General features: G+C 43.0%; 64 protein-coding genes (2 of these 64 only partly in view). 8 read left to right on the top strand and 56 right to left on the bottom strand.

From position 1 onward, the window contains the following. The 3 genes from AB4027_RS06245 to AB4027_RS06235 form a co-directional block, all read right to left on the bottom strand. A protein-coding gene (locus AB4027_RS06245) for a hypothetical protein (protein ID WP_368644707.1) crosses the window boundary here: on the bottom strand, nt 1-422 show its start. Its footprint begins 583 nt before the window's first position; only the first 422 of its 1,005 coding nucleotides appear in the window; its start codon is at nt 420-422; its stop codon lies off the left edge, out of view. After that, entirely contained in the window at nt 419-1,132 is a 714-nt protein-coding gene (locus AB4027_RS06240; protein WP_368644706.1) for a SatD family protein, read from the bottom strand. Before AB4027_RS06240 ends, AB4027_RS06245 begins: the two co-directional genes overlap by 4 nt. A 101-nt stretch (nt 1,133-1,233) precedes the next feature. After that, nucleotides 1,234-1,659 carry a hypothetical protein gene (locus tag AB4027_RS06235; protein ID WP_368644705.1) on the bottom strand — a complete coding sequence of 142 codons (426 nt, stop codon included), beginning with the start codon at nt 1,657-1,659 and terminating at the stop codon, nt 1,234-1,236. A gap of 233 nt (nt 1,660-1,892) precedes the next feature. Between AB4027_RS06235 and AB4027_RS06230 the strand changes: the two genes are divergently transcribed. After that, entirely contained in the window at nt 1,893-2,786 is an 894-nt protein-coding gene (locus AB4027_RS06230) for an SDR family oxidoreductase (protein WP_091487541.1), read from the top strand. A 537-nt stretch (nt 2,787-3,323) separates the two neighbouring features. Here AB4027_RS06230 and AB4027_RS06225 read toward each other — a convergent pair. The 7 genes from AB4027_RS06225 to rpsP all read right to left on the bottom strand — a co-directional run bounded on the left by AB4027_RS06225 (nt 3,324) and on the right by rpsP (nt 7,369). Beyond that, a complete protein-coding gene (locus AB4027_RS06225) occupies nt 3,324-3,746 on the bottom strand; it encodes an OsmC family protein (protein WP_177165460.1) in 423 nt (140 codons plus the stop codon). Between the two features lie 18 nt (nt 3,747-3,764). Beyond that, nucleotides 3,765-4,250, bottom strand: coding sequence for a hypothetical protein (locus tag AB4027_RS06220; protein ID WP_091487546.1), 486 nt, complete (start codon nt 4,248-4,250; stop codon nt 3,765-3,767). A 625-nt stretch (nt 4,251-4,875) separates the two neighbouring features. Then, a complete protein-coding gene (gene rplS / locus AB4027_RS06215) occupies nt 4,876-5,232 on the bottom strand; it encodes a 50S ribosomal protein L19 (RefSeq protein ID WP_091487548.1) in 357 nt (118 codons plus the stop codon). A 160-nt stretch (nt 5,233-5,392) separates the two neighbouring features. Next, a complete protein-coding gene (gene trmD, locus AB4027_RS06210) occupies nt 5,393-6,142 on the bottom strand; it encodes a tRNA (guanosine(37)-N1)-methyltransferase TrmD (protein ID WP_091487550.1) in 750 nt (249 codons plus the stop codon). Next, the gene (rimM, locus tag AB4027_RS06205; RefSeq protein ID WP_368644704.1) at nt 6,142-6,654 is read right to left on the bottom strand and encodes a ribosome maturation factor RimM; all 513 of its coding nucleotides are present in this window, start codon (nt 6,652-6,654) and stop codon (nt 6,142-6,144) included. Before rimM ends, trmD begins: the two co-directional genes overlap by 1 nt. Before the next feature lie 80 nt (nt 6,655-6,734). Continuing rightward, the gene (locus AB4027_RS06200; protein ID WP_091487554.1) at nt 6,735-6,980 is read right to left on the bottom strand and encodes a KH domain-containing protein; all 246 of its coding nucleotides are present in this window, start codon (nt 6,978-6,980) and stop codon (nt 6,735-6,737) included. 116 nt (nt 6,981-7,096) lie between these two features. Beyond that, a complete protein-coding gene (gene rpsP, locus AB4027_RS06195; protein ID WP_091487555.1) occupies nt 7,097-7,369 on the bottom strand; it encodes a 30S ribosomal protein S16 in 273 nt (90 codons plus the stop codon). Nucleotides 7,370-7,663: 294 nt separating this feature from the next. Here rpsP and AB4027_RS06190 point away from each other — a divergent pair, with 294 nt between their 5' ends. The 3 genes from AB4027_RS06190 to AB4027_RS06180 all read left to right on the top strand — a co-directional run bounded on the left by AB4027_RS06190 (nt 7,664) and on the right by AB4027_RS06180 (nt 9,924). After that, the gene (locus tag AB4027_RS06190) at nt 7,664-7,906 is read left to right on the top strand and encodes an SHOCT domain-containing protein (RefSeq protein ID WP_091487557.1); all 243 of its coding nucleotides are present in this window, start codon (nt 7,664-7,666) and stop codon (nt 7,904-7,906) included. Between the two features lie 116 nt (nt 7,907-8,022). Continuing rightward, nucleotides 8,023-8,376 carry a hypothetical protein gene (locus tag AB4027_RS06185; protein WP_368644703.1) on the top strand — a complete coding sequence of 118 codons (354 nt, stop codon included), beginning with the start codon at nt 8,023-8,025 and terminating at the stop codon, nt 8,374-8,376. Nucleotides 8,377-8,568: 192 nt separating this feature from the next. Then, nucleotides 8,569-9,924 carry an FAD-dependent oxidoreductase gene (locus tag AB4027_RS06180; RefSeq protein ID WP_368644702.1) on the top strand — a complete coding sequence of 452 codons (1,356 nt, stop codon included), beginning with the start codon at nt 8,569-8,571 and terminating at the stop codon, nt 9,922-9,924. A 411-nt stretch (nt 9,925-10,335) separates the two neighbouring features. Here the strand turns inward: AB4027_RS06180 and AB4027_RS06175 are convergent, their stop codons facing one another. From AB4027_RS06175 to rnc, 8 genes are all read right to left on the bottom strand, one after another. After that, a complete protein-coding gene (locus tag AB4027_RS06175) occupies nt 10,336-10,809 on the bottom strand; it encodes a hypothetical protein (RefSeq protein ID WP_368644701.1) in 474 nt (157 codons plus the stop codon). Between the two features lie 85 nt (nt 10,810-10,894). Next, nucleotides 10,895-11,098 (bottom strand): hypothetical protein, encoded by a 204-nt coding sequence (locus tag AB4027_RS06170; RefSeq protein WP_368644700.1) that lies wholly within the window; start codon nt 11,096-11,098, stop codon nt 10,895-10,897. A 315-nt stretch (nt 11,099-11,413) separates the two neighbouring features. Continuing rightward, nucleotides 11,414-12,898: a signal recognition particle protein gene (ffh, locus tag AB4027_RS06165; RefSeq protein WP_368644699.1), complete on the bottom strand. Its 1,485-nt coding sequence runs from the start codon at nt 12,896-12,898 to the stop codon at nt 11,414-11,416. A gap of 7 nt (nt 12,899-12,905) precedes the next feature. Then, the gene (locus AB4027_RS06160) at nt 12,906-13,253 is read right to left on the bottom strand and encodes a putative DNA-binding protein (protein WP_091487563.1); all 348 of its coding nucleotides are present in this window, start codon (nt 13,251-13,253) and stop codon (nt 12,906-12,908) included. Between the two features lie 46 nt (nt 13,254-13,299). Then, entirely contained in the window at nt 13,300-14,445 is a 1,146-nt protein-coding gene (gene ftsY, locus AB4027_RS06155) for a signal recognition particle-docking protein FtsY (RefSeq protein WP_368644698.1), read from the bottom strand. 55 nt (nt 14,446-14,500) lie between these two features. Next, nucleotides 14,501-15,313, bottom strand: coding sequence for a Cof-type HAD-IIB family hydrolase (locus tag AB4027_RS06150; protein WP_368644697.1), 813 nt, complete (start codon nt 15,311-15,313; stop codon nt 14,501-14,503). Nucleotides 15,314-15,331: 18 nt separating this feature from the next. Continuing rightward, nucleotides 15,332-18,892, bottom strand: a complete 3,561-nt coding sequence (gene smc / locus AB4027_RS06145; protein WP_368644696.1) for a chromosome segregation protein SMC — start codon at nt 18,890-18,892, stop codon at nt 15,332-15,334. Between the two features lie 53 nt (nt 18,893-18,945). Next, a complete protein-coding gene (gene rnc / locus AB4027_RS06140; RefSeq protein WP_091487569.1) occupies nt 18,946-19,650 on the bottom strand; it encodes a ribonuclease III in 705 nt (234 codons plus the stop codon). A gap of 390 nt (nt 19,651-20,040) precedes the next feature. Between rnc and AB4027_RS06135 the strand changes: the two genes are divergently transcribed. Continuing rightward, nucleotides 20,041-21,963: a right-handed parallel beta-helix repeat-containing protein gene (locus AB4027_RS06135; RefSeq protein WP_368644695.1), complete on the top strand. Its 1,923-nt coding sequence runs from the start codon at nt 20,041-20,043 to the stop codon at nt 21,961-21,963. 63 nt (nt 21,964-22,026) lie between these two features. On the opposite strand, the gene AB4027_RS06130 is transcribed toward AB4027_RS06135, so the two are convergent. The 11 genes from AB4027_RS06130 to AB4027_RS06080 form a co-directional block, all read right to left on the bottom strand. Continuing rightward, on the bottom strand, nt 22,027-22,446 hold the full coding sequence (locus tag AB4027_RS06130) for a hypothetical protein (protein ID WP_368644694.1): 420 nt from the start codon (nt 22,444-22,446) through the stop codon (nt 22,027-22,029). Beyond that, entirely contained in the window at nt 22,443-22,805 is a 363-nt protein-coding gene (locus tag AB4027_RS06125) for a hypothetical protein (protein ID WP_368644693.1), read from the bottom strand. Before AB4027_RS06125 ends, AB4027_RS06130 begins: the two co-directional genes overlap by 4 nt. Before the next feature lie 509 nt (nt 22,806-23,314). Next, the gene (locus AB4027_RS06120) at nt 23,315-23,629 is read right to left on the bottom strand and encodes an addiction module toxin RelE (RefSeq protein WP_368644692.1); all 315 of its coding nucleotides are present in this window, start codon (nt 23,627-23,629) and stop codon (nt 23,315-23,317) included. After that, complete coding sequence (locus AB4027_RS06115; protein WP_368644691.1) at nt 23,629-23,949, bottom strand: type II toxin-antitoxin system Phd/YefM family antitoxin; 321 nt, start codon at nt 23,947-23,949, stop codon at nt 23,629-23,631. Before AB4027_RS06115 ends, AB4027_RS06120 begins: the two co-directional genes overlap by 1 nt. A 180-nt stretch (nt 23,950-24,129) precedes the next feature. After that, complete coding sequence (locus AB4027_RS06110) at nt 24,130-26,076, bottom strand: transcription antiterminator (protein WP_368644690.1); 1,947 nt, start codon at nt 26,074-26,076, stop codon at nt 24,130-24,132. Nucleotides 26,077-26,176: 100 nt separating this feature from the next. Beyond that, nucleotides 26,177-27,562: a glycoside hydrolase family 1 protein gene (locus tag AB4027_RS06105; RefSeq protein WP_368644689.1), complete on the bottom strand. Its 1,386-nt coding sequence runs from the start codon at nt 27,560-27,562 to the stop codon at nt 26,177-26,179. Then, nucleotides 27,562-27,882, bottom strand: a complete 321-nt coding sequence (locus AB4027_RS06100; protein ID WP_368644688.1) for a PTS lactose/cellobiose transporter subunit IIA — start codon at nt 27,880-27,882, stop codon at nt 27,562-27,564. Before AB4027_RS06100 ends, AB4027_RS06105 begins: the two co-directional genes overlap by 1 nt. 68 nt (nt 27,883-27,950) lie before the next feature. Continuing rightward, entirely contained in the window at nt 27,951-29,243 is a 1,293-nt protein-coding gene (gene celB / locus AB4027_RS06095; protein ID WP_368644687.1) for a PTS cellobiose transporter subunit IIC, read from the bottom strand. A 12-nt stretch (nt 29,244-29,255) separates the two neighbouring features. Further along, nucleotides 29,256-29,570 carry a PTS sugar transporter subunit IIB gene (locus tag AB4027_RS06090; RefSeq protein WP_368644686.1) on the bottom strand — a complete coding sequence of 105 codons (315 nt, stop codon included), beginning with the start codon at nt 29,568-29,570 and terminating at the stop codon, nt 29,256-29,258. A 323-nt stretch (nt 29,571-29,893) separates the two neighbouring features. Beyond that, the gene (locus tag AB4027_RS06085) at nt 29,894-31,207 is read right to left on the bottom strand and encodes a CHAD domain-containing protein (RefSeq protein ID WP_368644685.1); all 1,314 of its coding nucleotides are present in this window, start codon (nt 31,205-31,207) and stop codon (nt 29,894-29,896) included. Nucleotides 31,208-31,366: 159 nt separating this feature from the next. After that, on the bottom strand, nt 31,367-31,645 hold the full coding sequence (locus tag AB4027_RS06080; protein WP_091487586.1) for a DUF427 domain-containing protein: 279 nt from the start codon (nt 31,643-31,645) through the stop codon (nt 31,367-31,369). Between the two features lie 178 nt (nt 31,646-31,823). Between AB4027_RS06080 and AB4027_RS06075 the strand changes: the two genes are divergently transcribed. Then, on the top strand, nt 31,824-33,458 hold the full coding sequence (locus AB4027_RS06075; protein WP_368644684.1) for an alpha/beta hydrolase: 1,635 nt from the start codon (nt 31,824-31,826) through the stop codon (nt 33,456-33,458). A gap of 121 nt (nt 33,459-33,579) precedes the next feature. Here the strand turns inward: AB4027_RS06075 and AB4027_RS06070 are convergent, their stop codons facing one another. The 3 genes from AB4027_RS06070 to AB4027_RS06060 all read right to left on the bottom strand — a co-directional run bounded on the left by AB4027_RS06070 (nt 33,580) and on the right by AB4027_RS06060 (nt 35,656). Continuing rightward, complete coding sequence (locus AB4027_RS06070; RefSeq protein WP_368644683.1) at nt 33,580-34,089, bottom strand: heme-binding protein; 510 nt, start codon at nt 34,087-34,089, stop codon at nt 33,580-33,582. Nucleotides 34,090-34,292: 203 nt separating this feature from the next. Further along, nucleotides 34,293-34,934 (bottom strand): hypothetical protein, encoded by a 642-nt coding sequence (locus AB4027_RS06065; RefSeq protein ID WP_368644682.1) that lies wholly within the window; start codon nt 34,932-34,934, stop codon nt 34,293-34,295. Between the two features lie 317 nt (nt 34,935-35,251). Beyond that, nucleotides 35,252-35,656 carry a DnaD domain protein gene (locus tag AB4027_RS06060; protein ID WP_368644681.1) on the bottom strand — a complete coding sequence of 135 codons (405 nt, stop codon included), beginning with the start codon at nt 35,654-35,656 and terminating at the stop codon, nt 35,252-35,254. A gap of 148 nt (nt 35,657-35,804) precedes the next feature. Here AB4027_RS06060 and AB4027_RS06055 point away from each other — a divergent pair. Then, a protein-coding gene (locus AB4027_RS06055) for an IS3 family transposase (protein WP_245746652.1) occupies nt 35,805-37,018 on the top strand; the annotation gives its coding sequence in 2 pieces (ribosomal slippage) (nt 35,805-36,090 and nt 36,090-37,018; 1,215 coding nt in all). A 107-nt stretch (nt 37,019-37,125) separates the two neighbouring features. Here AB4027_RS06055 and AB4027_RS06050 read toward each other — a convergent pair. The 11 genes from AB4027_RS06050 to AB4027_RS06000 all read right to left on the bottom strand — a co-directional run bounded on the left by AB4027_RS06050 (nt 37,126) and on the right by AB4027_RS06000 (nt 45,895). Continuing rightward, nucleotides 37,126-37,446 (bottom strand): hypothetical protein, encoded by a 321-nt coding sequence (locus tag AB4027_RS06050; protein WP_368644680.1) that lies wholly within the window; start codon nt 37,444-37,446, stop codon nt 37,126-37,128. A 126-nt stretch (nt 37,447-37,572) separates the two neighbouring features. Beyond that, entirely contained in the window at nt 37,573-38,895 is a 1,323-nt protein-coding gene (locus AB4027_RS06045; protein WP_368644679.1) for an ISL3 family transposase, read from the bottom strand. A 241-nt stretch (nt 38,896-39,136) separates the two neighbouring features. Then, nucleotides 39,137-40,777, bottom strand: a complete 1,641-nt coding sequence (gene merA / locus AB4027_RS06040) for a mercury(II) reductase (protein ID WP_168009096.1) — start codon at nt 40,775-40,777, stop codon at nt 39,137-39,139. A gap of 24 nt (nt 40,778-40,801) precedes the next feature. After that, nucleotides 40,802-41,194, bottom strand: coding sequence for an Hg(II)-responsive transcriptional regulator (gene merR, locus AB4027_RS06035; RefSeq protein ID WP_017186745.1), 393 nt, complete (start codon nt 41,192-41,194; stop codon nt 40,802-40,804). 195 nt (nt 41,195-41,389) lie between these two features. Continuing rightward, nucleotides 41,390-41,539: a Lin1244/Lin1753 domain-containing protein gene (locus AB4027_RS06030; RefSeq protein WP_368644678.1), complete on the bottom strand. Its 150-nt coding sequence runs from the start codon at nt 41,537-41,539 to the stop codon at nt 41,390-41,392. 796 nt (nt 41,540-42,335) lie between these two features. After that, on the bottom strand, nt 42,336-43,187 hold the full coding sequence (locus AB4027_RS06025) for an IS3 family transposase (RefSeq protein ID WP_368646411.1): 852 nt from the start codon (nt 43,185-43,187) through the stop codon (nt 42,336-42,338). A 32-nt stretch (nt 43,188-43,219) separates the two neighbouring features. Continuing rightward, the gene (locus tag AB4027_RS06020; RefSeq protein ID WP_080145561.1) at nt 43,220-43,480 is read right to left on the bottom strand and encodes a transposase; all 261 of its coding nucleotides are present in this window, start codon (nt 43,478-43,480) and stop codon (nt 43,220-43,222) included. A gap of 419 nt (nt 43,481-43,899) precedes the next feature. Further along, complete coding sequence (locus tag AB4027_RS06015; RefSeq protein WP_368646410.1) at nt 43,900-44,751, bottom strand: IS3 family transposase; 852 nt, start codon at nt 44,749-44,751, stop codon at nt 43,900-43,902. 32 nt (nt 44,752-44,783) lie between these two features. Further along, a complete protein-coding gene (locus AB4027_RS06010; RefSeq protein WP_091479429.1) occupies nt 44,784-45,044 on the bottom strand; it encodes a transposase in 261 nt (86 codons plus the stop codon). A gap of 87 nt (nt 45,045-45,131) precedes the next feature. Continuing rightward, the gene (locus AB4027_RS06005; protein WP_368644677.1) at nt 45,132-45,731 is read right to left on the bottom strand and encodes a hypothetical protein; all 600 of its coding nucleotides are present in this window, start codon (nt 45,729-45,731) and stop codon (nt 45,132-45,134) included. After that, entirely contained in the window at nt 45,728-45,895 is a 168-nt protein-coding gene (locus tag AB4027_RS06000; protein WP_368644676.1) for a hypothetical protein, read from the bottom strand. Before AB4027_RS06000 ends, AB4027_RS06005 begins: the two co-directional genes overlap by 4 nt. A 655-nt stretch (nt 45,896-46,550) precedes the next feature. Here AB4027_RS06000 and AB4027_RS05995 point away from each other — a divergent pair. Then, complete coding sequence (locus AB4027_RS05995) at nt 46,551-46,973, top strand: hypothetical protein (RefSeq protein WP_368644675.1); 423 nt, start codon at nt 46,551-46,553, stop codon at nt 46,971-46,973. On the opposite strand, the gene AB4027_RS05990 is transcribed toward AB4027_RS05995, so the two are convergent. The 13 genes from AB4027_RS05990 to AB4027_RS05930 all read right to left on the bottom strand — a co-directional run. Further along, on the bottom strand, nt 46,888-47,808 hold the full coding sequence (locus tag AB4027_RS05990) for an IS3 family transposase (RefSeq protein ID WP_091482215.1): 921 nt from the start codon (nt 47,806-47,808) through the stop codon (nt 46,888-46,890). The genes AB4027_RS05995 and AB4027_RS05990 overlap by 86 nt on opposite strands. A gap of 17 nt (nt 47,809-47,825) precedes the next feature. Further along, a complete protein-coding gene (locus AB4027_RS05985; protein WP_368644674.1) occupies nt 47,826-48,269 on the bottom strand; it encodes an HTH domain-containing protein in 444 nt (147 codons plus the stop codon). 153 nt (nt 48,270-48,422) lie between these two features. Further along, a complete protein-coding gene (locus tag AB4027_RS05980) occupies nt 48,423-49,151 on the bottom strand; it encodes an SEC-C metal-binding domain-containing protein (protein WP_368644673.1) in 729 nt (242 codons plus the stop codon). A gap of 348 nt (nt 49,152-49,499) precedes the next feature. After that, a complete protein-coding gene (locus tag AB4027_RS05975; RefSeq protein WP_368646409.1) occupies nt 49,500-49,757 on the bottom strand; it encodes a type II toxin-antitoxin system PemK/MazF family toxin in 258 nt (85 codons plus the stop codon). 80 nt (nt 49,758-49,837) lie between these two features. Further along, nucleotides 49,838-50,098, bottom strand: coding sequence for an AbrB/MazE/SpoVT family DNA-binding domain-containing protein (locus AB4027_RS05970; protein ID WP_368644672.1), 261 nt, complete (start codon nt 50,096-50,098; stop codon nt 49,838-49,840). Between the two features lie 131 nt (nt 50,099-50,229). After that, a complete protein-coding gene (locus tag AB4027_RS05965) occupies nt 50,230-50,418 on the bottom strand; it encodes a hypothetical protein (protein WP_368644671.1) in 189 nt (62 codons plus the stop codon). A 151-nt stretch (nt 50,419-50,569) separates the two neighbouring features. Next, nucleotides 50,570-51,403 carry a nucleotidyl transferase AbiEii/AbiGii toxin family protein gene (locus AB4027_RS05960; RefSeq protein WP_368644670.1) on the bottom strand — a complete coding sequence of 278 codons (834 nt, stop codon included), beginning with the start codon at nt 51,401-51,403 and terminating at the stop codon, nt 50,570-50,572. Then, nucleotides 51,400-51,993 carry a type IV toxin-antitoxin system AbiEi family antitoxin domain-containing protein gene (locus AB4027_RS05955; protein ID WP_368644669.1) on the bottom strand — a complete coding sequence of 198 codons (594 nt, stop codon included), beginning with the start codon at nt 51,991-51,993 and terminating at the stop codon, nt 51,400-51,402. Before AB4027_RS05955 ends, AB4027_RS05960 begins: the two co-directional genes overlap by 4 nt. A 157-nt stretch (nt 51,994-52,150) precedes the next feature. Beyond that, nucleotides 52,151-52,912, bottom strand: a complete 762-nt coding sequence (locus tag AB4027_RS05950; RefSeq protein WP_368644668.1) for a hypothetical protein — start codon at nt 52,910-52,912, stop codon at nt 52,151-52,153. 55 nt (nt 52,913-52,967) lie between these two features. Next, nucleotides 52,968-53,960, bottom strand: coding sequence for a hypothetical protein (locus AB4027_RS05945; protein ID WP_368644667.1), 993 nt, complete (start codon nt 53,958-53,960; stop codon nt 52,968-52,970). A gap of 22 nt (nt 53,961-53,982) precedes the next feature. Then, nucleotides 53,983-54,192, bottom strand: a complete 210-nt coding sequence (locus AB4027_RS05940) for a hypothetical protein (protein WP_368644666.1) — start codon at nt 54,190-54,192, stop codon at nt 53,983-53,985. After that, nucleotides 54,189-54,569, bottom strand: a complete 381-nt coding sequence (locus AB4027_RS05935) for a hypothetical protein (RefSeq protein WP_368644665.1) — start codon at nt 54,567-54,569, stop codon at nt 54,189-54,191. Before AB4027_RS05935 ends, AB4027_RS05940 begins: the two co-directional genes overlap by 4 nt. 152 nt (nt 54,570-54,721) lie before the next feature. Further along, on the bottom strand, nt 54,722-57,264 hold the 3' portion of the coding sequence (locus tag AB4027_RS05930; RefSeq protein WP_368644664.1) for a type I restriction endonuclease subunit R. Its footprint extends 508 nt past the window's final position; 2,543 of the gene's 3,051 nt are visible here — the last part of the coding sequence; its start codon lies beyond the right edge, outside the window; its stop codon occupies nt 54,722-54,724.

Genomic DNA, 57,264 nt, shown 5'->3' with positions numbered 1-57,264 from the left:
CCGATCCCCACTAGAATCCATGGATCATCACTCACAGTCACTAATTCATTCAATATGAAAATCCAGAGCAGGTAGAGCATCTGCTGGATAACGAACTGGACGATGGACCTGTTTTTTACATAAAACATGTGGAGCGCGTGTTCACTGCTCAAGTTACTCGTGAAAAAGAAGTTCAGCGGGTTTTTGATTTTATTTTCGAATAAGATATACCCAAAAAGTAAACCCGAAACGATCACGAGCCACTTCAAAGTGAAACCGTCGCTGCCGTCATGCAGACCGTAAATGATCACACTGGTAAAGAGCAGTCCGCAGACAAAGTGAAGCGATTGAGACACAGCGTATTTTTCTTTTGGATCCCCCGTACGTGTCGGCTGAAAGTAAAAGTAACTCACGACATGGGCGATCAGCGTTTCAATGATCATTTTGCCACTCTCCCCTCTTCGATCTTTTCGGCTAAGAGCTTGCGTGACTGGATGTATTGTTTGATCTGGGTCGAGATGATGCGCTTGCTGACGGTCTGGGCACTGAAGGACTTACCCAGGCCTTCTTTCAATGTATCGGTGACCTGCTGATTACTGACATTCCCGTAGCCACCGGCTTTCAATACATAATAGACCGTCTCTTTCTGCGTGGCTGTCCACTGATTGCGGATGACACTCTGAAGCCTTACGATACTGTTGTAGAAGAGGTCATCTGGGTGTTCTGTCCTGATTTTTTCATTGAGCAGACCGTAGTCGTTATCTTCATGGACGGATTCGATGGCTTCTCTCGCATGCCAGTATGCCGGACCGTCTGCACCGATGCTCACTTCTTTATCCTTGATCGGCGTGATGAGCTCCCCTATACCGATCCCCCACCGAAGCGATATCTCTTCATCCAGCTGCGCTATAGTCATGAGCTGGAGTTCCAGTGTGATGCGGTCAATAAGTAAAAAGGCCGTTTCCATCTCGCTGACGATGCACTGGAATTCATCTCCTAAAGTGATGGTCAGTTTAGACTCGATCTGTTCCGAGAATTCCTCATTCATTTTATCGAGTATATCTGAAAGGATCTGCTGGGTCTGTGCCCGTTCTTTCATCTTCTTTGACGCAATGATGTCGGCGATCAAAGCGATTTTTGACTGGTTTTCCACCGTGTTCTCTCCTTTCCTATATACTTCTTAAATATAAACCATATATCGTTGATTTTCAAGTTTCAACCATTTTTAGTTTATTGAGATAGTTGGAAACTAAACTAGCGACTATATATCAAGCGCTTATTTGGATAACAACTTTCCCGCCTCCTAGAATAGGACGTACTCACGTAGAATACAGCTTGAGTGATGTCAACGAGAGGCTCATTGAGCGCACCCACGGATAACGTAGCTTGAGCACGGCTAATATGAAGCTCATTGAGCGTACCCACAGAGAATATAGCTTGAGTACTGCCAATTAGAGGATCATTGAGCGTACCCATGGAGGATACAGTTTGAGTACTGCCAATGAGAGGCTCATTGAGCGCACCCACAGAGAATATAGCTTGAGTGATGCCAATGAGAAGCCCATTGAACGTACTTACGGAGGATTCAGTTTGAGTACTGCCAATGAGAGGCTCATTGAGCGTGCCCACGGAGGATACAGTTTGAGTGATGCCAATGAGCGAATCATTGAGCTTGCTCAAAACAAATGCAACCTCAGCACTGCTAATAAACGGAGTATTGCTCTCACATAGTAATAGAATCAGGTCGATAAGATCTAATAAGGTCTGGATTAGGCCGCTGCCTAATCCCACATCACAAATTGCTTCTATGTCTTTAACAAGTCATTTTAATAGAAATATGTAAGAGGTATTGATACACTTTAACTGTCCATTGGTTAAAATGGATATAAAATCATAAAAGGAGTCGAACGTTAATGACAGAGAGAAAATTAACTGATCCGCGTACGAAGTATTACAATGAGAAGTTTCCTGATCAAGAACAAGATACTCCCGCACTGCAGAACGAAATGGACCCGCAACCAGATTCAGGAGAAAAATCTTATAAAGGCCACAACCGTCTGGAAGGACGCAATGCCCTGATCACAGGTGGCGATTCCGGTATCGGACGTGCGGCGGCGATCGCTTATGCCCGAGAAGGCGCCAACGTGGCCATACAGTTTTATCCTGGCGAAGAAAAAGATGCCAACGATGTCAAAGAGATCATTGAAGCGGAAGGAAGAAAAGCCCTGCTTCTCCCATACGATCTGCGTGACGATCATGCCGCGACAGAAATCGTAGAGAAAACTGTGGAAGCTTTCGGCCTGCTGGATATTTTAGTCCTGAATGCCGCGCAGCAGATCGCTCAGCCGGATCTGGAAAGTTTATCCATGAAACAGGTCAATGATACATTCAAAATCAACATCATCAGTATGTTTGAAACGGTGAAAGCGGCCGAAAAACATCTGGAACCGGGAAGTGCGATCATCACGACCACGTCTGTCCAGTCATTCAGTCCGAGCACGAGCCTGCTGGATTATGCGGCCACGAAAGGATCGATCAGTAACTTTACCGTTACGCTATCCGAGTACTTCGGCCCTAAAGGTATTCGTGTGAATGGCGTGGCACCTGGCCCTGTATGGACGCCGCTTCAGTTGGACAATGGCAAACTACCTGGCGATATCCCGACTTTCGGTCAGAATACACCACTTGGACGAGCCGCTCAGCCGGTCGAACTGGCTCCCCTCTATGTTTTCTTTGCATCAGACGAAGGAAGCTATGTGAATGGACAAATCTACGGTATCACTGGTGGGAAGCCGATTGCCCTGTAATCCTTATATTAGCTAAGAATAGAAAAGAAAAGACCTTTAAGTCAATAGGATTTAAAGGTCTTTTCCTATACAGTCTTAAACCTTATATAGTTGAAAACAACGATTCAACCATAAAGTGTTTACTTTTTTTCAGGGCATAGACCTCACAGTAAACTCTATCAGTACAGACAATGTGGCGAGTACAACCATTAAGGATGTGGTGGATAATAAAAGTGTTTTGACCAGCTGTTTCTTCGATGCTTCTTGGGTCTGCCTAAAGAAGAGGCAAACAATTATTCCCATGACAGTTGACAGAATCCAGAAAATTATACCCTTTACAGTAACTAAATGTTCCCAATCAACCATCCAGAAGTAAAAAATAAGAGTATGTATAAAGATTAGTACAAAGGCTCCAGTGTTCAAGAGATGTGTTTTCAAAGTATTCCCCGGCTTTCTCTTTGTGATGCTTATAGTATAGTTGAATTATATTAAGAATGATTAAAAATTTAAAAAAAGACCCTGTGAATTCATTAGAGAATTCATAGGGTCCGGTATTATTCAGTTTTCATAAGGAACCGTTTTGAGTGTGATAGTGGATGCATTCTGTGTCAGTTTAGCAACAGGACATCGCTTGTCTGCCGACTGAACGATCGCATCGGCACGGTCGAGTTCCATCCCTTCGATCGCCGCAAAAACATAAACCTGGAAGTAATACCCCACGCCGCTGTCTTCGCGTCTGAGTTGGATCTTGGCCGTGACTTTACTTCTGTTCGTCAGGCCGCGAGCCTTTAACAGGGATTCGATTGTCGCATTCAGACAGGTGGTCAGTGCCAGACCGAACAACTCTTCCGGATTCGTTCCCGGCTTAGAGTTTACCGGACTGGAAACTGTGACGGATAACTTATCATCACCTTCGACATAAGCTGTCCCATCGACCCCATCCTCATTATGAACGGTTGCTTCAAACAAATACTCTGCCACTTGTCTCACCTTCGTTTCTTAGGATTTAACTTGAGAAACGTCGACACCGTCGATTTGTTCAAGTTGTGGTAATAAGGCTCTTAAAATACGTCCGCCGTATACAAAGACGTCCATCATAGGGCTAGCGTCTTCACCAGTGATGCCTAGGTGACGCATAACGATTTCACCGTCGCCTGAGACAACGAAACGATAGTAGCCGGAACGCATGGCATTGATTTCGTTCAAGGCTGTTGTGATTTCAGGCATTTTGTTGCGGTCTGTAACCTGACCGATCTTGTTGTATGTGATCTGATAGTTTACACGAGGCTGTTCTGAATCATGAATGATCACGCCGCATGCGACAGCTTTCTTATCTTGGATACGCAAAGCCGTCTGGAAAACGATTTGTTTCTGTTTCACTTGTTCGCCGTCTTGTGTACGGATCGGTGTTTCGATATCTTTCGTTTTGAATTGGATCTTTCTATCTTGCGCTAAGTGCTTAAAATTATCTGTAATTTTGCTCATTATATAAATCCTCCAATAATTATAGTTTCGCGTGTCTGTGTTCCACACAAAAATTATTATATCATAAAACGCTTACTAAATATAGACATCTTGAAGGATTGACTCATGGTTTTTTAATGATGCTATATTAGGGGGCTATACCGGGCTGTTTCTATTAAAATTGGGTGAGCGAAGAGGGCTCTTCGATTCCTTCTTATTAATGGCTTCTCGAATGCCAGGACCTCATCGAGATGCTATTATATTACGTGATAATAGAGATTCAGATTAAATAATAGTGTTGAGTTACCGTTATACCCTCTTATAGTAGTAGCTTACCTTCATTTTGTAAATTGACTTCTTGTTATAACCTCTTATAAAGGGAACTCGCTGTCTAGACTAGAATCGACTTCCTGTTATCACAGTTTATAATGGCAACTTAAAGGATTAGAACAAATCGAGCTACTATTATATCGGCTGATAGTGGCAACTCAAAGTCGTTATTCATTTAACTAACTGTTATACCCGTCTTTCAAATAGGGTGACTGAGAGCCCGCTCTCAGTCGTCTATCTTAGCTCTGCCGCCCTCTTTTTCCGGATAACAGAAAAACACCGGATCCTCGAAAGGTTCCGGTGTTTCAATAGCATACTATTTGTTTTTACGTACGCGTTCTGGAATACGAGCTGCTTTACCACGTAGGTTACGTAGGTAGTATAGCTTCGCACGACGTACACGACCTTGACGAGTTACAACAATTTTTGCAACACGTGGGGAATGTACTGGGAAAGTACGTTCAACGCCGACACCGCCAGAAATCTTACGGACAGTGTACATTTCGCTGATACCTTTACCACGACGGCTGATTACGACGCCTTCAAAAAGCTGAATACGTTCACGTTCACCCTCAACAATACGCGCATGAACAGTAACGTTGTCTCCTGGACGGAAGTCCGGTAAGTCAGAACGTAATTGTTCTTTTGTGATATCTTCGATCAATTGATTCATCTTTACATCTCCTCTCGCGCAACACTCATAAAGAGCACGTCCCAGCGGAATATTGCGAAAATAAGAGTGGTTGCCCACTCAATTATTAACTTTACCATACTACTAATTAGGTGTAAAGGACTTTTACTTACTTTCTCTAAAAATACTCCCGTTTACTGACTTATTCGCCGGTCTCGTCTGCTTCGTTTTGCCACTTTTCGATCAAGGATTTATCCCTGTCTGACAAGTCATAAGACTCCAGCATATCGGGTCGGCGTTCAAAGGTGCGTTTCAGCGATTCCTCATGACGCCAGGCTTCTATGAGCCCGTGATTGCCGTTCATCAGGACTTCCGGTACTTTCATGCCTTTGTATTCAGCCGGCCGGGTATAATGCGGGTGCTCAAGCAAACCGCTGGAATGCGAATCGGTCTGAGCAGACGATGCGTTCCCTAAAACTTCCGGAAGCAGGCGCACGGTCGCATCGATCATGACCATGGCGGCCAGTTCGCCTCCTGTGAGGACATAGTCGCCCAGAGAGACCTCATCCGTCACGAGCGAGCGGATACGCTCGTCATAGCCTTCATAATGCCCACAGAGGAAGACTAGGTGCTCTTCTTCTGAAAAGTCTTCCGCCATCGCCTGATTAAAAGGTTTGCCGGCCGGATCCATCAAGATCACGCGTTTTTTCGTTTCAGGATCACGTTCGTTGATCGAATCCATTGCTTCAAACAGAGGTTCCGGTTTTAAGAGCATCCCTGCTCCGCCACCATATGGCGTATCATCAACGACCTGGTGCTTCCCTTTACCGAACTGGCGGAAATTCACTTTATTGACTTCAACGATATCCTTTTCAATGGCTCGCTTGACGATCGAATGACCGAGCGGCCCGTCAAACATTTCCGGAAAAAGTGTCACAACATCTATTTTCATCAATCTAACCCTTCCATCACATGTACACGAACGACTTGATTTTCGATATCCACGTCAAGAATCACCGGTTCGATATAAGGAAGCAGTAAGTCTTTCTTGTTCGGTCTCTCTACGACCCAGACATCATTGGCGCCGGGCGACAGGATCTCTTTGATCTTGCCGATCTCTTCACCCGAATAATCATCGATGACGGTACTCCCGATAACTTCGTGAATGTAAAATTCATTCTCAGGCAGCTCCAAAAGCATATCTTCGCTCACGCGCAAGGTCCCGCCGACGAACTGTTCCACATCATTGACATTGCCGTATCCTTCAAAAGATAACAGGTCAAAAGTCTTATGCGTACGGTGGGTCTTGACGGTCAGTGCTTCCTGCTCGCCCTTTTTACCGAACCAGATTAAAGGCGCCCCTTCATAATATCGTTCTTCAGGATTGGTCGTCGTTGATAGCACGCGCACTTCCCCTTTGATCCCGTGGGTGTTGACGATTTTTCCAACATCATAATATTCCATCGTTTATCTCCCTTTTTCTCAATATCGATACAAAAAAAGGATGAACTCAAAGAGCCATCCCCGTTTTACTGTTCAATTCACTAGTCGACGATCGTCAGACGGACACGTTTAGGTCCATCGAACTGGATACTGTAAACGATGGAACGGATCGCCTTGGCAATACGCCCGCGCTTACCGATCACACGACCGACATCATCCGAATGAACAGATAACAAATATTCATGAAAGTCATCTGTGTCTTTCAAATCAAGTTTAACGTCTTCAGGATGACTTACCAATGGTTCGACAATGGTTCTGATTAACTCTCTCATCTCTGTATCAGTCATACTACCATCCTTTGCTTAAATGCTCTCTATATAGAATGAAGAAAAGACATGGAACAGTAATAATAATATTAGCGCTCCATCCTTTTCTTCTTAAGTGATTCATTTAATTCGAACGATTATTTGCTGTACTTCTCATCGTGGAATCGTTTGATGATTCCTTTTTCTGATAATAAGTTTTTAACTGTATCAGAAGGCTTAGCGCCATCTCTCAACCATTTCATAACGAGTTCTTCGTCAACTTTAACTTCAGCTGGTTTTGATACAGGGTTGTAAGTTCCAACTTGTTCAATAATGCGTCCATCACGTGGAGCACGAGAATCAGCGACTACCAAACGGTAAAACGGATTTCTTTTTGAACCCATACGTTTCATGCGGATTTTTACTGCCATTATACTTGCACCTCCTGTTGATATGATGATAAGGCGTTCTTTTCATTTTAAAGACCCTTTTGCTTGAGTTTAGTTCTCTTTCAAACTCACAATAGCAATCTTATCATGGAATGAAATGCTCGTCAAGTGTTTTTTCTTTACAGAGTAAAATTTGTAAGGCAGATATGTATTTTGATCTGACTTTTCCAGAAGCTGGTGAAAGTGAGCACTGAATATCTGGCTTCTTTCTCCATAAAATCTCCATATTCCCACAGTATACTAAAAACTGTAAAAGATTTTTAGGAGGACTATGATATGATGCATTCGATGTACGGTTTGTTTGGAGGAGGTTTCAATATGATGTTTGGAGGCCTGTTTTGGCTGGTACTCATTATCATTTTTCTGTATCTGCTATTCAGAAAGGTATCTGAAGATAATTCGCACCACCATACGCGTTCAAGAAAACAGTCAGCGTTAGATATCCTGGATGAGGAATACGCTAAAGGAAACCTGTCAGAAGAAGAGTATATGAGAAAAAAGAATAACTTAAGACAATAACCGGTCGAAAAAAGACTGAAAAGGCTGAAAGTTCCCCCTTCCCTTTTCAGTCTTTTTTAGCTTGAGAGAAAGGGATTCGTGCTATAGTAAAGGTGAAAGTAAAAGGAGTGAGCAGGATGTATGAAGATCAGGACTTTATCATGCGCCAGATCAAAGGCTATGCGAAAGGCCTTGGGGTGCTTTTGGATATCTCTTCCTTAAAAGAATTGCTGAAGCTGGAGTTTTCGGTGGAAGAAGATTTGACGGACAGAGAGATCGAATCCATTATTTACACTGCCCGAGTGGAAGATTATATCAACCGGCGCCTGCTGTCTGAGGAGGAACTCGAAAAAATGCTGGGTCTGCCTCCAGAACAGCTGGACAGATTGACCACCACCACTGAAACGGCATCCGAAGATGAACTGGACAAACTTAAAAAACTGATTGAAGATGAACAGTACTGGCTGAATCAGGACACGAGTGACCAGTAACCAGATTGTGTTGCCACTGTTCCCCCGATCCAATGATCTTGTCGGGAATAGACATATATTTCAGTGTCAACCCCATCGCTGCGCCCTAAAATATAATCACAGGCATATCATTTCTATTCTCTGGGATTGTTTGATATACTAATATAGGTATGTGAACCGTACATATTCAAACTATATTAGGAGGAATTTACAATGAAATTTATCGTTGTAGGAACATCTCACGCAGGCTATGAAGCAACTGAAACACTCTTACAGGAAAATCCGGATGCAGAAGTGCATCTTTATGAACGCGGGTCTACTGCCTCATTCTTATCTTGCGGAATCCAAAGCTATTTAGAAGGCATTAGTAAAAATGCTGACCAGCTTCATTACGCAACAGAACATTCTTTTAAAGAACAAGGCGTCATCGTTCACATGAACAGTGATGTTGTCGGTATCGACGCAGCCAATAAAACGATCACAGTGAAGTCTGAAGACGGCGAATCTGAAGAGTCTTATGACAAGCTATTCCTCTCTCCTGGGGCCAAACCACTGGAATTACCGGTTCCTGGAACAGATCTTGAGAATGCGTTCTACGTTCGTGGACGAAACTGGGCAGAAAAAATCAAGGACCGTATGGCAGAATCCAAAAAAGCCGTTGTTGTAGGTGCAGGATATATTGGTATCGAAGTTGTTGAAGCCTTTGCCAAAGCCGGTATCGAAGTAACTGTTATCGATGCACTCGATCGCATCCTGAAAACATATCTGGACAAAGAATTCACTGATATTCTTGAAGATGAGATGCGCGACCAGGGAATCACTGTCCGTACAGATGAAATGGTCAAAGAAATCGTTGAAGAAGATGGTAAAGTCAAAAAAGTCATTACCAACAAAGGTGAATATGAAGCAGACACGGTTATCCTTTCTGCCGGTGTTCGTCCAAATACCAAGTGGCTGGACGGCATTATCGAACTGGATAAAGACGGGACAGTCGTTGTGGACGAATATATGGAAACATCTGAAAAAGACATCTTCGCAGCAGGCGACGCTACTAAGATCCCATTCGCTCCAACACATGGCGGTAAACTTATCGCTTTAGCCTCAAACGCCCGTCGTCAGGCAGTCGTTGCAGCTAAAAACATGAGTGATAAAAAAATGAAAATGCCTGAAGTGACCGGGACATCTGGTCTCTCTCTCTTCTCGCATAAGTTTGCTTCAACAGGTGTCAAAGACATCGACAGTGACTCAGTAGAAGCTGAAGTAACAAGTAAATTTGTAGAAGAAAAATTACGTCCTTCATTCATGGGAGACGATGAAAAAGTTCTCATGAAAGTGCATTATGAGAAGGACAGTCACCGTATCGTTGGCGCACAATTGATGTCGACCTATGATATTACGCCTGCAATCAATACACTTTCTGTAGTGATCACAGCAGGATGGACATTGGAGCAGTTAGCCTTTGCCGACTTCTTCTTCCAACCTGAATTCAACCGTCCATGGAACTTCCTTAACGTCCTTGCCCACCAGGCATTGGAAGAACCATACGGCAGTGACAACATGTTATTCTAAAACTTTATAGACTTAATCATAAAACCCGGTTCACCTGTGTAAGAACAGTGTGAATCGGGTTTTTCACTCTCCTCTCTTCTATCATAAAGCGTTGAATAAGCTGAATCAGCCTTTATTCGGTTTGTTCAGTCATCACAGTATTTCGAAAGAGCCGAACTTCAACTGAGTTCGGCTCTTTCGTTCAGCACGTGCCATTCAATGAACCGAACCTGCCCTACTTCGGTTGGTACAAATCATTTACAAAAACGAACAGACCGAACACCTACAAGGTTCGGTCTATTCGTACAATTTTTACAGTCGAAGACACCGAACCGTCAGCTGTTCGACGTCTTCCACACTCTTATCCGGCTGAATAAGCCGAACCTGGGAGTTACTGATTTTAATGTGTCCATTAAGTCAGCATATCTCCCATCACTCGTATAACAGATGAATCAGCGGATTATAACCCACCGTGTAGTAGTCCTCACCGATTTGAAGCTCACTCCCATTAAAGTAAATCGTTTCTGAATCACCGTTTTCGAATGCAAAGACCAGAGAAAATGTGTCTTTTTCAATTTCACCGAACAGTTGCTTGCTGATCGGTGTATCCCATAACCAGAAAGTGTAAGTATGAACAACTGGACCATCATTCGGATCATTCGTGTCGTACCCTTCCAGACTTGCCACAAAATCATCAGTTTGTTGATCAGACAGTTCGATACTTTCTGTAATTTCCTCTGAATCTTCTCTAAAAGTTACACGACTTACATCTCTTTCATCGATAACTTCAAGAAGTGTTTCATATATCGGCCGTTCACTCCAGCTTCTGTATAAGAGTGGTAGTATTAGATATACAAATAGTATAGTAATTAAGATCATGTTCGCCTTGTTCACATTGCTTATCACTTTATCACTCACCTGGCTGTTCTATATTTATGCTGTAGAAGTGCGCATCTACTGGAACTGTATTTTTTTTGCGCGGAAGCGTGCCTCACTGCTTATGCTTCCAATTATAAATAAACTGCTGGAGCCCGAACTTAATTATCTGATAGATGTACCAGAGGATACCGAAAAATAAACCATAGAAGCTTATCGTCAGCATGACATCGCCCACGAAGGTATCAAGGACGTTATGTAACAGTATGGTTAATAGTGTATAGCCAATCGCAAGCGACCAGATCGTCTTTTTTTGCATAGTTATTTATCCTCCAAAAATAATATATATGTATCATGTTATCTTAATCCTACCATTAATAAGTTAAAAAGTGTATAGAAAAAGCAGGCGGATTTCCGCCTGCTTCCTTTTCGTTCTTGTCTAGTGATACGAACCTGATCCCCTGCGAGAAAAGATGACTGCACCCAGACCCAGCTATGAAGAACACTACGCATACGATGCTTGTAAGCGGCTGAAGAAGCCACAACAATCAATCGCAATTGCGCGCAAGCTGCTCATTCGGGGCGCAGTCCCTTTTTTTCGCAGGGATCAAATCGGCTCGTCTCACTTTTCTTTTTATTTCTTGCGTTTGACGATTTTTTTCTTCTTCTTTTTCTTCTTTTTGCTGCCGGAGTTGCCTCCGCCGCCAAGACCGCCGAGCATGTCGCCCATGCCGCCGCCCATCTTGCCCATTTTACCAAGCTTGCCTTTGCCGCCGCCCATTTTACCGAGCATTTTTTCCATACCGCCCATTTTACCGTTGGACATTTTGCTCATCATATCTTTGGACTGTTTGAACTGCTTGATCAGGCGGTTGACTTCCGCGATGTCACGGGCTGACCCTTTAGCGATACGGCGTCTACGTTTCTGTGACAGTAGATCCGGGTTTTCACGTTCTTCTTTGGTCATGGACATCACGATGGCTTTCATGTGCGCCATGTCTTTGGGATCGACTTCGAAATTATCCATGCCTGGCAGATTGTTCATACCGGGGATCATCTTGATGATGTCTTCCAGCGGTCCCATGTTCTGCATCTGGTCCATCTGCTCGATGAAGTCGTTGAAGTCATAGCGGTTCTCACGCATCTTCGCGGCCATTTCTTCGGCGCGTTCTTCATCGACTTCCTGCTGAGCCCGTTCGATCAGGGTAAGGATGTCGCCCATCCCCAAGATTCGGTTGGCCATACGGTCCGGATAGAACGGTTCTAAAGCGTCAAGCTTCTCTCCGGTACCGGTGAATTTGATCGGTTTGTTGGTCACGGAACGAATAGACAGTGCCGCACCCCCACGTGTGTCTCCGTCCAGTTTGGTCAGGATGACACTGGTGATGTTCAGGTGTTCATTAAAGGAATCCGCCACATTGACGGCGTCCTGACCGGTCATCGCATCAACGACCAGGAAGATCTCATGCGGATTGACGGCCGCTTTCACGTCTTCCAGTTCGTCCATCAATTTTTCGTCGATATGCAGACGACCGGCCGTATCGATGATCACGACGTCACGGTTGTCCGCGATCGCTTCTTCAAGACCACGCTTGGCGATCTCGACCGGGCTGACCTGGTCGCCCATGCTGAACACAGGGATATCCAAGTCGCGTCCCACAGTCTGGAGCTGGTCGATCGCAGCCGGACGGTAAATATCCGCCGCCACCATCATCGGTTTCTTCTTCTCGTATTTACGGAGATAATTGGCCAGTTTACCAGCGGTGGTCGTTTTACCGGCACCCTGCAGACCTGTCATCATGTAAACCGTTGGACCTTGTCCAGGTTCAGCGAAGATGATCTTCTCCTGTTCGCCACCCATCAGTTCTGTGAGTTCGTCGTTAACGATCTTGACGACCTGCTGCCCGCCGTTCAGACTTCCAAGAACTTCTTCTCCGAGTGATTTTTCACGAACGGTTTTAACAAAATTTCTTACCACTTTATAGTTAACGTCGGCTTCAAGTAAAGCGAGCCTGACTTCGCGCATCACATCTTTGACATCGGCTTCGGTTACTTTCCCTTTTTTACGCAGTCCGGAAAAGGCATCCTGCAGACGTCCGGTTAATCCTTCAAAAGGCATACGTGCTTCATTCCTCTCTCATGGTTTCTAAACTGATTGCCTGAATATAGTCAAACAGCTGAGAATCCTCATTATAATTTTCTTTCACATAGTCACTTAAATCTTCTACAGCTTTTTGCTTTTTCTCAAAGTCCTCTACGAGGTGCAGTTTCTTTTCATAATCCGTCAGAATCGTTTCTGAGCGCTTGATGTTGTCGTACACCGCTTGACGGCTCACAGAAAAGGCATCGGCGATCTCACCCAGTGAGTAATCATCGCCGTAGTAAAGCTGCATATATTCCTGCTGTTTCTTGGTGAGCAGCGGACGGTAGAACGAGAACAACCGGTTCATGCGTAACGTTTTTTCCAGTTCCATTGATCTTTCGTCTCCTTTATCCCTGCCCAAGCATTCACAAAAGCCTTTAGGCAGTCTGTTCGATCAGTTCCTTGAATAAACCGTAAGCGAATTTCTCCGTGTCGAATGGGTGTAAGTCGTTCATCGTTTCACCCAAGCCGACGAATTTCACTGGCACACCGAGTTCTTTCCCAATCGCCAGAACGATCCCACCTTTGGCCGTACCGTCCATTTTCGTCAAAACGATACCGGTGACATCGGTGGTCTCTTTAAAAATCTTGGCCTGGTTCAAGGCGTTCTGTCCGGTCGTCGCATCTAGAACTAAAAGTGTTTCATGCGGCGCGTCCGGGATCTCTCTTGAAATGACGCGTTTCATTTTTTCCAGTTCGTTCATTAAATTCTTCTTGTTCTGAAGACGTCCGGCCGTATCGATGAGGAGGATATCTGCGCCGGAATTTCTAGCGGTTTCGATCCCGTCATAAACAACAGCCGCAGGATCGCCGCCTTGTTTGGTGGACACGACTTCTGCCCCCACGCGGTCGCCCCAGACATGGAGCTGTTCGATCGCTCCGGCACGGAAGGTATCTCCCGCTGCCATGACGACTTTCTGGCCTTTTTCGATATACTGGTGTGCCATTTTAGCGATCGTGGTCGTTTTACCGACACCGTTGACTCCGACGAACAGCACGACCGTCAAGCCGTCTTTGTTTTCATTGAAAAAGTGGTGGTCCGGGTTGGTTTCGCCGTACATGTCCACCATCGTCTGGACGATCACGCGCTCCGCGTCTTTCATGCTGCGCACATTCTGCACTTTTGATTCATAGCGCAGCGTATCGGCGATATGCATGGTCGCTTCAAAGCCGACGTCCGACTCGATCAGAAGATCTTCCAGTTCTTCGAAGAACTCTTCATCTTCATAACGGAAGTTGGCTAACAGTTCATTCAGGCGACGGGTGAAGCTCACACGGGATTTTTTCAGTCCTTTTTCATACTGTTCCGTTTCCCGGCGGTCGTTGTCCGGCTCAAGCGTGGTATCTTTGGCCGTGGACTGTTCACTGATCTCAGTGACTTTCTCGACTTTTTCGTCCTCGGTGACCTCAGAAACTTCAGCAACCTCACTGACCTTTTCCTCTTCCTTGACTTCCGGCTGTTTCGGTTCTTCTTTCTTATCCGCACCAGTAAAAGCTGATTTGATCTTGTCAAATAATCCCATAGTGGATTCACTCTTTCTATAGCTTATTTATCTTGAAGTGTTTGTCTTAATAAAATCAGTTTAACACATATTTCTCGATAGCATAACCGACACCGTGCTCATCATTCGTTTTCGTGATGATCTGTGCGGCATCTTTGACGAGCGGTATCGCGTTCGCCATCGCCACGCCGGTACCGGCACGCTGGACCATGGCCAGGTCGTTTTCCTGATCCCCGATGGCCATCATATCGGCCACCTCGATGCCTAATATTTCAGAAAGAAGGTCGAGTCCTTTTCCTTTATCGATCGATTTCGGCATGAATTCCAGCAGCTGCGGACGTGATTTGATCAAGTTGTAACGCTCACGGTAAATATCCGGGATCTCTTTGATCTTTTCGTCGAGCTCTTCCTGATGCCAGCAGTAGACGATCTTGTTGATCGGAAACTCTTCCGGCAGGTTCGTCATATCGATCGGCTCAAAAGGCAAAGCATTCATGACTTTCGGATACTGTGACGGTTTCCCTTCAGGATAAGGCGGCGCATGAACGGTATCCAAGTCGATAAAGTTGCACGGCAGTCCCAGATCCTGACTGAGCTTGTAGATATCCAGGGAGTCTTCTTTAGGAAAAGTGATCTGACGGACGGATTCACCGGTTTGTGTCCACTGGACTAAACCGCCGTTATACGTCAAAGCGATATCGCCGGCTTCTGTGAGTCCGCAGTCTTCCAGGATATGCAGCATGGCTTTCAAAGGGCGTCCGGTAACTAAAACGACTTTCACGCCCTGTGCTTTCGCCTTTCTAATTGCGGCTTTATTTTCTTCTGATACTTCATGATCACTGTTTAGTAGTGTGCCATCTAGATCGATGGCAACGAGTTTGATAGACATAAAATCCTCCAAAGTTTGTTATTGGGTCACTGTTTCTTCGATATCCTGCAGGTGCACGGAAACGAGTCGTGACACGCCTTTTTCGCGCATGGTCACTCCATAGAGCGAATCGGCTTCTTCCATCGTGCCTTTTCTGTGCGTGATCACGATGAACTGGGTATCAGACGCAAATTCATGCAGATAACGCCCGAAACGGGTGACATTGGCTTCATCTAAGGCCGCTTCCGCTTCATCTAAAATACAAAATGGGATCGGTTTGACCTGGATGATGGCAAAGAGCAGCGACAAGGCTGTCAGTGCGCGCTCGCCACCGGACAATAGACTCAGTGACTGCAGTCTTTTTCCGGGTGGCTGGGCAATGATATCGATCCCTGAGTGCAGGAGATCATCCGGATCGGTCAGACGCAGTTCCGCTTTCCCGCCCCCGAACATGCGTGGGAAGACGAGTGCGAACTGTTCTTTCACTTGACTGAAGGTCTCGTAAAAGCGGCGTTCCACTTCTGAATCCATCTGATCCATCGTATCATATAATTTCTCTTTCGCTTCTAAAAGATCCTGCTGCTGAGCGGCTAAGAAGTCATGGCGTTCGGCCACGCGTTCATACTCTTCGATGGCCCCCAAGTTGACAGGACCCAGTTCTTCGATTCCGCGTTTCAAAAGTTTCACACGTTTTTGAGTCGCTTCGGCATCGATCTCAGCCGGCTGAATGCTTTTGGCTTCTTCATAGCTTGTTGTGTATTCTTCTGACAGATACTCAAGCAGATGATCCATCGAGACATCCAGACGGGACTGGGCGATATCCAGCTGATTCTTGTTTTCTGTGAGTTCAGTTTTATATTGGATCGCATAGGACACAGATTCATCCAGCTGACTGACCGTTTCGTCAAGCTGACTATGCGACTCTTTCAAGTCGCTTTCCTGAGCTTTCAGTTTAACGGCTTCTTTCTGCAAGGTTCCCAGCTTCTCGCCCAAGTCTTCTTTCGACTCCAGCTCCACGCCTTCTTCCAGCTGGGTGAGTTCTGCTTTGATGTTCTCAATCGACTGGTCGACGTCGCTGATCTGTGCTTCCATACTTTCGCGTTTGGAACGGGTGAAAGCCAGGGTCTCACGCTCAGCATTCCACTGCTCGCTCAACTCGTCGCGTTCGCCTTCCAGGCGCTCTTTCTGGACCTGCTTGTCTTCTTTTTCATTGGTCAACTGGTCCAGTTCCTGCTTGAGATGTTCCAGATCAGCTTCCGCACGGGTGCGTTTTTCCTTGACCTCTTTCAAGTCCGTTTCGACTTGAATCTCTTCTTTTTCGGCCTCCTGCTGTTCATAGCGCAGACCTTTACATTCGCGTTCCAGACGGTTCACGGTTTCGGTCAGACTTTCGACCACTTGTTCCAGCTGGCGTTCTTCCAGACGTTTGTCTTCGCCGGAAGTCCGCAGCTCTTCCAGGTCTTTCGTCAGAGACTCGATCGTGTCTCTGTCCGACTGGTTTTCGTCTTCACGCAGTTTGATGGTTTTTTCCAGCTCATCGATCTCGATGCGCAGGGCTTTCTGTTCTTTCTTCTGAGAGAACAGATGGGCATTAGAGGAACGCTTGCCACCGCCGCCGGTCATCGAACCGCCGGCATTCATCACGTCGCCGTCCAGACTGACGATCCGGACAGAATAGCGCAAAGCTTTCGCGATGGCATTCGCTGACTGGAGATCTCTGGCTACGATCGTTTGACCGAGCAGGTTCTCCATGACATTTCTGACTTTGTCGTCAAAGTTGATCAGGTCACTCGCGATACCGATAAAGCCGTCCACGTCTTGTGCCTGCTGTCGCATTTGTGGTGAAACAAAACGTTTTTTGATGGTGGTCAAAGGCAGGAAAGTCGCCCGGCCGGCCTTTTTGTTTTTCAAATAAGAGATCGCATCGCGTCCGGCTTTTTCGTCTTCCACGATGACGAACTGACTGGCTGCGCCTAAAACCACATCGATGGCTTCGGTCACGTCTGTCGGCACATCCATCATGTCTGCGACCGTCCCGACGATCCCTTCCAGCCTGTCTTTGCCGCGCATGACGGCTTTGACTCCGGCGAAGTAGCCGGCATAATTCTCCTGCATTTCCTTGAGACTGGCCTGTTTGGCCTGGGCTCGCTGCAGCTGCTGGTTCAACTGATTCAGTCGATTAGCTTTCTGCTTGAAGGACCCTTGCGTGTCGTCCATCAAGGCTTTTTTAGACGTATACGTTTCTAGAAGCTCGTCGATTTCTGTTTTGATCGCTTTGAGAGCCGCTTCTTTTTCTGTGTGAGAGGTTTTGGCCTCAGCCAGCTTCTCTGACACGTCTTTGAGTGACTTTTTGTGCTTTTCAGCATTGATCGTCGCCTGCTGACGCTCGCGTTCCAGATACATCTCTTCGTTTTTCAGAGACGTCTTGTTCTGCATCGCATCGATATACTCGCCGCGCAGCTCCTCGATGGCTTCTTCCTTGTTCCCCATCAGACGGGCCAGACGCTCGTCGTACTTCTTGACTTCATCTTTCAGTTTTTTTACATGTTCAGCTTGTTCCTGATAAGTGGCCTCAAGCTTTTCGTAGTCGTTGTTCAAAGTAGCCAGACGAGTTTCTTCTTTTTTCAGACTGGCCTGTTTTTCAGACAGGAAAGCATCCTGATGCCGCTCTTTTTCTTCGACCAGACGCAGCTGAGCTTCTGTCCGTTCGATCTGCTGCACAGATGTGATGGTCTGCGCCTGCAGTTTTTCACGTTTGTCCTCGATGGCATGAAGTTCGGTGCGCTTCTCTTTCAGTTCCGCTGACTCACGGTCGATCTTTGCCTGGACGCGTCTAAGATCCTCGTTCAGTGCTTCGATCTTGGTTTTATTTTCTTTCTGTTCCTTAGCATACTGATCGATCTTCAAGACCGACAAGGCGATGTCCAGATCTGTGAGTTCTTCTTTCTGTGACACAAAGGACTGGGCGATGTCTTTCTGTTTCTTCAAGGGTTCCAGCTGGTCGTTCAGTTCATACAGGATGTCCTGAACCCGGTCCAGATTGTCCTGGGTCTCAAAGAGCTTGCGCTCCGCTTTCTCTTTCTGAAGTTTGTACTTGAATACGCCGGCAGCTTCTTCAAAAATGGCTCGGCGGTCTTCCGCTTTACTGTTGAAGACTGCTTCGACCTGCCCCTGACTGATGATGGAAAAGGATTCTTTCCCAAGTCCCGAATCCATGAACAGGTCCACGACGTCTTTCAGCCGGCAGCTTTCTTTATTGATGAAGTAGTCGCTGTCTCCGTTCCGGTTGATCCGGCGGCCGATGCTCACTTCTTCAAAGTCGATCGGTAAAAAACTGTCCGAGTTATCCAGGATCAGGGTGACTTCAGCGATATTGATGGCTTTACGGGAATCGGTCCCTGAAAAAATAATGTCATGCATGCGTCCGCCTCGTAAGGTCTTGGCCGACTGTTCACCCATGACCCAGCGGATCGCTTCGATGATATTCGATTTTCCGCTGCCGTTGGGTCCCACAACTGCTGTGATGCCGTCGGTAAAGTCGATGACGGTCTTGTCGGCAAAGGATTTGAACCCTTTGATTTCTAATCGTTTTAATTGCACGTTTAAAGTCTCTCCTCTCTAGCATTTAAAGACTCTTGAAACAGGTTTAAACACTAGGACTGATTCGCGTCTTCCAGGCTCTCCAGGGCATGCTTGGCCGCATTCTGTTCCGCCGCCTTTTTGGATCGGCCGGCACCACGACCGTATGAATCTCCTTCAACAAACACCTCGACCACAAACTCGCGCTGGTGATCAGGTCCGCGTTTATCAACGACCTTATACTGGATCGTCACGACGCCGTTCTGCTGAAGCAGTTCCTGTAGAGCAGTTTTGTGATCCATCCCATGAGAGAAAGCACCGGAATCGATTTTCGGAAACAAGATCTGTTTCAACACCTCAAGCACAACGTCCATTCCCTGGTCAACAAAGACCGACCCGATAAAGGCTTCGAACACATCACACAAAAGTGACGGACGGTTCCTTCCATTCATCTGTTCTTCCCCTTTGCCTAAGCGGACAAATTCATGCAGCTGATACTCTTTGGCCAATTTGGCTAAGCTTTCTGCACGGACGATCGACGCACGTTTGCGTGTCAGCTGTCCTTCAGGCTGTGTCGGATATTTGTGGTAAAGGTAATCGGAGACGGTGAGTTCTAAAACGGCATCGCCGAGAAACTCCAGTCGTTCCAGATTCTTGATATTCTGTTCACGATGATCATTCGCATAGGATGAATGGGTAAACGCTTCGACTAAGACAGACTCGTCATCGAACGTCACACCAAACGTTTTTTCAACATGGTTCACTAACTTTTTCGTCATATAACTTCCCTCCCTTACAAAAAAATTCTATACCCTGTTAATTATACTTGATTTCATGGGAAAAATAAACAAGGGACTGCAAGGAAAGCCGGTTCTGTTCGGTTTTTTGCGACGTTTTCGGCTTTTTTCGGTCGCGTATCCTGAAATGAACGATCAGCTGGCTGTTTATGCGTCCGATTTCGCTTTTATTATGCCTGCTGGCGCCCCTCTGTTCGCTTCGATAAGGACCAGACTGATCATTTCATAATGGTCATATGCGCTAGCCAGCGCGTATGGTCTTCTATATAAAATCGAAATCACTAAAATTGTCTATTCAAAGACAAGCCGGGTGTCTGTTATCTCTTTTTTGGAAGCGTTATAATAGGAGTTAAAGACAAGGAGGAATTTAATTTGGTAACTGAATATCACGTAGCAAAAAATGGTTCAGATCAAGCTGAAGGCACGAAACAGGCGCCTTTCTTGACCATCAATAAAGCGGCAGCTGTCGCCATGGCCGGCGATACGGTCATCGTTCATGAAGGGGTCTATAGAGAACTCGTCGACCCGCAGAATCCCGGCTTAAGCAACTGGAGACGCATCACGTATAAAGCGGCTGACGGTGAAAAAGTTGTGATCAAAGGTTCCGAACAGATCGATTCCTGGGAAAAAGTGGAAGGATCCGTCTGGCAGGTCGTTATTCCAAACGCCTTCTTCGGCAACTACAACCCGTATAAAGAAGAAATCTACGGCGACTGGGTCGTTTATAACCCAAACCGTCACCTGGGTGAAGTCTACGTCAACGGCAAGTCCTTCTATGAAGCGGAATCCCTGGACGAAGTGAAAAAACCTGAAGTCAAAACAGAAGCCACAGAATTCTGGCAAGGCATCACGATCCCGGCTCATGATCCGGAAGGTCAGAAATACGTCTGGCACGCTGAAGTTGATGACATGAACACCACGATCTATGCCAACTTCCAGGACTTTGATCCGAATGAAGAACTGACAGAGATCAACGTACGTAAAGCCTGCTTCTTCCCTGAAAAAACCGGGATGGACTATATCACTGTTCAAGGGTTTGAGATGGCTCAAGCCGCAACACCTTGGACGCCCCCTACTGCTGACCAGCCCGGACTTATCGGACCGCACTGGAGCAAAGGCTGGATCATCGAGAACAACGATATCCACGATGCCAAATGTTCCGGTATCAGTATGGGTAAAGAAGCCTCGACCGGCGACAACTTCTCGAGCAAGCGCCGCGACAAGCCGGGCTATCATTATCAGATCGAAACGGTCTTTTCTGCCAAGAAAGCGGGCTGGAGCAAGGAAAAAATCGGCTCGCACATCATCCGTAACAACAAGATCCATGACTGCGGACAGAACGGTGTGGTCGGTCACTTAGGCTGTATCTTCAGTGAAGTGTCGGGCAACCACATTTACAACATCGCCATCAAACGTCAGTTCTATGGACACGAGATCGCCGGCATCAAACTGCACGCCGCTATCGATACGCAGATCGAAGACAACCGTATCCACGACTGCACTTTAGGCATCTGGCTCGACTGGCAGCTGCAAGGCACACGTGTGACACGTAACCTGTTCTACCGTAACAGCCGTGACTTGTTCGTCGAAGTCAGCAGCGGTCCGTTCATCGTTGACCACAATATCCTGACAGCCGATTACGCGATCGACAACCATGCCCAGGGCGGTGCTTTCGTCAATAATATCGTCCGCGGACACATGGAGCACCGCAAGATGCTGGACCGTTCGACCCCTTACCATGTCGCACACAGCACGGACATCAAAGGCTTCTCCCCTGTTTATGGCGGAGACGACCGCTGGTACAACAACATCTTTATCGGAGCTGAAGACATCAAAGAAGTCGGGACCGATCATTACAATGGCTACACCACGTCCCTTGATGAGTACATTGGCAGTGTCCACAATGACAAAGGCAGTGATCACGGTGCTTACAATGTGGTCGAACAGCCGGTCTACATCAACCAGAACGCTTACCTGAACGGCGCGAACCCCTTCGACCGTGAAGAAGAGAACCTGGTGACGGATCATGACCCGGAAATCAATATCGTTGAAGATGGCGATGAAGTGTATCTGGAACTGAACCTGCCTGACAACTTTGAGGATCTGAAAGGTCACGTTCACTTCACGCATACACTGGAACGCGTCCGACTCACAGATGTCGATTTTGAAAATCCAGATGGTAGTGACGTTGTTCTGAACCTTGATTTATTAAGTAATATGAAAGCAGCGCCGACAGTATTAGGCCCTCTATCAGAGCTTAAGAGCGGCAAGAATCGCATCAAAGTCTGGGGATAACCCTAGCGATGAATAAAAAAAGTGTAAGGCGACTGTATGAAACAGTTGCCTTACACTTTTTTCTCATTCTTTTGCTTCCTCGATCGCTTTCTCTAAGTCTCTTTGATAGCCGTGAACCGTTTCAGGCAGATCACTGCGTTTTTTTAATATGGAATGAGACTCATCCTTATCGACATAAAAAATGACTGTTCCTTCGTTTCCCCGTATATCCGACCATTCCAGTGTTCCCCTTGTACCTATAACAGCAACCTCCTCGATGACAAGTTCGTTGTCATTAATCTCTTCTAGCGGATCATTGGGTTTCCTTTTGTGGGATGCGATCCAACGGTCTTCTACAGCAGACCGTTCTTCTTCGCGTGCATCGAGTCGGTCATTTGAAATGTCCAAACGCGCTGACATGAATGAGACGACCGCAAAGCCGATCAGGACCAGTGCCGAAAGAGACACCACTCCGACTGCGATATAAATACAAAGCTTCTTCATTCGTTCACTACCTCTTTACTCATTGTTTCTGAAATTTTATTCATCACATGACGATGCTTGTGGATATCATCGCCTGAACGGCCGAAAAACTGGAAAGATGTACCGTCCCTGATGAAAAGCACCTTGCCCTTTTCGCCGCTTTCGGCATCTGACCACATAACGACTCCGGGTTTGTTATCCAGGACATTATAGGCATCGATATATTCTGCCTGCTCAACCGAAGCTTCTTCTTCTGCCTGTTTCGGCTCATTCATCAGCAAACTGATCACCACGCCAAGCATGAATAAGGCGATCGCCGCTAGCATAAATGAAAAGAGGAGCGCTGCCGACTTGCCTGCATATGTAAAAAACTTTTTCATACGTCCTCCCCTTCCCGACCGTTCACAGTCGCCAAACTTCGAACTATTTTTATGTATATACATATATGATAATAGAACTATGAATAAAAGTCAAGAAAACACGTGTTTTTATAAAGTGGGTTGGCCCTGCGAGTGTTCTTTGTTAATATAAAAATGAATTATCAACACGGAAGGTGATTCGTATCATTGAACAGATTGCTGGCGTAATAGTGCTACTACCCATTGTTTTTTTGCTGCTCGGGATGTTGATACAAACAATATATACTCTTATAGTCATTCTAGTATATGCACTGAGATTTGCAGTTGAGACACTTTACTATCTTTTCATTTGGTTCATGTATCTTATCCATTTCATCTTAGACATTATCGGAGTCGCACTAGATATTATTCATGATCAATTAAAAAAACTTCTCAGCAAATTGAATGATGAGGAAACATAAAATCGGGCAGAAGAAACTTATAGAACAGGGTTGCGTCACTGTGATAAGTAACGCAGCCCTGTTCTTATTTTAAGATCGCTTTTGTCTTCTTTTTTCAGCAGTGAAAAAAACTTTCTCGTCTTCCCTTTTTCCGATCGACACGATTCCAATGATTTCTACTTTACCGTCTTTAGTCGGTTTAAAGATAAGCCGAATACCCAGTTTATTGTTTTTGAGTTCCTTGAATCCTGCTAATTTGGCATAATTTGTGTTACCCAGGTCTTTACCGATTTCTGAGCCTCTAAGACTAAGACGATCTACAGCTATATCTACCCATTGTTTTAAAGAACCGTCCAACTTTTTGTAGTCTTTTTTCGCTTCTCTCCAAAAATAGACGTCCGCCATCAGTCGAAGAGATCCATATCTGTCAAAGCATCAAAAGGATTTTTGTCTTTTTTCGATTCCAGGACTTCCCTAGCAGGAATCAGTTTCCCGGGCCCCTCATTGACACGGGCGTTCAACTGAGCATAGAAAAGACGATTTTCTAACTCTTCATTTTTTTTAACTAGATCTTCATAGACATTTACACTGATGATGACTGCCTCGGGTTTGTTATGATTGAATACAAAAGTAGGCTCTCCTGTTTCATTTGCTTCACTGACGATTTTTGAGAATTCTCTTTTCACTTCTGTTACTGATCTTGTCTTCACATCAAGTGTTTTCATTTTCTGCACCTCTTTCTCGTATATCTTCTTGCAACTATTATACTTCATTAAAACACTTAATTCAAATCATAAAAAAGAACTTATTTAAGTGCCTTTTTTTAAAAGATCAGTCATATATCTCATTTCTTGTTTTTAAATAAAAAAAGACCAGGCTGCTGCACCTGGTCTTGATCTGTTCTGTTACTCTTCCATACGCAAAATGGTCTGTATAAACGCATGATACGTCTTGCTTTTGATCAGTTTCTGAATCAGCTGTTCATCATTGACGATGCGGCTCAAAATCTTGTACATCTCCTGCAGGTCTTCCTGACTGTTCTTCTCTACATTTAAGAGGCAGACGAACTGCACTTTTCGGTCGGCCCACTCGATGGGTTTTTCTAAAGTACAGACGGTCAAAAACGTCTTGGAGGTCTGCGGTGAGATCGGATGAGGCACCGCGATCATGTTGCCGTAAGCGGTCGGCGCAATTTTTTCCCGTTCATAGATCAGCTGGGTGTAATCTTCCGGAAGATCGTCGACTGATTTGGTGTAGTCGGCCAGGAATTCAATAACGTCTTTTTTTGAAGTGAGTTTCTGATTCAAGAAGACATTGGCTTCCGGGAAATAGTCGGTGATGCTCTTTTCTTCAAAGGACACATACTGCTCGATCCGCGCTAAATCTTTCTGACCCAGTATCGCGTTCACTTCGATCACCGGGATCGGCAGGTCTTCTTTGACCGGGACCGAACTGATGATGAAGTCCGTTTCTTCAAAAGGGATATCTTTGATCTTGTAATACTCTGTCGTGCCCAGAACGTGGATCTGCGAACGGAAAGCGGCTTCGATGCGGTACTTGATCAGCTGGGCACTGCCGACGCCTGACGCACAGACGATATAGCACTGCTTCGGCCGGTTCGCTGCTTTCTTGCGTTCGATCGCGGCCCCGATGTGTAAAGCCAGATAGGCCACCTCGTTCTCGTCGATCGATACGTTAAGCTGCTCGTTTAGGGCCATGGCGGCAATGATCCCTGCTTCAAAGGCCAGCGGATAATTATTCTTGATATCCTCCAGCATAGGATTCCGGATCGTCATGCCGAATGTGTAGCGATTGATGGCCGGCTTGAGATGCAGCCCCAGTCCGATGATCAGTTCCCTGTCATTCTGGATACCTAAAGAGAAGCGCTCTTCGACGGCATTCAACATCTTTAAAGTGAGTGCATGAATGCCTTCGTCCATCACGGTTTCGATCTCCTGATTGATCGACCGGTCTTCACTGACCAGCTTGGTGCCCAAGAGATGAATGGCAATGTAGATCACTTCGATCTTCGGAAATGACACATTCAGTGCCTTCTCCACTTGTTTCACGATATTGTGAGCCACGGTATACTCTTTCTTTGTCTTGATGCTCTCGATATCCTGGTCGATCAAGGCGATATGATGCCCTTCTGTGATCCGTTTGTAAGCGATGATGATATGAACGAACAGATTATTGATGGCAATGTCTGATAAGGTCACCTGATTGATGCGGAGTTGTTCCAGAAGGAGTTCCCAGACATTGTCCAGTTCTTCCTGACTGAGGTCGGCGACTGTCGTCAGCTGATCCAGCCACATGAGATCTGGGGTAAGTCGTTCGCGGTCAAAGAGATATTCCGACATGGCGAAGCGGCGGTTCAGTTCGCTCCCTGAAAGCTTAAGTCCATAACCGGGCCGGCTGACTAAGGCCAGTGAGTACGTGTTCAGACGCTGTTTCACTTCTTTCAGATCGACTTGAAGAGTGGATTTGCTGACATGGATCTCGTCGGCCAGATCATCGAGCTTGATAGAATCTTCAGACAGCAGAAAACGCCGGATGACATAAGCCAGACGGTTGTCTGGTGTTGTCGGGACCGTCGCCTGCTGCTCTGCGTCCTGAGTCAGGTTATTGAGATAAGCGCGAAAGAGTTTCGGTTCATCGATGCTCAGTTCATACCCGACGCCTCTTTTAGAATGGATCGCGGCACCATAGCCATTCAGCTCGTCATTGATCACTTTGATATCGTCTCTGATCGTCCGGGAACTGACATCCAGCCGGTTCGCCAGCTGTTTTCCAGTCAACGGGTGGTTGGATCCCATCAGTTCTCTCAATATGGCTTCTATTCGATCGTCCATCGTATCCTCCTTCCTCTAAAACCTAGCTGTTTTTCATGCACAAAAGCGCAGCAATCGTTATCGCTACGCTAAAGCACTTTTCTCTCATCTATCTTAAACGTTAATCGTTGAATCCGTTCTGTTTTGAAACTTCAGCGATCCACTCGGCACTTTTCTTGGCCGTCCGTTCGCCGGTCTCCAGGTCCACGGAGAAGAAACCGTATCGGTTCTTATAGGCATTCATCCATGACCAGTTATCCATAAAGGTCCATAGGTGGTAGCCTTTCACGTTACAGCCTTCTTCCGCTGCTTTATGGAGCCATTTCAGATGCTCTTTGATAAAATCGATGCGGTAATCATCTTCGATACGTCCATCTTTGATAAAACGTTCTTCGTTCTGGACACCCATGCCGTTCTCAGAGATAAAGGAGTCGATGTTGCCGTAATTTTCTTTCAAGTTGATCATGATATCGTAGATGCCTTTTTCATAGATCTCCCAGCCGCGGTACACATTCATCTTGCGGCCCGGCATCTCATAGTTGTCGAAGAACCAGTCCGGCATGAAGGGTGCATACGGATTCGGCAGATGCTCTTTCGCTTTCACACGTCTCGGCTGATAATAGTTTACCCCTAGTATATCAATGATATTGTTTTTAAGTAAATCCTTATCGTCAACTTTTGTTTCAGGCAGCTGTCCATGCTCTTCTAAAAGCTCGATCAGATCGTCCGGATACTCGCCTAAAACTGCCGGGTCCAGGAAACTGCGGTTGAAGAACAGATCACAGATATGTGCGGCCTTGAGATCGGCCGGGTTCTGGCTTCTTGGATAAGACGGGGTCAGGTTCAATACGATACCGATCTTGCCGTCCTGTGCCTCATGATAGAGTTTCACTGCACGGGCATGAGCGATCATCGTATTATAAGCGACTTGAATGGCGCGTCTGGCGTCCACCACATTAGGATAATGGAAGTCGTACAGATAACCCCCTTCTACAGGCACGATCGGTTCATTGAAGGTGAACCAGGTCTTGACCCGATCGCCGAACAGATCAAACGCTATTTTTGCATAATCAGCATACGCCTCGATGACCTCTCTGTTTTCCCAGCCGCCGATGTCCTGAAGTTCGATCGGCATGTCAAAGTGGTACAAGTTGACGAAGGGTTCGATGCCCTGATTCAACAGCTCGTCGATCACCTCGTTATAGAAACGGACGGCGTCATCGTTCACGTCACCTTTGCCTTCGGGGATCAGCCGTGCCCAGGAGATCGACAGGCGGAAACTGTTATGGCCGATCGCTTTCATGTTTGTGATGTCTTCTTTATAGCGGTGATAAAAGTCAGACGTCTGGTCTGGACCGACACCTTCAAAGAAACGGTTCGGTGCTTCCTTGTACCATCGATCCCAGATCGTTGCGCCGGAGATACCGTTCGTGCTGCCTTCTGTCTGTGTAGCGGAAGCGGCACTGCCCCACCAGAAGTCTTTCGGGAATTGGTAATCTAAAGTCATTAACGGACCTCCTGTCTCAGTCTGTGCAGTTCGATGATTTCAACGGCCATGTCTCTTAACGTCATCGCCGTCATCAGGTGGTCCTGTGAGTGGACTAAAATAACATTCACGCCTGCACCGTTTCCTTTAGCTTCTTCCTGCAGAAGTTCGGTCTGGACGCCGTGAGCCTTGCTTAACTCTTCACCGGCTTCTTTGATTTTCTGATCCGCTTCTTCAAAATTACCATCTTTCGCTTCCTGGATGGCTTCCATCGCACTGGACTTGCCGTTTCCAGCAAACAAGATGATCTGGAAAGCGATCTCGTTCATTCTATCGTTCATAAATATCCCCCTTTGATGTTTTAAAAGAAAGGCGAATCCCCTATGCCGGGATTCGTCTTCTTAAATGTTTATTGGTTTGTTGCTTGAGCACTCAGTTCTTCACCATAGTATTGCTTATCCAGCAGTTTGACGAATGGCAGCCAGATGACAAAGACGATACTCATACTGATCAGCTGCATGACAGATCCCATGATGTTGTTCCCGGTCGCCAGATACCCGCTGAGTAGTGGTGGCGTGGTCCATGGTACGATGACCCCGGCCGGTTTTGGAGCAAAGCCAGTTGACATCAGGAAGTAAGTCACAGCCGCAACCACAACTGGGGCTAACAGCCAAGGAATAAGAACTAGTGGATTCATGATGATCGGTAATCCGAAGATGACCGGTTCATTCACGTTGAATAGTCCCGGAGGTCCACCCAATTTACCCAATTCACGCATCTGTCTGCTTTTTGCTGCGACAAAGATAGCGATGATAACAGCTAAGGTCATCCCAGATCCGCCGATACCTACGATAAAGGTATCGATAAACTGTTTTGTGACGATGTGCGGCAGTTCTTCACCGGCTTGGAATGCAGCCAGGTTTTCATCGTTCAGTGAATACCAGATCGGGTCAAACACAGAGTTGATGATGATTTGACCGTGCAGGCCGAAGAACCAGAAGACTTGTATCAGCAAGACGGCTACTAATGTTGCAGGTAATCCACTTCCTAAAGCCGTTAGTGGCTGCTGGATGATCGTATAGATAAAGTTCTGTACCGTTTCAAACGGTGTGAAAGTGAAAATCAGACGAATGACTAAGAAAATCGTCAGAGTCAGTGTGATCGGGATCAAGGCACTGAAGGAACGTGAGACCGCACTTGGGACACCTTCAGGCATTTTGATCGTCAGATTTCTTCTTACAAAGAAGTGATACAATTCAGCCGAAATAAAAGCAGTAAAGATTCCTAAGAACATCCCTTGTGCACCAAGTGAAGCAGTCGGGATAACACCGCCGACGCCTTCAACGACTTGGGGTGTCAGGATAAGGAAAGAAGCCAAGGCGACAACACCGCCGTAAATAGCTTCGCCTCCACGGCCTTCGACCATTTTATAGCCGATACCGATCATGACGAACAAGCCCATGATGCTCAATGTCGCTGCAGAAGCAGGACCCAAGGCATTTTGATACGCCGCATACCCTTCTTCGCCAAGCACTCGATCTATAAATGGCAGGTTCGCAATAACAACGAAGATGGATCCGAAGATAATGAGCGGCAAAGCCACCATGAAACCATTACGCAAAGCCGTTAAGTATCGGTTGTTGTTCAGTTTGTCAGCGACGGGCATCAGTACATTTTCAAGCACTTCCATAAATTTATTCATGTGATCCCCTCCTTATTTATTGTTTTCGATCAATTCTAATGCCGTATCCAGGACAGCTTTTCCGTTCACGCGACCATAGTCGACCGGGTTGATGACATCCAGTGGAATACCGGCTTCTTCTGCATTAACAGACAGTTTTTTCTTCATGAAGCGCATTTGCGGTCCGATCAGCAATACGTCTGCTTTCTTCATATCTTCAGCAGCCTTGTCTTGAGCCACTGCCCAGATCTCTGCATCCAATCCGCGTTCCTGTGCTTCCGCTTCCATTTTCTGGACCAGTAAGCTTGTTGACATACCTGATGAACAGGCTAATAAAATTTTGACCATGTTATTTCCCCTTTTCTGTTGTTTGTTTTTGACTCTATAAACATCTTAGTATAAGACCGCTTTCATCACCACACGTAGAATTTCCGTTGACTAACGGAAAAAGAATAGAGGCAGTTAAAGCAGCTGCAAACTTTTTTTACATTTTAGAATGACGGAACACCCTGTTTGCCCCACCAGAGGCATTCATCGGCAAATGAACACCACCGCATTATGTAGGGTTACATTTTAACATATAAAAAGCATCAGAGATTGTGCCGATCACAGCCTCTGATGCTTTCTGCTTCATTTTCATTTATTTAAATAGATGTCTTCCGCTTCTCCTATCACGACTCATTCAAATCGGGTTCGTCATCGATCACGTCTTCGCGCTGACTCAGCTGCCGGTCTGCGAGCGTAGTGAACGCCTCTTCAAGCTTAGGATCATCCACTTTCTCGGCATAATCTTTGAGCCATTCGCTGTTGACATACAGATCCCCGATCTCGCCCAGCTCGTCTTTGATAGTCTTCAGTTTCTTCTTCGCCTTTTTCGCTTTCTTTTTAGGCAGAAGGTCTTTGTAGCCCTTGACGGCATAACGCAGTTTTTTCGCTTGCTTCCTGACGTTATGAGCGGCTTCATGGTCCGAGTGGTCGGCTTTCTCAAAAGCTTTGTACACCTTTTTCTTTCTGGATTTGAAGCGGTCTTTCAAATAAGCCTCAATATCGCCGTCGTCTGTTTTGTCCAGATCGAAAGAGAGCTGCCTGATCCCCTCTTTTGTATCGGCAAGCATGTCTTCGATCGCGGCCGTCATGCCCTTGGTCAGACGCGTTCGCATCCACTTGCGCCGTTCGTTATGCAAGTAACGGAACACTTCAAAATAATCGTCGACCAGCTCCGGTTCCTTTAGGGCCCGCTCGCTGCAGGACTCGATCAGGACATCCCCTTCACGCAGCGGCTCCAGTCGGTGATATGAATCTTTGATCTGGTCATTCATTTCCTTGTACGTCTCTTTGCCGATCAGTGGTTTCACGAAATGCAGCAGGGACCGCAGTTTTCGCATATTCACCCGAAATTCGTGGGTCCGCTCCGGAGAATAAGGGTTGTTCTGGAAGTGCCAGTAGGACTCTTCCATCGCTTCTGCACGATGCATAAGGATCTTTCTGATCGGTGCGACTGTTTCATCTACTTTTTTTTTACTCTTCGGGTCACTTTCCCAAAGGAGTTTACCTTGAGTCCGGTCATCGTTCAAACGGATCAGAGCTGCTCCGCCTTTTTTGAATGAATACGGTCTGCTGGTCAAGAGGCCGACCCAGTCTCCCTGGATAGGTTTATGCCCGACACACACAACTCGAGTATCGTCATCCAGTGTCTTGACTTCATTCCTGAAAGCTGTGTAGTCGCCGCTCTCTAAAAACTCTTTCTCATCCGCTGCCGGCCAACCCATCTCTTCAGTCAGGATAGCAGCCGTCTGTTTGGCGCGGGTTAAGGGACTGGTCCACACGAAAACGTTCCGTTCGGTCGCCAGATTTTTCTTGACGGACGAGATGAAAGCGTCAAACGCCTCCTTGCCTTCTTCAGTCAGCTGACGCTTGCTGTCGTCTACATCCGCTGAGCGGTCTTCGGCTATTCCATGACGGATCATAAGTAGCTCTATTGACATATCGATCTCTCCTTTAGTCGATGCCTGTTCAAGTTGATACTTCTCCCTTTAGTATACCAAAAGTGGCCAAAGAGTTGAGTAATAAGCATTTTCTATCAAAAAAGCGGCTCCGCCCATCGATCAGAAGACCACATGAGCAGAGCCGTTTCATTTATGCATTTATTCTTTCACGAATTTCTTGTCGAAACAGATATGTCCCGTGATGTGTCTGGCCTTTTCTTTGGGATCTTCATACGACCAGGCGCCGTTATCTATTTGTTCGTCATCCACGATAATATGGTAATAGGTCGCTTCGCCCTTCCATGGACACGTGTACTCTTTATCGCTTTCTGTGAGACATTCCATTTTCACGTCTTCTCTTGGGAAATAATGATTGTTCTCTACCACTTCTGTGTTGTCACTTTCTGCAAGGACGGTATTTTTATAGACAGCTTTCATCTTGACTCCTCCTCTTTTCATTTCTCCTACTCTAGTATACGCCAAGAGGCTGCTTCATGAAAAGTATGAGCGCTTGACGAAGGCCCACTGAACGTTGCGGTCCGAATGATTGCAACTGGCGCGGTGACCGGCTACAATTAAAGTGACAGTAAAAATCCGCACACGATGGAGGAAGATCATGAACCGTTTTTTAAAGTCATTAGTCGTAATGAACAGTGTTTCCCTTGTTTTAAGTCTCTTTTATGTCTTATCCCCCGGAGAAGGTATCTTCTGGAATGCCTATGGGATACTGGCGATCCTGACGCTGACCGGGAATATAGCCGCCAGTATAATCAAGCCCGATCAGAAGAAATGGTCTGCCTTGTACCTGGTCTTGTCTAGTGCCGGCATGATCGGCATTATGGTTTTAACGACGCTTGCCTCTCTGGACCCCGCCGACACAGCATCCAGAAGTCTGGTGGCGATCGTCCTGTTCTTATCGCTCTTTGTAGTCGGCACCCTGCTGGCCGGGATCTCGTTCCTACATACAAACCGGCGAGGACATACACGCCGCACTCTTTCACGACAGACAGAAACAACATTCGTCAAAGTCGTGCGCATCACGCTCCGTGTTTTGTTGGGGTTCGTCTTACTGGTCGGCGTCTTTCTGGCCGTTACGATGGTCACGAGCGTCAGTGTCGGTGTGATCGAAGCCGCCGTCTCCCCGTACAGTCTGTTTTTCAGTTTCATCTTTTTAAGTACGGCCGGGCTTTTCCTCAAGGTCTCGCCTTTTGACTGGCGGTCATTAAAAGGGATGAGCGTGTTGCTCATTGGCACCACCCTGTACGTGGTCTTTGGGCTCCCCTTCTTCTCTATCCCTGCCATGCTGGAGGAAGCGGAAGAAAATTATACAGCGGCGTTTGGAGACGACTGGCAGGACGATGACGAAACGGTCCCCGCCTTCAAAGAACTGCCTGTGTCGCTGCCCGCCTTCTTCTTCGGCACTCCTTCAGGCAACTATGAGCTGGAAGAAGATGTGCAGTATTATCAAGGTGACAGCGGCGTGGATGAAGGCCTAGACCTGCGCTTTGATGTCTACACACCCACAGAAAACGCAGCCGACCTACCGGGACAAGGGTCGGTGCTGATCCGGATCCATGGCGGCGGCTGGAATTCCGGCGATAAGGGTCCTGAGAACTTTTCCCAGGTCAACAAATACTTTGCCGAACAAGGCTATGTGGTGTTCGACGTCCAGTATGGCTTGAATGCGGCGAGACAGTTCTCTGGCCTGCTGTCTGCTCCCGATGATGTCACCGGGGACTTTTCCGTCAAAGACATGGTACGCCATCTGGGTCTGTTCACGACGTATCTGGCCGATCATCATGAACGGTATGACGCAGACATCGATTCTGTCTTCGTTTCAGGCGGCTCGGCCGGCGGACACCTGGCGAACGCGCTGGCACTGGGAGCCTCCAGCGGCCAGTACACCGAACTCATCGACACACGGATCACGGTAAAAGGCATCATTCCCTTCTACCCGGCCAACGATCTGGCAAGCTTCCCAGGTGTGGGTGATGCAGAGGAACTGATCGACCCGGCTCTGTTGGTGGAAGAAGACAGTCCGCCGGCATTAGTCTATCAGGGAACCCTTGATACCCTTGTCGAGCCGCAGGTGACAATTGCTTTCAAAGAAGCGTATGTAGAAGCGAATAACAGTGACATCGCCATCATCTGGCTGCCGTATGGGTCACACGCCAGCGACCTCTATTTTACCGGCGTCTACAATCAGACCTTCCTATATTACATGGAGCGGTTCATGTATCAGTTCCGGTGAGCTCAAAATCCCTTTTAAAAAATGACAAAGAAAACACGTGTATCGAGAGAGAGGATATTTCCTCTGTCCGATATACGTGTTTTTAAATGCGATGACGCTGCATTATTTAATTAAGGTGTGCTTAAACGTTCTTCACTCTCACCCAGATCTCGTTTTTCTTGAATGGCGGGAGCGTGAACGGACCGCTGTATGAGGCCACCATAAAGGCCGACTGTTTATCCAGTCCTTTGTCGGCGATCCACTTGTCGAGCTTTTCTTTCATGCTCGTTTCTTTGGTGCTGCTCCGCTTGCCGGAAAATTGGATGACCGCAAACACGCCTTCATTAAATTTTTTGATACTCAAATTCGGATCAGTCGGCTCCGGTACCTGTCCCCAGTACTTCTCCGGCACAACAAATGCCATTTTCCTGTTCTCGTTGGTCTCCTCCTGGATCACCGGTATGGTCATCGATATCTTTTCATTGTCCTTATTTTCACTGGATATATACTTGAACAAGGTCCGGAAGCCGCGGTCGACATCCGGGTCTGCTCGGTTGTCATACTCCACGATATAGAACTGACCATACTTCCGCAGTTCAAAGCTGTCCTCTTTTTCCAGCACCTCATAATCGGGTGTCTCATAATTTCCCATCGTCTCACTCAGTTCCCTAAAGGTTGATGATCTTACGGACAGTATATCATTTTTGATACAAAACCCTTAATGATCGCTTCCGGACTGATGGATTTGGCATGCTGTTTCAGCTTTTTTAGACAGGCTTTCGGACAGCCAAAACAGACGCCACCCCACAGGATCACGCCCTAAAATTATTAGTCGATGTCTATCCGTCTGATCGGTCAGCGGTTATATGCGCCCCAGTTTACAAGCATACTTTTGGCGGTCGATTTGAAATCCTGCAATGTCCGTTCGTCTGTTTCCGGTAATGCGTCCCAGTCGGATGCGTTCGCAATGATTTCGCCGTCTGCTTCGAACGTGAACCGTACTTCGCCCATAATTTGTTCGCTGCTTGCGTACTGCATCGTGCCTTCCGTCATGTCGTCATTCATATAGCCTTCCATGAAATGAATAGCACGTGCATCCTGTTCGTGCTTACTTTTAATCGCGCCGACGAGTCGGTTGTAAACGGTTTCGTCGGTTGGCCGGTCCAGAATGAATACGACATCCCCCTCCGGAGAGATTTCGAATCCTGACGTCGTCACTTCTTCGTGATCGATCGGTTCGCCTTGGACTGTATAATACCACGTGATGAATCCATGACCGGCTGGATGAATTGCCGTTATCTGGACTTGAAGTTCAGGTTCCGGTTCGTCCTGAATTTTTACAACCTCAGTCTCTTGTGCAATCTGATATTCTTCAGCCCGGGCCTCGTTTTCAGCTGCTAATTCAAGACCCACATTAACGATCAAGGCGCTAAGAATAACGATGTCAACATAGCCACAACTAGTGCGGCTATGTTGACATATCTTTTCATTTTCCATATCCCCTCCTGGTATTTGTTGGCTTGTCTCACGGTCAGGAAAAGTGACTGATCGTGCAATATCATCATTTATGTATATATATTAACAATAAAAAACATGTAAAAAATTGTCAAGTAAAGCTGTTACTTGTTTTTAAGTCCGCTGCATGCTGAAAATAAACAACCCAAGATTGGAACCATGCTGACCTGTGCGACCCAAAATAAGTCGTCTACGGGGTGCTGTCTCGTTTCTATGACTTGCAGCACCGGAATCTTTCCCGGACACTGTAAACGGCTATTTTCCTGCACAAGGGACAGAAGGTACAATTCCATCCAGACTTATTTTTTGCTTCTTATGCCTTCAAGGGTGTCTTTGATATTCTGAATCGTCGCTTCGTCGACCGGCTCATCTTTGACTTTATAATCTGGCGATGCCCACAGTGGGAAGGATTCCTGCTTGGCTGTCTGTTTAGCGGAGCCTTGTTTATGGCGTTTGAACGACTGATCATAAGCCACGATGTCTTGCAATGTCTTCACGCCTTTACGGTTGAAGTCTGAAAGGATGGCAGTCAGATAACTGAAAGACTTTCCGTTCTTATGTGTACGGCTGATGGCTTCATGGATCACTGCAGCTTCAAAGACCGTGAGCCAATAGGCGAGTTGCTGCTCGACCTGTCTTGTCGGGTTCTCGATTTTTATCTTGTAAGCATCGATTAGAGTCGACACATCATCATCGGTTTTCAATGGTCCTCTTTCACTCACGGATGATAATATACTTTCCTTTTCTTTACTTTCCTTTCCTCTACTATACTTTGTGTTGGATAGGTTACACTGAGTTGGACAGAAAAGATAAGGTGTGTATACTAAAAGAAACACACTGGAGGAATCTATTATGTCAACGCGTAGAAAGAGACGCAATTACTCAGATGAATTTAAACATCAAATCGTAGACCTGCACAAAGCAGGAAAACCTAGAAATGAAATCATTTCAGAATACGAACTCACTCCTTCCACTTTTGACCGCTGGGTCCGCGAAAATACTAACTCTGGTTCTTTCAAAGCACAGGATAATTTGACCCCTGAACAAAAGGAACTGAGAGAGTTAAAGAAGCGAAATGCTCAACTAGAAATGGAAAATGATATTTTAAAGCAAGCGGCGCTGATATTCGGGCGAAGGTCGAAGTAATTAAAGCAAATAAACATAAGTATTCTATATCAGCGATGTGCCGTGCCCTTAAAATCAACAGAGGATCTTATTATTATGAAGCCAAAAAGAAAGAAAGTGAGTCAGAACTCGAACAAGCAATCATTGAAGAATTCGCAAGAAGTAATAATGCCTTCGGCACGCGAAAATTGAAGCCTGTACTTGAAAAGAGAGGATTTACTGTCTCTCGCCGTCGTATCGGTCGTATAATGAGAAAATTTCATCTCGTCTCAAAATATAATCACCCCTCGTACAAACCCCAGAGAACCGGTGTTAATCAAGCTAGAATAGAAAACATCCTGAACCGTGAGTTCTCTCAAGAAGAACCGATGAAAGTAATCGTCACAGATTTGACCTACGTCAAAGTCGCAACCAGCTGGTTTTATGTGTGTTTCATCCTGGATTTATTTAATCGTGAAATCATTGGTTATTCCGCTGGACCGCATAAGACCGCTGAATTAGTCATGCAGGCCATGGCGACAGTTAAGGGCGATCTACATATGGTGAACACTTTTCATACCGATCGAGGAAAAGAGTTTGATAACCATACGATTGATGAATTATTGGATACCTTTGATATTGAACGCTCGTTAAGTAGAAAAGGAAACCCGTATGATAATGCCGTAGCGGAATCGACATATAAATCGTTTAAGTTTGAATTTGTCTACGACAACCGATTCGATACACTCTATGAACTGCAGGTCCAACTTATGGACTACGTCCATTGGTGGAATAATTTTCGTCCGCATGGCGCACTAAACTACGAATCTCCCATAGACTATCGTAAAACTTGGGAAGAAGAACAGTCTGAAAATGGAAAATCTAAGTCATTCGTCTATCGGTCGGCCACTGAGTCAAAACAGTATGGGACCAGGACGGAAAGGGTGGTCTTGCCCTTGTAGTCGTGGACACAGACTGTTACATTAATTAGCCGATCGATTGAACGAAAGGCTTCCGCCATTCGGTTGAGAGAGGCAAAAGGAACGTGAACTTAATTATCTTTTACACTTTATATTTTCTGTTCAATAATGTGTTGACATTCCAGTGTAGTTAATGTTGACATTAACTCGGCTGAGTTCAAAGACGGCTCTTCTTCAACTGTTTCTAAAGTTATTTCAGAATAAAGGGATACGATAGATAAATTGGTGTACTTTTCAGTTTCCTGTTCAGACAGCAGGAAATACTCTTTCACGGCATTCACGTTTTTGCGTCGGCTCACGGCTTCAAAGTAGCGCTTCTGGATCCCGTGGCTGGTCAAGATACCGTAGTCATCGAACAAAGACTGACTAAAGAGGCCCCACCTTAGCCCTGCAGCAGCGACCGCAGACACGAGTGACACCTCCACACCAATTTTTCAACTGAAGAGCTTCAGTTCTTTCTCGCCCCAGTGGTACATATACCCTTCCGCATAGATCTTCATCATTAAGGGTATTCGGATTTTATGGTGGAAAAGGGCTTATAACTCACCCTTCTCCAAATTCTTAATAAGTGTGGAAAAATCGACACCAAAGTTGTCTGTAATGTTATGATCATTCACTTCATACCAATTGAAATTATCGTGTAACATAGCTTTATTGAAAGCACTTGAATTAAATCGTGGCTTACGCTTTTTATGGAGCTTCTCATTGAAAAGGATTTTGGCTCGTAAGGCATCAAACGAGTAACCTCTACCCATTCGCTCTACCTGCCTAATAATGCTGTTAATTGACTCCGTATAAGCGTTAGTGAGCCTTTTATCAAAGTAGTTGAATATTTCGACATGCCAGTTGTCTACGGCTCTCACGAGGTCTTTATATGCATCTTTAGAGTTACTGGACATACAACGGTGTCTCCATTGACTATAACGAAGACGACCTTCATCTGAATCAGGAGTATCCCATATCCAGTAAAACTCTTCTTTGAGTTCATAGGCTTTTTTTAAGGCAGGAAGATTACCTAACCAAGTCTCTAAGAGGAATGATTCACGTTCATTTAGATCGTGTTTACGCTTTAGAAGGATAAACCTTTCACGCATAAGGGTACGTCTTTCTTTCTGGCTCATATGAGCTTTCAAAGACTTTCTGACGTTATCTAAGGCTTGATTAGCCATTCTAACTACATGAAACTTATCTACGACCACTTTAGCGTGTGGAAGGATAGTGTACACTGCGTCTTTGTAGGGCTTCCACATATCCATTGTGACGTACTCAATATAAGTCCTGTCACTGATTTCTGAAAGACGTTGGATGACTGTTTCCTTGTTACGGTTAGGCTTGATGTCATAAATAGTCCTGCGTTCAATATTAGTCAATACAAGCCGAGGTCTTCGGATAATATGTATCTCGTCTATCCCAAGCCACTTAGGAGTTTCAAACTGGTATTCACGTTCTTTGAGTGCCACATAGTCCTTAAAAACGTTCCTAATAGTTTTCTCGTCAACGCCAACGCTTTCTGCGACTTCTACAAAGGTCTTAGACATGGATTGCTCTTGAATAGACTTTAAAAGCCTTTTGGTCATACTACGCTTTTCATCTACAGATACTAGGCGTTCCCAGAAGGTAGATCCGCATTCACGACACTTGTATCGTCTACGGTTCAATTGTAAGCCCACTCGCTTTAAACGAATGGGCAAATCCATAATTAGTTGATTTCTTGAACTGTGTTTGTACAACTTGTCAAAACCACATTCAGGACAACGTTCAGGTGGTCCGACTGCTTCAACTTTAAACATCATATCGGTTTCATTTTCTTGTGGTGATTCTATTGTTTTAATGTCTGGTAGGGATAATAAGTCTGACATATTGTTCATCCTTTATTACTCTGCGGTGTTAAGGTATCAAATATAGATTTGATGTCGAAATCATCAGTGTTAAATTATTTTTGTGACCACAAATGCACTTAGAAAATCCCTTAAAGCATTTATATAATGAGTGATCGCAAAATAGTGTATGAAATCCTTTTGTAGACTTTGCTAAACTACTGCACACTTTAGTACAGTATTAGCTGGTTCACTTGAATAGGGAATTGTAAAAAAAGTTCCCTTAGCCTGCACAACAAGATAATTTCGAAACATTTTTATCGAACGTAAGTGCAGCTAATTTTAGCCCTTCAGCCATTGTTAAATATGGTGCTAGGGTTTCTGTTAAATCTTCTATCGTTAAGTTAAATTTAACAGCTAATGATGCTGCATAGATGACATCTCCTGCATTCTCAGATACAATATGAACCCCTAATACTTTTAGTGTTTCTGCATCTGCTACTAGTTTAAATACACCGGTTGTTTCACGGTTTACAATTGCTCTTGGAACAGCATCTAAAGGTAATACAGATGTCTTCACATCATACCCTTTCTCTTTTGCTTGTTCTTCTGTTAAACCAACCGTTGCAACCGTTGGATTCGTAAACGTAACAGCAGGAACTACCGATAAATCTATTTTTTTGTTTAACCCACCGATAGCATTATCAGTAATAATTCCACCTTCATAGGCTGCTACATATACAAATTGCGGTCCTAACGTCACATCTCCTGCTGCATAAATCTTTTCATTACTTGTTTGACCAAAATCATTGATCAGGATTTCATTATTTTTTCCGGTTTCAACACCTGCCGCACTTAAATTTAAAGAATCCGTATTTGGTTTTCTTCCAGTGGCAACAAGTAACTGATCTGATTCAATAACTTCTTTACTGCCATTTACTGTTACGTAAACCTTTTTTATCTCTCCACTTTGTACAACACGCTCAAAAGTTGCCCCTTTGACAAGGTTTATACCCTGTTCAATTAACGCTTTTTCAACTGACTCTGAAATCTCAGGATCATACTCCTTTAAAAGTCGCTCACTTCTTTGCATAAGCGTTATTTCTGAACCTAAATGATGAAATAGTTGTCCAAGCTCCATTCCAATGTATCCTGAACCAATTACAGTTAATCGTTTTGGTATTTTCTTTAACTCAAGAAGTGTTGTACTAGTTAAATAGTCCATTTCTTCAAGTCCTGAAATTTGGGGCAACGAAGGAGATGCACCTGTTGCAATTAAAAAGCGTTTTGCAGATAACTTTGCCCCATTGACCTCAACCGTACTAGCATCAACGAATTTTGCTTCACCTTTAATTAAATCAAAATTATATTCATCAATTAAATCCACATATTTTTGATTCCGAAGTTCGCTCACCAATTTATCCTTTTGCGTGATTAAACTAGCTAAATCCACTTCTCCAGCGGATGTTTGTAAACCTATAAACGGGTTGTCTTTTGATAAATGATTGATTTCCCCTGCCCTAAGAAGAGTTTTTGACGGAACACAGCCAATATTCACACAGGTTCCCCCAACCGTTCCACGCTCAATCATTCCAACTTTTGCACCGTATTCTATAGCTTTAATTGCCGATGAAAAGGCAGCAGCACCAGAACCAATAATAAGAAGGTCATAATTGTCTTCATTACTTAACGCCACGTTTTCTAGTGATGATACTTCTTCAATTTCTCTGGCTTTGTAATTTGCTTCATCAATCGCCTTTATTGCACTTTCAACCTCAATATCATTGGGTAGTTCAAATACTGCTTCACCACGACGAAAACTAGACTCAATATTTTTAGCACCTATCTTTTCAAGTGCTGATTCAACGTGTTTTTCACAACCCGCACAGGTCATTCCTTGAATGTTTACCTTAAATTTATTCATAATAAAGCCCCTTTCGTTAATCTCTCATGTTAATGTTTCTATTATTGGACACGAATGTAATTGCTTTTCATCTGGACATCGTTGTTTTAAGTCGTCTAACATAGTTTCAATTCGTTTTAAATCCTCTATTTGTTTTTGAACTTCCTTTTGTTTTTTAGAAACAAATTCGAACATATCTTGACAACGAACTTCATCTTTATCTACAACACCAAGTAATTTATAAATCTCGTTTAAAGAAAATCCAAGTTCCTGTATTCGTTTAATAAACCCAACACGCTTAACGTCATCATATGAATATATCCGATAACCAGCTTCCGTTCGGTGAGGTTCTTGTAGTAAATTTTTTCGCTCGTAATATCTAATCGTTTCTTTATTAACGCCACATTTTTCTGCAAACTCACTAATGCGGTAAATCATCTTATTTCACCCCATGAATATTATAAACCGTGTACCATAGTACACGGTCAAGTAAATTGGACTATTTTATTTTTTTCCCAACGTATCACTCGTATGTGATTGATACTTTTATAATACTATTGATTGTCCTAACATCCCACTAGAAAATCCGATTTAAACACCAGTTGTTTTTAAACTATTAAAAAAGTAATTCCACTATATATTCCGAAGACCCATCATTAATTTGATCGTCACCGCAAAACCTTCGAGACCAAAATCCGATTCGATCAAAGCGATCTTGTCATCCTGATCGATCGAAACGTCCAGCGGAAAATAAGTCAAACCTGTCTGTAGTGGTCGCGCCATTTTAAACACTCTCTTTTCGTTTTTAATTTTTGGGAACAGTCTCTCCCTTAGTAATAACGAAAAGAAATTGGGAAGTGTTACCATATCTGTGCATTTTTATATAACAGCTCTCAGAAATATGAGTATTAGTAGCAAATTAGGACTCGGTTTTCTCTTCATACTTCTCAGGATGAATATTTTTAATGTTCTTTTTATGCCGATGATCTTTAAAAGATTTAAGATATTCTATTTAGTCTCACGTAACATGATTTCAGTAATAAACAAATGAGTAAACACTATTAAAAGAAAAATAATTAAAGATCATTTGGAGGAATTAGTAATTACAAAAAGTTGAAAAAGTCTCCCCCTTGTTCTGTTAACATTACTAAATAGCATATCTATAAAGAAGAAAGCAGCAATTCGGAAGGAACTAATCTGTGTATAACTGCAAGACACATTCACTGGGACGCAGTCTAAATAGGATATTAAGAAACCCCGTAGTTCTTTGTTTGATGCCTCTGGTGATTTGAAATAGTGGGAAATGAAGGATAGTTCTACGCTAGGTATGTGGACTCATTGAAGTAGGCGATCATTCTTATATATCCAATTATCATAACAGTCTTAAGAGCAATAATTATTGGTATTACGTCAATATCTTGGACACGATTTAAGAGAATTTCTTAATGAAACATGGACCCGTTTTGAGGCCTCAAGGTTTCGGTAAACGTTCTAACCGCTGACGCTTTTTAGAACATTTACCGAAACCATGAGGATAGCTAAAGTCTTTCTATTTAACCGTCCTATGGTTCCGTCTAACTTAAATGACTGCTTGATCTAAGTATGCTTGCTCAATGGCCAGGGGTGTTCGGTTCCCAAGTGCCGAGTGGATTCTCTTCCGATTGTAGAAGGCTTCAATGTATTGAAATAATTCTCTATAAGCCGTATCGAAATCAGGATAATTCTTTTGGTAAACTTCTTCCTTTTTTACGATAGAATGAAAGGATTCGATTACGGCATTATCGTGAGGACTCCCTTTCCGACTGAAACTATGACGAATCCCTTGTTTTTCCAGCGCAGATTCATACGCTTCGCTTGTGTACTGCGAACCAAGATCAGAATGGAGAATGAGGCCTTCGGCCGCACCGTATCGTTGGGTTGCCTTGGTTAAAGTATCTAAGACCAGATCTACAGTCATCTGTCGGCTAAATGACCAAATGGCTTTCCGTGAATATAAATCAAGGATCGTGGAGAGGTAACTCCATTCATCTTTCCCTGTCCAAATGTAGGTAATATCCGTTACCCATATTTGGTTCAATCCAGTGGTAGAAAAATCTTGATTTAATAAGTTTACCCGATCGTCTGGCACAGGATCAGCGGACCTATGTGGCCGCCATTTCTTTTGTGTAATGGAACGAATACCTTGTTTATGCATCAGTTTTTGGACACGTTTGAGACTGCAGTCTTCGTTTTCGTGAGTAACCAAAAGTGCGTGAATTTTCGGGGCACCATACACACGTCCACTTGATTCCCATATGCGTTCAATTTTTTCAAGGATACGCCGATTTTCACGCTCTCTATGCGATTCCTCGCGATTAATACGTTCATAAAAACTTGATCGTGGGATCTCAAACAATTCCAGTGTTCGCTTTAAATTGATGTCGTCTTTGATTGCGTCGAGTTCGAAAATAAAGTCATCGCGGTCTATTTTTGAGTGAACATGGCTAAGACCTTTTTTAGGATATCATTGTCTGTCTTAAGACGGGCATTCTCTGCTTTGATTTTTTCGATATCTGCTTCAGAATACCCGGTTTTTTCATCCGTGGAATATTTTTTGATCCACCGATAAATGGTTTGTTCTGCTATGCCATGTTCCTCACTTAAATTCTTTACTGAATGACCATTTTCGTACAAACTGACTAGCGTTTTTTTATAGTCGACATCATAGGTTCTTCGGTTTGACATCGATAGACACTCCTTCTCGATAGTTTATATTCTATCAAAACGTGTCCAGGATTTCATACTAACATCATATTTACTCAAAAAATACAGGGTTCTCCCTTTGAGTAAAGTCCTGTATTTATTAGCAACAAATTATCAAGTGCTTTACCCTTAGGCTCACTATGTGAATAAACAAAACTTCCACTAAAGTAGTTTACGTTGTTAACAAACTACTTTAGTGGAAGCATATCTCTAATTAATAATTGGTATTACGTCAATATCTTGGACACGATTTAAGAGAATTTCTTAATGAAACATGGACCCGTTTTGAGGCCTCAAGGTTTCGGTAAACGTTCTAACCGCTGACGCTTTTTAGAACATTTACCGAAACCATGAGGAAAGCTAAAGTCTTTCTATTTAACCGTCCTATGATTCCGTCTAACTTAAATGACTGCTTGATCTAAGTATCCTTGCTCAATGGCTAGGGGCGTTCGGTTCCCAAGTGCCGAGTGGATTCTCTTCCGATTGTAGAAGGCTTCAATGTATTGAAATAATTCTCTATAAGCCGTATCGAAATCAGGATAATTCTTTTGATAAACTTCTTCCTTTTTTACGATAGAATGAAAGGATTCGATTACGGCATTATCGTGAGGACTCCCTTTCCGACTGAAACTATGACGAATCCCTTGTTTTTCCAGCGCAGATTCATACGCTTCGCTTGTGTACTGCGAACCAAGATCAGAATGGAGAATGAGGCCTTCGGCCGCACCGTATCGTTGGGTTGCCTTTATTAAAGTATCTAAGACCAGATCCACAGTCATCTGTCGGCTAAATGACCAAATGGCTTTCCGTGAATATAAATCAATAATCGTAGATAGATAACTCCATTCATCTTTGCCTGTCCAGATATAGGTGATATCCGTTACCCATACTTGGTTCAATCCGGTGGTAGAAAAATCTTGATTTAACAAGTTTACTCGATCGTCTGGCACAGGATCAGCGGACCTGTGTGGCCGCCATTTCTTTTGTGTAATGGAACGAATACCTTGTTTATGCATCAGTTTTTGGACACGTTTGAGACTGCAGTCTTCGTTTTCTTGAGTAACCAAGATTGCATGAATTTTCGGGGCACCATACACACACCCACTTGATTCCCATATGCGTTCAATTTTTTTGAGGATACGCCGATTTTCACGCTCTCTATGCGATTCCTCGCGATTAACACGTTCATAAAAACTTGAGCGTGGAATATCAAACAATTCCAGTGTTCGCTTTAAATTGATGTCGTCTTTGATTGCGTTGAGTTCGAAAATAAAGTCATCGCGGTCTATTTTTGAGTGAACATGGCTAAGACCTTTTTTAGGATATCATTGTCTGTCTTAAGACGGGCATTCTCTACTTTAATTTTTTCGATATCTGCTTCAGAATACCCGGTTTTTTCATCTGTGGAATATTTTTTGATCCACCGATAAATGGTTTGTTCTGCTATGCCATGTTCCTCACTTAAATTCTTTACTGAATGACCATTTTCGTACAAACTGACTAGCGTTTTCTTATAGTCGACATCATAGGTTCTTCGGTTTGACATCGATAGACACTCCTTTTCGATAGTTTTTATTCTATCAAAACGTGTCCAGGATTTCATACTAACATCAAATGAGTATCTTTTTGTTCTTTAGTGAGACTCGGAATATCCCCTTATGGGTTCCGTACCCTTATTAATAAAAATATAATATTGACTCAACTTATTACTAAACTGTAATCTTTGGAATCCCAATTTTTCATAGTATAGATTCAGTTTGTCATTACTTTTTTCACATTCTAACAATATAGTGGTTAAACCACCAATCTTTTTTTGTGTTTCTATAGACAAATCGATTGCATAACCTAATAATTGCTTTGGATCACATTCGTGTATTTCATTCTGGTTTTTACCATATTGAGCAATCAATAAAGCGATAAACGAGTCCTCATCCGGGGATACTCCTAATCTTCCTTTTTTACGATTGCTAATTACTGTATTCTCTTCTATATATACAGATTTGAAAGATAAAGAAATATACCCTCTTAGTTTGGTGATTGCAGCATCCGTTTCTAATAATAAATATACTCTGGAAATATTATACTTATCAAATGTTATGGCTTTTCTCTTGTCAGTTAAAAAAGATTCAACATCCTCGTTTCTACTTTTAAAAGTAGCCAGAAGTTGTTGAATCTTTTTTTCCCCATGTATCTCAATTAAGTCTGACAAACTTTGAATTGTAGTTTCACTCATATTTTTAAAGACTTAATGATATCACGGTTACCTATATTTTTGTATACGTCTCTATTCTTGACCATAATTTCAACCATTGTAGAACTAAGCTGGGTTTTATCATTAAGTTCCTTCAATTGGCTTGCTTTTATGTGCATAGGTTGTGTAATTGAATTTGTTGACATGATATCATCTCCAATCATTTAAGCTGTTCCTCTAATAAGTTAAATATAGAACAAATATTGTATTCTGTCAAGATTATTAACTTGACAAAGGTTAACAAAAAGCGTTTGAAAGGACCACTTACTAAAGAATATTCTAACCAATTTCAAAGTTTGTCCATCACCTCAAAACCTTTAAGTCCAAAATCAGCCTCGATCAAAGCGATCTTGTCTTCCTAATCGATCGAAACATCCAGTGGAAAATAAGTTTAATCTGTCTGTAGTGGTGGTGGTATCTTAAATACTCTCTTTTCATTTTATTTGGGAAAATCTCTCCCATAGTGTTAACGAAAAGAAAGTCGGAAGTGTAACCTAAATGAAGTAGTTTTTTATGAAAGTTATGAAATATATTTTAATAGGAGATATAATCACAGACATCGTATCACCTATTAACAAAGTTTCACTCAATTGTATTTTTAGAAAAATTGTCTACAAATAAATCAATTAAAAAAAAGACTCGATCGCTTGTTTTAAACTGGACCCCATGTCAAGGACAGTTTGATAAAAACCCCTTATAATTTATTATCGCTCCTTCTATGATAACGTCATAGGAGGAGCGATAATACGTTTAAGCCTGGATCAATACTTAGATTTTGGGTGGGGATTATCCAACAAAAAAATGAATAAGAAGGATTTTAATAGCCTAGAAACCCTTGGTTTCTCAATCTTTAGAGACATGCATACAGAACGCGTTTATCCAAACTGGATGTTATGTTATTTTGAAACATTGACTGAAAGCGAACAGAGGGTGTACTTCCACTCCTTTCGCCAGGTGACTGATCAAATGTATTCCGAAGATTATTTGATTGATCGGTTGAAATGGATTTTAAAATATCCAGCTATCGAAATGGAATACGACCTCTATGTTCATGCAAAACTGGATTTAGATTTTTATTATCCTGCTGTTTTCAAACCCGAAAAATGGACACAATTAGAGGAAAAATATTTTGATCGCTTTAATGAGGATATTCTATCGGTACTTGAATCTCAGGAAAATCAGGCGTTTTCACCAAATGACTCAGGGGATACACACCCGTTTTAAAATAATCATAATATTGATTAGGAGATAATTTCGCCAGTTTCCACTGATAGCGTTCTGTATTATGATAATCCATATAGTCATCAATAATGGGGTGAAGGTCTGAGAACGCCTCAACATCACCAAGATAAGCTATTTCGTCTTTCATGTGTCCAAAGAAGGATTCTTGGGGAGCGTTATCCCAACAGTTTCCTCTTCGTGACATAGATTGACGCAGTTCTTTATCCGCGAGTAATTTTTGAAATTTTATACTTGTATAGTGAATGCCCTGGTCGGAATGGATCAGGGTTTTCTGTTGTTTTGAAATGTCATGGTTGATCAAAAGGTCTTCAATCATCTCTAAAACAAAATCAATACTTAAGGATTCACTTAATTGATACGCTAAGACCTGGTTCGTGAATGCATCAATCACGGCAGATAAATAAGCTTTCCTTCCTCGCCCGTAAAAGAGATAGGTGATATCTGTTAAGAGGATCGTTCGTGGACCGTAGGCTCTAAATTCTCTGTTAACGAGATTAGGTTTTAACGCATGTTCCTGGCGTACTTTTGCCATGCGCTTATACGGATTCGGTTTTCTTATAGGGCAGAACAGTCCAAACTTTCTCATTAAGCGCTGGATTTTCTTCCGGTTCATGAGTATCTCCATGTGTAACAGTCGCATATGGATCCCTCTGGATCCTTTATCATAGCCGCGATGTGTATAGGCTTCAAGTATCAAATTAAAATCGTGCTGATCTTGTTCTTCTTTTTTCTTTCGACTCTCTTCAGATTTCAACCAGTTGTAATACCCCGAACGTGAAACTAAAGCAATCTCACATAGCCATGATATATTTAACAAATTATGATCTCGTTTTGTTAGGTCTTTAATGAGTTGGAATTTTTCTTGTGTGAAGCCCTCTTGGCCTTCCGATGGATAAAATTTGTTTTTTTTAGGGCATCTATCTGTTGTTTTTGAAGGGCGACTTTATGTTTCAAGTGTGCGATTTCTTCTTCTTGAGTTCTTTCTTTAGTACGGGGTCTTCCACTGGATTCACTACGTAAATCCATAAATCCTTCTGGGCGATGGCTCATATTTTTAATTCGTCTGGAAAAAGTCTTTATACGGTCTTTCCTTAACGCTATCACATCAAAGTCTGCGTCTCTAAAAATTTGCGTAGGTCCTTTTCCGAGAGCTTTTTCTTTAGCGAAATGGTCTTTGAATGCCTCTGAGTAAGTTACTGCTTTAGTTGATGCTTTCTCTACAAAAGGATTTTCTTCAAGTTCTCTTCGCTCTTCCTCTGTAAAATAATTTCTTCCCATGTCAACGCTCTCCTTTGAACTCATATAGTTGGGTTCATTATACAATAAAGAACCCTATAAAATAGAGAACGAATAAGGGTTTTTTATCCGTGTCTATTCTATAGGGTCCAGTTTATTTCTTCAATAGAGTCTTTTCGACCTGACCATATAAAATTATCGGGCGTTCATTTTCTGATCTTTATCAAGACAACACTTTTTATATTTCTTTCCGCTCCCGCAGTGACAGGGATCGTTGCGCCCTAATTTTTTGGTTAGTACTTGATTGCCAGCAGATGCATTACCAGCAGTACTGTACCCCAAATCTTTTAATTCTTGATTCGTATGCCCTTTATTTGTCCATAGTCTTACGTTATCCTGAAGCTTCCTGACTAATCGCTTGACTTTATCTCGCTGCTGTTTGCTATTAAATTCCACACCCATGTTATCGAGTGTAGACATAACTGTTCCAAAACTAGCATTGACTTCAATCATTCCCTCAGCGTCTTCGCAGGCGGCTTCAGCTCGTTCTTCATTACCATCCACGTGATATTTTAATACATGATCATACAGTTTTTTGTATGCTTCAGATTTATAGAAGTAAAACTCATCCATATACTTCATTAATTCATTCTTATCAGGAATGTACCGCGGTTTACCTGCTTGCTTAGACAAGGTCTCATCCAAATCATCATATACGAGAATTGTCTCATGAACGAAATAATTGCCTTCTTTATAAGCAAAGTGCTTTTCGATTTCTTGAACCGATGCATCGAAAAAGTCTTCAACTTCTTGAGAAGTGATCTGCTCGTCCTGTTGTTCATTATAGATTTCAGCGACCACATCTTTGTGTACCGCACCGTAAAGACGGGTCAAAGTTACAATATATTGAGAAAGTGAATTCATGTATTTCCTCCAGTCAGTCTTTTAGAAAATCTTTCCATCTAATCGAGCCAATTTCATATTTATCGTTTATAGTACTTAATAAAGCAAAGTTTTCCAGAACAAGAACACCAGAATATAAAAAGGAACCCCTCCATATGGCACATTTAGGTTGTCTAAAAAAGACAAGTACTCCAGGAGGGATTCCCTAAGTTTATTATACAACATCTAACTTAATTTGGCATTAATTTTTTTGAATTGATGTTGAAGAGAGCTCAAAAAAAACAGCCATTTTTAAATTATATGCGTGTTCCATTTATTCCAATGATCAATTTAGCGTATATAGATATGTGTTGTTATTTTTTAAAACGACTAAACATCTTCTCCACCCATAAACGAAAATACATATTCCCTGCACTCATCAAGTAGTGATGCTGGAGCAGATTCTATAATTTTAAACGTTTTTCTTTTTAAGTCAACATAGCGGAGGTGATCTGTTAGAATAACTCCAGTAGTTGTCATTCCATCGCTCAGATTTACTTCAAATGGATAGTCTTTCTTATGGTTGGTAATCTGTGCGACGATACTTAAACCAAGGACTTTATTAAATCTTGAATCTGAAAGAGATATGCACGGTCAAAATCCGCTTTGTTCGTACCCTTTAGTTGGGGAAAGATTTAACATAATGATATCGCCCTCATTAGGAAAGTTTACCATTTCTCTCTACCTACTTCTTCACCCCAGTCAGTCATGTCATGTCTATTATCATCCGTCACTTGACTGAGTAGTTCGTCTAAGGATAGTTTCTGCTTTTCTGGTTCAACCACCAATTTACCATTCACAAGTTCTATCGATACGTTAGTTTTATTTATAATGTGCAAATCATCTGCCATCTCTTTTGGAATGCGTATTGCTATACTGTTTCCCCATTTTTGAGCTTGTTTATAAACTTTTTTACTAACTGTAGCCATAACTGTGCCCTCCTCGTATTTTATACCTTGATTTTACCATTGTTTATACAGCGTGGCTACATTGGCGATCAGTATAAGCGAAAGATGACCTTCAAGGGATAAGTATTGTCTCCTTGAAGGTCATCTGCAATTTAAAACGGCAACTCTAAATCTTCATCATCTTCATCACTGCTCAACTCATTTTCTTCCAGCAGTCCTTGTTCTCTGGCTTCTTCCATAGTTATGCTGTAATGAGCCCCTCCACTGGTATGACTTGCGATGAAGAAGTAGCTATCGCTATAAACAAAATCTTCAAAATTTTCCTCTTCAGATTTCTTCATATCGTCCCTCGCTTCGTTAATTTGAAACTATTGTATCATGAGTTGAATGGAATAAAATAGGTTTAGAAGATAAATAATAATCTAGCACTTAAAAACCAATAAAATATTTTGAGGATATTTTTCATCATACCGTAAATATTCTCGAGTTATTTTATAAACTATTCCATAGAGAAGTGATGGTAATATTTATTTGATTCCAGGAAATTTCATCAGCATAATTGTATTTCTTTTGATACCTTGTCCAGTGATTTAATAATAAGCTGCTTTGAAAAATTTCTAAAAGAATTTCTTTGCCTTCTAAAAGTACATGGGTTGTACCTCTATGTTCTGCTGTTTCATTGAGTGCATCAGCTAATGATTCTCTATCTAACTGGTCCCCATGAACGTTTAGTAGAATGTAAATGTCGTAGTAATCCCTCATGCGCGTATTTGCAGTTGATCTTGTGATGATGGTCTCTAATTTTTCGGCTATAACTGTTTCTAGATTATATGAAAGAACATTTATATTTCTATCCTCCAGCAATAACTCGTACTTATAGGAAATTTCTTTGGGGGTGATTTTATCCCCTGTAGTTATATCTACTTTTATGGGGACTTTTGCATTTTCTAAAAACGCATTAAGCGATATCCTGAATCCGTCATACTCATCGTCGGCTCTTGTTTGTTCTATTTTGCTTACTTCCATATAGACCCCGTCATCCACATCCACAGCCAGTATAGTTTTGAGTGCAGCCTCTATAGATTCTAAATTAACAGGGAAATGCTTTGCTGTAACATCCATATCGATGGTAGATCGCTTGTTCTCACCTACCATCGCCATTACCAACATCCCACCTTTTAATATAAATTTATTCTTGTATTCAGATAAGGAAATTCTTTCAAGGAGTCTTTCCAGCATATAGTTTCTTAGGAGGACCTGTGCATTCACATTATCTTCTTTTGCCCTATTTCTAATTAAGTCTTTGACTTGTCTTAAACTTTTCATAGCAACATCTCCAAATATTCCCTTAAAATACTTTCTATATTTAATTTCTTTGCGTATCTTAATAAAAGAGGGATGTTTTTATCTTTCAGATTAAGATATCTTTTTATAGATTCAGTCAAGATAGCAGGATCCATGTTCTTTCGATTTCTAATAATATCGCAAATCGTTCGTTCTTTATTGTAAGCTTTAATATCTCTACCAAACATTGTCTTCATGTCTATAGTACCAAGTTGATGAAATGATTTTTTTACGGTGTGAATGACAAGACCGTCTTCTTTGAGATGAGTCGCATTATATCCAGTTGGGACGGTCACAGTTAGTTCAAGAGGATCTCTGTCGGTAAGATCATGCAGATATAATGCTGTTTCATGAGAGAAAATCACTCTTTGGTTTTTCGCTTGGATACGGTACATCTCGTCATCAAATGTAGTTGGACTCAAATATACGCCTTGAGCTACTCGTTCCAGTTTATCTTCTTTAGTGAAAATAGTGAGATACTGTCTAGGGATCCCTGCATTAACGACATCTTTAGTCAAGACTAACCCGTCACTATCATTTATTAAGTCTTCTAACATCTCTCGATAATCCATTCTTCTCACGCTCCTTTTACATTCTCGCTATAATTATACTTAATATTAGCGTAAATGTAAAAAATGAGATTCTATGGTATTCAGCTAGATTTTATACTCGTACCTTAGAGTACTATGTTTCGATCGCTAATGGTAAAATTTACTTTGCTATGGCTAATTAGTAACCTATCACTTCTTTTGATACAACACTGATCAGTTCTTTATCGATATCTTCTGTATTTTTTTCATAAGCTATATTAAGCTTTGGGTTAAATAGTCCTATGGTTTCAAGGTTTTCAAAGTGTTCTTTGTGTATGGATCTCAACCCCATAAGGTAATACACGAGTATTTGTAACGTGTGTTTTGAAGAAATAGAATTTTTCGACACTTTTAAGTCCCATAACGTCTTTGAAGTCAAGAAATCTGCATCTCCTGTAGTAATTATCGATGAATAACCCTCTTCAAAAGTAAAGCCGCTTAAGATGATTGGTCCATTGTCGTTGAAGAAATTGATCGTTCTATTAACCATGATTTTAATGTCCTCGATTGATTCGTCGCTAGGCATTATATTTTCTATGGGTTTATAAGTCGCAGGACCCGCTCTGAATACCGTATCAAAACCAACTAATTTGCATGCATTGACTATTGAACGGCTGTCAAGGCCGTTGATATTCTCTAGTAATTCTATAGCTTGAGTATGCTTTTTTATGAACTGTGCACCTCTAAGACTAATGTAGAAAACATCTTTCTTGTTGTTACCAAGCATTAACCGTGTAAGATAATCCACTGCCAAGCCAGTTATAACAGGCGACAAGAAGTCATCTTTTGTATTATTTAATTCAAAATCATCCTCATATTTAAACTTATCCATTTGCTTGACTGGCAAATAGCCGCCATATGGCTGTTTTACTTTTCTTGTTCTACTTGTAACTGATACCATTTGACACCTCCTGAAGCTATTATATAATTGGTACTTTTAAGTACGTAATATGAGCTCATTCATTTAAGCTATTCAGTTCTTCTTGTCTCTCCATATACTCTTTTCGAATCTCAGATAATGACTTTCCGGTTTCTTTATGAAATGCGAATACATAAGTTTGGATACTTGACCAGCCGTATAATGCTTTTAACCAGGCTTGCATCGACTTTTCTTCACCATCGACGATCACATTCCCATTTTTGAGAAGCTCTGCTTCATCTCCCTTTCCTTTAGCAATTATTGTATCTCCTTCTTTTACTACTCCCCACTCGAGCATAGTATCTATTTTAGGTAAGGAACGACGTGTGCTCTGTTTTTCAGATTTTCTTTTGAATGAAGATGACTTATCTATTAAGTTAACAAAGTAATCCATATAATCTGTTACAGGCAAAAGCTTTTCTACAGAGAATAAGATATTTTCATTAACTTTATAAGGGACAAGCTGATAGCAGCTGATATCCACCCCGTTGTTGTTCAACCATGCCACAGCTGATAACGTCTGTTCATCAAATTCAGAGGCAACTAGTATAATCCGCTGTTTTTCATTAAAACTTTTATCTGCGTTATTTGTTTCAAGAAACTCATTAAGCTTACGAATACCTAACTCATAGGATGTCAGTTCTCCAATATCAAATTCAGATTTGTTTTTTTCTATATATGGTGAATATACTTTTTTGACAAGATCATCTGTATCATTGATCGTTGCATAACTCGCAGCGTACCTGATTGCCTGGAATTCAAAAGCTTCTTTTCGGCTAACTATATCTCTCATATCACGTTTAATTTCTATAAGTACAATATTGCCATTGTTATCAACGGCTGTTAAATCGCTTCTACCGTTTCTTTCATTTCTAACTTGTTTACCTACAATAAGCATCGATTCTTCTTCATCGCAGATCATCTCTATATTATTACGAATCAATTCTTCGATATCATTTTCCAAAAGGTTTAATTCAGAAAAAGTAACAGATGGAATTTTTTCGGCTTCTTTACCATTGATGCTATACACTATTTTCACTCCTTAAATCTAATTAACTAAGAGGAGATTGTTCTACCTCGATATCCTCGTCGTAGGTTTTATTAATAGTTTCATCTTGTACTTGAGTTTCTTGTTTTTTTCTTTTGATTACATCTTCTGCAATAGATCTTACTATCATCAACATTAAACTTTCTAGTTCTTTCTGATGATTTTTTAAAAATTGAATTAAAAAATTTATGATGCCCTTAAAAAATGCATTCATTTTTTTCCAACTTTCTTAATTAATTTTTTAGCGATTTTTCTCATTAATTTGTTCTTATTAGTAGTAGCTATTAATTGTAAAAGTACAATACTTAGTTCATCTTTACTGATATCTTCATATTCATCTACGGTTCTATCAGCAACGGAATATAATCTATCAATGTCAAGGGACAACGAATTATTTATAGTTGTCGTTAATTCTAGTTTTTCTTTAACAGTTATCTTATGATCCTTGATATTTTCAAGAAAGTAAGTAGATGTCTCATTAATGTATTCTTCTTGTTCATTCTTAATTGTTTTAGCCAAAGGATATTTTTGTTCAATTTCTGTTATAAGCTCCGAACTTTCTTTTGTTTTGTGTTTAGGCGTAGTTGTCATTTAGTCTCCTCCTGTTATTAATTATATTAATCAATTAAGATTTTTGAATTTCTTACTTTTAATGATAGCATTAGTAATATTGATTTGTAATCGTTTTCTTATTTTAATAATAAAAGGCATAATTTCTATTATACCTTTTATTTTATGTTATTCTATTTCCTCTGTAGCGGCAGTATCTCTTTATCCATAACTTCTTTTAAATCAGAGCGTACGGTTTTCCAGTAGCGGAGTTTCGGTACTGGTTCATCGACTTTTTCGCGGTAGGCGTAATAGTCGGCGCTTTGTTTAAGTTCGTTTTCTCCGTTTTGTTTGTCTCTCTTTGGATTGTAGTTAGCGACGACATAGGTTAGCTCGTCTTCTTCGAGTTCCCATCGGTCAGAGAAATCTTGAATGATCGCTTGTTCTTCTGATTGGACCATGTCTTCCAGCACATTAGAGACATTCTTGTCACGATAGTCTTCTGGGTTATCTAAGACATTGTCCCACAGCTTGCGCATGATGATAGAAATCTTTGGATTACTCTTGGCCAGTTCTTCGATGTATTTATTGACTTCTTCAGTTGCTTTTTTATTTTCTCTGGCAACCAGTTCATATTCGTCGTCTCCACTTGGGACAAAGGCTTGAATGAGCATCAGAATATACTCGTAGTTGATCTCTTCCGTCTTGATGGATTCGAGTTCGTACTCGATATCAATATCAAGTGGTTCTTCTTCTGTAGATTCTGTTCTTAGCTCTTCCAGCGCATTGACATACTTCCCGTGGAAGGCCTCGATTACTTTGACCTCTATTGGAAATTCAGTCCCCATCTGTTCCGGTTCGTAATCACTGTATACTTGGACAGCCGTATAAGTCTTATCCAGCCTCTGGTAAGCTTTGATGAATTTTTTGAGCTGCGGTTTAGTGAAGTCGTCCAAATCACTTGGCGAAGACACGAGGTCTTTCAACTCTCTTATTGCATCGATGAAAGCGAGCTTGGCTTCTTCCCAAGTCGGAGCCAGGACATCATTTTCCCCACCATTTGAATATAAGACGAGAGCTTCTTTGACTTTTTGTTCAAAGGTCTTCGGTGTCTGGAAGGTAACGATCTGGCCGTACTTTTTTGGTTTGTCAAAAAGTCGGTTCGTCCTTGAGAACGCCTGGATCAAGTCGTGCGGCTTCATCGGTGCTCGGTCCATGAACAAGGTCGACAGACACGGTGCATCAAAGCCAGTGAGCAAGCGGTCCACCACAATGACTAAATCGAGCTGTTCGCTGCGCGCCAGATACTTGTCTTTCTTTCTGACGATGCGTTCATTGACGTTACTGTTATAGGGGCGCATATTGTCTATTGTGTATTTTGTCCCGAATTCATTGTTAAAGTCTTTCAGTGATTCTTTCATTTTCTCTTGATTCGTGATAGACGCTTCTTCGTTCTCGCTGATCGAATACGTGATAGCGATTTTTGGAAAGTCCGGCAAGACACGTTTCGTCTGTTCATCGATCGTTACTCTGGTCTCTCCCGCTTTCACTTGTTTGAACAGGTCATAATACCTTTGTGCCTGAGCGATCGAGGTCGTGGTCAGGATGGCGCTGTTCGTCTGACCGGAGCCTTTAGGAAAGCCTAGTTTTTTTCGAGACTTATTGATGATCGAGTCGATAACTTCAAGCATATGGTCGTCTTTTTCATAAATGGCTTTGGGCAGACGGGCTTCTTTGTCTTCAATCGCCATGTCATCCATATCGAGTTCATTCGTCCCAGCTAAAGTAAGCAAGGTCCGGTCGAGTTCTTCTTCAGAAAAAGTCGACTTGTATTCTACCTGGAAGCCTAAGACCGCTTTGTCGTGGATCGCTTCTTTCACGGTGTATTCATGCAGGCGTTCGCCGTACTGCTGGGTTGTTGTCCGCGGCAGATCCCCGACGACTTTCTTGGCATTTTTAGAGAAGATCGGCGTGCCTGTGAAGCCATACCATAAGGAATAGACAAAGAACTCCTCGATCTCTCGTTTTTTAGACGGACTGATGGCGCGGTGACACTCATCCACGACAAAAGCGATATTGAGTTGTGTCAGTTTGTTGTAGCGCTTGGAACCATCCTGATAACTCATACGCTTCATCACATGATTCAACTTTTGAATCGTCGTGACGATCACGGTCCGGTCGTCTGAGACTAGTTTTTTGATCAAGTCTCTGACGTTTTCCGTTTCATCGATCTCGATTACGTCATTTTCAGCATAAGACGTAAAAGATGACGTGGTCTGCTGGTCCAAATCCACGCGGTCAACGATGAAAATCGTTTTTTGTAAAGACGGAATTTGGAGTAGGTTTCGAGCGACTTTATAGGATGTCAGAGTTTTCCCTGACCCAGTCGTATGCCACACGTAACCAGATTTCCGTTGTTTAGACGCCTGCTTGACTGCTTCAATCGCATGGACTTGATACGGACGCAAAAGGATCAGTGACTTCTTGTCGTTATCAATGACAGTATATTGGGTGACCATCTTATGTGCCATAGGGATCGACAGCACTTTTTCTGCAAAGTCTAAGTAATCATTCACGGGTTCGTTATCTTTATCGACCCACTTCGTTAAGAACTGTTCGTTCAGTTTGGTGTCTTGGGCAGAGGCGATGTAGCGTGTATCTGTCCCGTTGGTGACCACGAACATTTGAAGGGTCGAAAAGATCCCTGTGAACTTACCTTCTTTCAGATACTTTTTGA

This window comes from Alkalibacterium putridalgicola (assembly GCF_040959045.1).
In the GTDB taxonomy this organism is placed as follows: Bacteria; Bacillota; Bacilli; order Lactobacillales; family Carnobacteriaceae_A; genus Alkalibacterium; species Alkalibacterium putridalgicola.
This window is presented reverse-complemented; position numbering and strand designations above follow the sequence as displayed.

What these genes read in the sequence shown, in the direction of transcription:
- AB4027_RS06230 (WP_091487541.1), top strand. Translation starts at nt 1,893, where the DNA reads ATGACAGAGAGAAAATTAACTGATCCGCGTACGAAGTATTACAATGAG.
- AB4027_RS06220 (WP_091487546.1), bottom strand. Translation starts at nt 4,250, where the DNA reads ATGAGCAAAATTACAGATAATTTTAAGCACTTAGCGCAAGATAGAAAG.
- rplS (WP_091487548.1), bottom strand. Translation starts at nt 5,232, where the DNA reads ATGAATCAATTGATCGAAGATATCACAAAAGAACAATTACGTTCTGAC.
- trmD (WP_091487550.1), bottom strand. Translation starts at nt 6,142, where the DNA reads ATGAAAATAGATGTTGTGACACTTTTTCCGGAAATGTTTGACGGGCCG.
- rimM (WP_368644704.1), bottom strand. Translation starts at nt 6,654, where the DNA reads ATGGAATATTATGATGTTGGAAAAATCGTCAACACCCACGGGATCAAA.
- AB4027_RS06200 (WP_091487554.1), bottom strand. Translation starts at nt 6,980, where the DNA reads ATGACTGATACAGAGATGAGAGAGTTAATCAGAACCATTGTCGAACCA.
- rpsP (WP_091487555.1), bottom strand. Translation starts at nt 7,369, where the DNA reads ATGGCAGTAAAAATCCGCATGAAACGTATGGGTTCAAAAAGAAATCCG.
- AB4027_RS06190 (WP_091487557.1), top strand. Translation starts at nt 7,664, where the DNA reads ATGATGCATTCGATGTACGGTTTGTTTGGAGGAGGTTTCAATATGATG.
- AB4027_RS06185 (WP_368644703.1), top strand. Translation starts at nt 8,023, where the DNA reads ATGTATGAAGATCAGGACTTTATCATGCGCCAGATCAAAGGCTATGCG.
- AB4027_RS06180 (WP_368644702.1), top strand. Translation starts at nt 8,569, where the DNA reads ATGAAATTTATCGTTGTAGGAACATCTCACGCAGGCTATGAAGCAACT.
- AB4027_RS06170 (WP_368644700.1), bottom strand. Translation starts at nt 11,098, where the DNA reads ATGCAAAAAAAGACGATCTGGTCGCTTGCGATTGGCTATACACTATTA.
- ffh (WP_368644699.1), bottom strand. Translation starts at nt 12,898, where the DNA reads ATGCCTTTTGAAGGATTAACCGGACGTCTGCAGGATGCCTTTTCCGGA.
- AB4027_RS06160 (WP_091487563.1), bottom strand. Translation starts at nt 13,253, where the DNA reads ATGGAACTGGAAAAAACGTTACGCATGAACCGGTTGTTCTCGTTCTAC.
- ftsY (WP_368644698.1), bottom strand. Translation starts at nt 14,445, where the DNA reads ATGGGATTATTTGACAAGATCAAATCAGCTTTTACTGGTGCGGATAAG.
- AB4027_RS06150 (WP_368644697.1), bottom strand. Translation starts at nt 15,313, where the DNA reads ATGTCTATCAAACTCGTTGCCATCGATCTAGATGGCACACTACTAAAC.
- rnc (WP_091487569.1), bottom strand. Translation starts at nt 19,650, where the DNA reads ATGACGAAAAAGTTAGTGAACCATGTTGAAAAAACGTTTGGTGTGACG.
- AB4027_RS06130 (WP_368644694.1), bottom strand. Translation starts at nt 22,446, where the DNA reads ATGAAGAAGCTTTGTATTTATATCGCAGTCGGAGTGGTGTCTCTTTCG.
- AB4027_RS06125 (WP_368644693.1), bottom strand. Translation starts at nt 22,805, where the DNA reads ATGAAAAAGTTTTTTACATATGCAGGCAAGTCGGCAGCGCTCCTCTTT.
- AB4027_RS06120 (WP_368644692.1), bottom strand. Translation starts at nt 23,629, where the DNA reads ATGGCGGACGTCTATTTTTGGAGAGAAGCGAAAAAAGACTACAAAAAG.
- AB4027_RS06115 (WP_368644691.1), bottom strand. Translation starts at nt 23,949, where the DNA reads ATGAAAACACTTGATGTGAAGACAAGATCAGTAACAGAAGTGAAAAGA.
- AB4027_RS06110 (WP_368644690.1), bottom strand. Translation starts at nt 26,076, where the DNA reads ATGGACGATCGAATAGAAGCCATATTGAGAGAACTGATGGGATCCAAC.
- AB4027_RS06105 (WP_368644689.1), bottom strand. Translation starts at nt 27,562, where the DNA reads ATGACTTTAGATTACCAATTCCCGAAAGACTTCTGGTGGGGCAGTGCC.
- AB4027_RS06100 (WP_368644688.1), bottom strand. Translation starts at nt 27,882, where the DNA reads ATGAACGATAGAATGAACGAGATCGCTTTCCAGATCATCTTGTTTGCT.
- celB (WP_368644687.1), bottom strand. Translation starts at nt 29,243, where the DNA reads ATGAATAAATTTATGGAAGTGCTTGAAAATGTACTGATGCCCGTCGCT.
- AB4027_RS06090 (WP_368644686.1), bottom strand. Translation starts at nt 29,570, where the DNA reads ATGGTCAAAATTTTATTAGCCTGTTCATCAGGTATGTCAACAAGCTTA.
- AB4027_RS06085 (WP_368644685.1), bottom strand. Translation starts at nt 31,207, where the DNA reads ATGTCAATAGAGCTACTTATGATCCGTCATGGAATAGCCGAAGACCGC.
- AB4027_RS06080 (WP_091487586.1), bottom strand. Translation starts at nt 31,645, where the DNA reads ATGAAAGCTGTCTATAAAAATACCGTCCTTGCAGAAAGTGACAACACA.
- AB4027_RS06075 (WP_368644684.1), top strand. Translation starts at nt 31,824, where the DNA reads ATGAACCGTTTTTTAAAGTCATTAGTCGTAATGAACAGTGTTTCCCTT.
- AB4027_RS06070 (WP_368644683.1), bottom strand. Translation starts at nt 34,089, where the DNA reads ATGGGAAATTATGAGACACCCGATTATGAGGTGCTGGAAAAAGAGGAC.
- AB4027_RS06065 (WP_368644682.1), bottom strand. Translation starts at nt 34,934, where the DNA reads ATGGAAAATGAAAAGATATGTCAACATAGCCGCACTAGTTGTGGCTAT.
- AB4027_RS06045 (WP_368644679.1), bottom strand. Translation starts at nt 38,895, where the DNA reads ATGTCAGACTTATTATCCCTACCAGACATTAAAACAATAGAATCACCA.
- merA (WP_168009096.1), bottom strand. Translation starts at nt 40,777, where the DNA reads ATGAATAAATTTAAGGTAAACATTCAAGGAATGACCTGTGCGGGTTGT.
- merR (WP_017186745.1), bottom strand. Translation starts at nt 41,194, where the DNA reads ATGATTTACCGCATTAGTGAGTTTGCAGAAAAATGTGGCGTTAATAAA.
- AB4027_RS06030 (WP_368644678.1), bottom strand. Translation starts at nt 41,539, where the DNA reads ATGGCGCGACCACTACAGACAGGTTTGACTTATTTTCCGCTGGACGTT.
- AB4027_RS06020 (WP_080145561.1), bottom strand. Translation starts at nt 43,480, where the DNA reads ATGTCAAACCGAAGAACCTATGATGTCGACTATAAAAAAACGCTAGTC.
- AB4027_RS06010 (WP_091479429.1), bottom strand. Translation starts at nt 45,044, where the DNA reads ATGTCAAACCGAAGAACCTATGATGTCGACTATAAGAAAACGCTAGTC.
- AB4027_RS06005 (WP_368644677.1), bottom strand. Translation starts at nt 45,731, where the DNA reads ATGAGTGAAACTACAATTCAAAGTTTGTCAGACTTAATTGAGATACAT.
- AB4027_RS06000 (WP_368644676.1), bottom strand. Translation starts at nt 45,895, where the DNA reads ATGTCAACAAATTCAATTACACAACCTATGCACATAAAAGCAAGCCAA.
- AB4027_RS05995 (WP_368644675.1), top strand. Translation starts at nt 46,551, where the DNA reads ATGAATAAGAAGGATTTTAATAGCCTAGAAACCCTTGGTTTCTCAATC.
- AB4027_RS05985 (WP_368644674.1), bottom strand. Translation starts at nt 48,269, where the DNA reads ATGGGAAGAAATTATTTTACAGAGGAAGAGCGAAGAGAACTTGAAGAA.
- AB4027_RS05980 (WP_368644673.1), bottom strand. Translation starts at nt 49,151, where the DNA reads ATGAATTCACTTTCTCAATATATTGTAACTTTGACCCGTCTTTACGGT.
- AB4027_RS05970 (WP_368644672.1), bottom strand. Translation starts at nt 50,098, where the DNA reads ATGGCTACAGTTAGTAAAAAAGTTTATAAACAAGCTCAAAAATGGGGA.
- AB4027_RS05965 (WP_368644671.1), bottom strand. Translation starts at nt 50,418, where the DNA reads ATGAAGAAATCTGAAGAGGAAAATTTTGAAGATTTTGTTTATAGCGAT.
- AB4027_RS05960 (WP_368644670.1), bottom strand. Translation starts at nt 51,403, where the DNA reads ATGAAAAGTTTAAGACAAGTCAAAGACTTAATTAGAAATAGGGCAAAA.
- AB4027_RS05955 (WP_368644669.1), bottom strand. Translation starts at nt 51,993, where the DNA reads ATGGATTATCGAGAGATGTTAGAAGACTTAATAAATGATAGTGACGGG.
- AB4027_RS05950 (WP_368644668.1), bottom strand. Translation starts at nt 52,912, where the DNA reads ATGGTATCAGTTACAAGTAGAACAAGAAAAGTAAAACAGCCATATGGC.
- AB4027_RS05940 (WP_368644666.1), bottom strand. Translation starts at nt 54,192, where the DNA reads ATGAATGCATTTTTTAAGGGCATCATAAATTTTTTAATTCAATTTTTA.
- AB4027_RS05935 (WP_368644665.1), bottom strand. Translation starts at nt 54,569, where the DNA reads ATGACAACTACGCCTAAACACAAAACAAAAGAAAGTTCGGAGCTTATA.